This window comes from Chryseobacterium angstadtii, from assembly GCF_001045465.1.
GTDB lineage: Bacteria > Bacteroidota > Bacteroidia > Flavobacteriales > Weeksellaceae > Chryseobacterium > Chryseobacterium angstadtii.
Window position 1 is genome coordinate 173015 of the sequence record NZ_LFND01000004.1, and the last position, 57671, is coordinate 230685.

At 38.1% G+C, this 57671-nt stretch carries 48 protein-coding genes (2 of these 48 running past the window's edge); 17 read left to right on the forward strand and 31 right to left on the reverse strand.

The annotated features are described in order from the left end of the window. Positions 1-658 carry the 3' end of a PQQ-dependent sugar dehydrogenase gene (locus ACM46_RS14145; protein ID WP_048507326.1) on the forward strand. Its footprint begins 716 nt before the window's first position, so the window shows 658 of its 1374 coding nt (coding positions 717-1374); the start codon falls outside the window, past its left edge; the stop codon is at positions 656-658. A gap of 5 nt (positions 659-663) precedes the next feature. Here the strand turns inward: ACM46_RS14145 and ACM46_RS14150 are convergent, their stop codons facing one another. The 4 genes from ACM46_RS14150 to ACM46_RS14165 form a co-directional block, all read right to left on the reverse strand. Beyond that, entirely contained in the window at positions 664-1866 is a 1203-nt protein-coding gene (locus ACM46_RS14150) for a hypothetical protein (protein ID WP_048507327.1), read from the reverse strand. Between the two features lie 7 nt (positions 1867-1873). Continuing rightward, positions 1874-3232: an oxygen-independent coproporphyrinogen III oxidase gene (gene hemN, locus ACM46_RS14155; protein WP_048507328.1), complete on the reverse strand. Its 1359-nt coding sequence runs from the start codon at positions 3230-3232 to the stop codon at positions 1874-1876. A gap of 242 nt (positions 3233-3474) precedes the next feature. After that, on the reverse strand, positions 3475-4488 hold the full coding sequence (locus tag ACM46_RS14160; protein WP_048507329.1) for a WD40/YVTN/BNR-like repeat-containing protein: 1014 nt from the start codon (positions 4486-4488) through the stop codon (positions 3475-3477). Positions 4489-4546: 58 nt separating this feature from the next. Then, the gene (locus tag ACM46_RS14165; protein ID WP_048507330.1) at positions 4547-6088 is read right to left on the reverse strand and encodes an APC family permease; all 1542 of its coding nucleotides are present in this window, start codon (positions 6086-6088) and stop codon (positions 4547-4549) included. Positions 6089-6254: 166 nt separating this feature from the next. Between ACM46_RS14165 and pnuC the strand changes: the two genes are divergently transcribed. The 5 genes from pnuC (at position 6255) to ACM46_RS14190 (ending at position 12239) form a co-directional block, all read left to right on the forward strand. Continuing rightward, positions 6255-6932, forward strand: coding sequence for a nicotinamide riboside transporter PnuC (gene pnuC, locus ACM46_RS14170; RefSeq protein ID WP_048507331.1), 678 nt, complete (start codon positions 6255-6257; stop codon positions 6930-6932). Continuing rightward, on the forward strand, positions 6929-7588 hold the full coding sequence (locus tag ACM46_RS14175) for a hypothetical protein (RefSeq protein WP_048507480.1): 660 nt from the start codon (positions 6929-6931) through the stop codon (positions 7586-7588). Before pnuC ends, ACM46_RS14175 begins: the two co-directional genes overlap by 4 nt. A gap of 90 nt (positions 7589-7678) precedes the next feature. After that, entirely contained in the window at positions 7679-8446 is a 768-nt protein-coding gene (gene dapF / locus ACM46_RS14180) for a diaminopimelate epimerase (protein ID WP_048507332.1), read from the forward strand. A gap of 29 nt (positions 8447-8475) precedes the next feature. Continuing rightward, on the forward strand, positions 8476-9501 hold the full coding sequence (gene mltG, locus ACM46_RS14185; protein WP_048507333.1) for an endolytic transglycosylase MltG: 1026 nt from the start codon (positions 8476-8478) through the stop codon (positions 9499-9501). A gap of 170 nt (positions 9502-9671) precedes the next feature. After that, a complete protein-coding gene (locus tag ACM46_RS14190) occupies positions 9672-12239 on the forward strand; it encodes a TonB-dependent receptor domain-containing protein (protein WP_048507334.1) in 2568 nt (855 codons plus the stop codon). A gap of 40 nt (positions 12240-12279) precedes the next feature. Here ACM46_RS14190 and ACM46_RS14195 read toward each other — a convergent pair whose 3' ends face one another. The 4 genes from ACM46_RS14195 to ACM46_RS14210 all read right to left on the reverse strand — a co-directional run bounded on the left by ACM46_RS14195 (position 12280) and on the right by ACM46_RS14210 (position 15442). Further along, on the reverse strand, positions 12280-12732 hold the full coding sequence (locus ACM46_RS14195; RefSeq protein ID WP_048507335.1) for an adenylyltransferase/cytidyltransferase family protein: 453 nt from the start codon (positions 12730-12732) through the stop codon (positions 12280-12282). Between the two features lie 109 nt (positions 12733-12841). Continuing rightward, entirely contained in the window at positions 12842-13861 is a 1020-nt protein-coding gene (galE, locus tag ACM46_RS14200; RefSeq protein ID WP_048507336.1) for a UDP-glucose 4-epimerase GalE, read from the reverse strand. Positions 13862-13878: 17 nt separating this feature from the next. Continuing rightward, positions 13879-14316: a hypothetical protein gene (locus ACM46_RS14205; RefSeq protein WP_048507337.1), complete on the reverse strand. Its 438-nt coding sequence runs from the start codon at positions 14314-14316 to the stop codon at positions 13879-13881. A 1-nt stretch (position 14317) separates the two neighbouring features. Beyond that, positions 14318-15442: a DegT/DnrJ/EryC1/StrS family aminotransferase gene (locus ACM46_RS14210; RefSeq protein ID WP_048507338.1), complete on the reverse strand. Its 1125-nt coding sequence runs from the start codon at positions 15440-15442 to the stop codon at positions 14318-14320. A gap of 86 nt (positions 15443-15528) precedes the next feature. Between ACM46_RS14210 and ACM46_RS14215 the strand changes: the two genes are divergently transcribed. Further along, positions 15529-17133, forward strand: a complete 1605-nt coding sequence (locus tag ACM46_RS14215; RefSeq protein WP_048507339.1) for a S8 family peptidase — start codon at positions 15529-15531, stop codon at positions 17131-17133. A gap of 290 nt (positions 17134-17423) precedes the next feature. Here the strand turns inward: ACM46_RS14215 and ACM46_RS14220 are convergent, their stop codons facing one another. After that, positions 17424-19958, reverse strand: a complete 2535-nt coding sequence (locus ACM46_RS14220) for a phosphoenolpyruvate carboxylase (RefSeq protein ID WP_048507340.1) — start codon at positions 19956-19958, stop codon at positions 17424-17426. Between the two features lie 264 nt (positions 19959-20222). Between ACM46_RS14220 and ACM46_RS14225 the strand changes: the two genes are divergently transcribed. The 7 genes from ACM46_RS14225 (at position 20223) to ACM46_RS14255 (ending at position 26730) form a co-directional block, all read left to right on the forward strand. Then, positions 20223-20627, forward strand: a complete 405-nt coding sequence (locus ACM46_RS14225) for a putative periplasmic lipoprotein (protein WP_131707596.1) — start codon at positions 20223-20225, stop codon at positions 20625-20627. A gap of 314 nt (positions 20628-20941) precedes the next feature. After that, the gene (locus ACM46_RS14230; protein WP_048507342.1) at positions 20942-22417 is read left to right on the forward strand and encodes a serine hydrolase; all 1476 of its coding nucleotides are present in this window, start codon (positions 20942-20944) and stop codon (positions 22415-22417) included. A gap of 43 nt (positions 22418-22460) precedes the next feature. Then, positions 22461-23084: a hypothetical protein gene (locus tag ACM46_RS14235; RefSeq protein WP_048507343.1), complete on the forward strand. Its 624-nt coding sequence runs from the start codon at positions 22461-22463 to the stop codon at positions 23082-23084. A gap of 233 nt (positions 23085-23317) precedes the next feature. After that, positions 23318-24481 carry an iron-containing alcohol dehydrogenase gene (locus ACM46_RS14240; RefSeq protein ID WP_048507344.1) on the forward strand — a complete coding sequence of 388 codons (1164 nt, stop codon included), beginning with the start codon at positions 23318-23320 and terminating at the stop codon, positions 24479-24481. A 445-nt stretch (positions 24482-24926) separates the two neighbouring features. Continuing rightward, positions 24927-25388 (forward strand): lipocalin-like domain-containing protein, encoded by a 462-nt coding sequence (locus ACM46_RS14245; RefSeq protein ID WP_048507345.1) that lies wholly within the window; start codon positions 24927-24929, stop codon positions 25386-25388. 66 nt (positions 25389-25454) lie between these two features. Continuing rightward, the gene (locus ACM46_RS14250) at positions 25455-26111 is read left to right on the forward strand and encodes a GDSL-type esterase/lipase family protein (RefSeq protein ID WP_048507346.1); all 657 of its coding nucleotides are present in this window, start codon (positions 25455-25457) and stop codon (positions 26109-26111) included. 175 nt (positions 26112-26286) lie between these two features. Then, entirely contained in the window at positions 26287-26730 is a 444-nt protein-coding gene (locus ACM46_RS14255) for a lipocalin family protein (protein ID WP_048507347.1), read from the forward strand. A gap of 31 nt (positions 26731-26761) precedes the next feature. Here ACM46_RS14255 and ACM46_RS14260 read toward each other — a convergent pair whose 3' ends face one another. The 5 genes from ACM46_RS14260 to ACM46_RS14280 form a co-directional block, all read right to left on the reverse strand. Beyond that, positions 26762-27610 carry a DUF5829 family protein gene (locus ACM46_RS14260; RefSeq protein ID WP_048507348.1) on the reverse strand — a complete coding sequence of 283 codons (849 nt, stop codon included), beginning with the start codon at positions 27608-27610 and terminating at the stop codon, positions 26762-26764. Between the two features lie 53 nt (positions 27611-27663). Then, positions 27664-29016 (reverse strand): DEAD/DEAH box helicase, encoded by a 1353-nt coding sequence (locus ACM46_RS14265; protein ID WP_048507349.1) that lies wholly within the window; start codon positions 29014-29016, stop codon positions 27664-27666. A gap of 241 nt (positions 29017-29257) precedes the next feature. Further along, on the reverse strand, positions 29258-29767 hold the full coding sequence (locus ACM46_RS14270) for a hypothetical protein (protein WP_048507481.1): 510 nt from the start codon (positions 29765-29767) through the stop codon (positions 29258-29260). A 232-nt stretch (positions 29768-29999) separates the two neighbouring features. Then, positions 30000-31649 (reverse strand): ABC1 kinase family protein, encoded by a 1650-nt coding sequence (locus ACM46_RS14275; RefSeq protein WP_048507350.1) that lies wholly within the window; start codon positions 31647-31649, stop codon positions 30000-30002. A gap of 200 nt (positions 31650-31849) precedes the next feature. After that, positions 31850-32056 (reverse strand): cold-shock protein, encoded by a 207-nt coding sequence (locus tag ACM46_RS14280; RefSeq protein ID WP_048507351.1) that lies wholly within the window; start codon positions 32054-32056, stop codon positions 31850-31852. A 201-nt stretch (positions 32057-32257) separates the two neighbouring features. Between ACM46_RS14280 and ACM46_RS23515 the strand changes: the two genes are divergently transcribed. Together ACM46_RS23515 and ACM46_RS14285 are read left to right on the forward strand one after the other, a co-directional pair. Continuing rightward, entirely contained in the window at positions 32258-32422 is a 165-nt protein-coding gene (locus tag ACM46_RS23515) for a hypothetical protein (RefSeq protein ID WP_173426488.1), read from the forward strand. Positions 32423-32494: 72 nt separating this feature from the next. Further along, complete coding sequence (locus tag ACM46_RS14285) at positions 32495-33106, forward strand: class I SAM-dependent methyltransferase (RefSeq protein WP_048507352.1); 612 nt, start codon at positions 32495-32497, stop codon at positions 33104-33106. A gap of 48 nt (positions 33107-33154) precedes the next feature. On the opposite strand, the gene ACM46_RS14290 is transcribed toward ACM46_RS14285, so the two are convergent. Then, positions 33155-34663 (reverse strand): carbon-nitrogen hydrolase family protein, encoded by a 1509-nt coding sequence (locus ACM46_RS14290; RefSeq protein ID WP_048507353.1) that lies wholly within the window; start codon positions 34661-34663, stop codon positions 33155-33157. A gap of 564 nt (positions 34664-35227) precedes the next feature. Here ACM46_RS14290 and ACM46_RS14295 point away from each other — a divergent pair. Then, positions 35228-35560, forward strand: a complete 333-nt coding sequence (locus tag ACM46_RS14295) for a hypothetical protein (protein ID WP_131707598.1) — start codon at positions 35228-35230, stop codon at positions 35558-35560. Between the two features lie 34 nt (positions 35561-35594). On the opposite strand, the gene guaA is transcribed toward ACM46_RS14295, so the two are convergent. From guaA to ACM46_RS14375, 16 genes are all read right to left on the reverse strand, one after another. Further along, on the reverse strand, positions 35595-37124 hold the full coding sequence (gene guaA, locus ACM46_RS14300; RefSeq protein ID WP_048507355.1) for a glutamine-hydrolyzing GMP synthase: 1530 nt from the start codon (positions 37122-37124) through the stop codon (positions 35595-35597). Between the two features lie 207 nt (positions 37125-37331). After that, positions 37332-38570: a phosphoribosylamine--glycine ligase gene (gene purD / locus ACM46_RS14305; RefSeq protein WP_048507356.1), complete on the reverse strand. Its 1239-nt coding sequence runs from the start codon at positions 38568-38570 to the stop codon at positions 37332-37334. A gap of 88 nt (positions 38571-38658) precedes the next feature. Beyond that, a complete protein-coding gene (gene purH, locus ACM46_RS14310) occupies positions 38659-40176 on the reverse strand; it encodes a bifunctional phosphoribosylaminoimidazolecarboxamide formyltransferase/IMP cyclohydrolase (RefSeq protein ID WP_048507357.1) in 1518 nt (505 codons plus the stop codon). Between the two features lie 190 nt (positions 40177-40366). Further along, a complete protein-coding gene (purN, locus tag ACM46_RS14315) occupies positions 40367-40930 on the reverse strand; it encodes a phosphoribosylglycinamide formyltransferase (RefSeq protein WP_048507358.1) in 564 nt (187 codons plus the stop codon). 76 nt (positions 40931-41006) lie between these two features. After that, the gene (gene purM / locus ACM46_RS14320) at positions 41007-41999 is read right to left on the reverse strand and encodes a phosphoribosylformylglycinamidine cyclo-ligase (RefSeq protein WP_048507359.1); all 993 of its coding nucleotides are present in this window, start codon (positions 41997-41999) and stop codon (positions 41007-41009) included. Positions 42000-42289: 290 nt separating this feature from the next. After that, a complete protein-coding gene (locus ACM46_RS14325) occupies positions 42290-42841 on the reverse strand; it encodes an NADPH-dependent FMN reductase (protein WP_048507360.1) in 552 nt (183 codons plus the stop codon). An 87-nt stretch (positions 42842-42928) separates the two neighbouring features. Continuing rightward, complete coding sequence (locus ACM46_RS14330; protein WP_048507361.1) at positions 42929-43657, reverse strand: pirin family protein; 729 nt, start codon at positions 43655-43657, stop codon at positions 42929-42931. A 588-nt stretch (positions 43658-44245) separates the two neighbouring features. Then, positions 44246-45412: an MFS transporter gene (locus ACM46_RS14335; protein ID WP_048507362.1), complete on the reverse strand. Its 1167-nt coding sequence runs from the start codon at positions 45410-45412 to the stop codon at positions 44246-44248. Next, the gene (locus ACM46_RS14340) at positions 45409-46941 is read right to left on the reverse strand and encodes a GMC oxidoreductase (RefSeq protein ID WP_048507363.1); all 1533 of its coding nucleotides are present in this window, start codon (positions 46939-46941) and stop codon (positions 45409-45411) included. Before ACM46_RS14340 ends, ACM46_RS14335 begins: the two co-directional genes overlap by 4 nt. A gap of 543 nt (positions 46942-47484) precedes the next feature. Next, positions 47485-48888, reverse strand: a complete 1404-nt coding sequence (locus ACM46_RS14345) for an MFS transporter (protein WP_048507364.1) — start codon at positions 48886-48888, stop codon at positions 47485-47487. Next, positions 48888-49403 (reverse strand): nuclear transport factor 2 family protein, encoded by a 516-nt coding sequence (locus tag ACM46_RS14350; RefSeq protein WP_048507365.1) that lies wholly within the window; start codon positions 49401-49403, stop codon positions 48888-48890. Before ACM46_RS14350 ends, ACM46_RS14345 begins: the two co-directional genes overlap by 1 nt. A 7-nt stretch (positions 49404-49410) precedes the next feature. Then, the gene (locus ACM46_RS14355; protein WP_048507366.1) at positions 49411-51279 is read right to left on the reverse strand and encodes a glycoside hydrolase family 13 protein; all 1869 of its coding nucleotides are present in this window, start codon (positions 51277-51279) and stop codon (positions 49411-49413) included. Positions 51280-51424: 145 nt separating this feature from the next. Continuing rightward, positions 51425-53581 carry a glycoside hydrolase family 97 protein gene (locus tag ACM46_RS14360; RefSeq protein WP_048507367.1) on the reverse strand — a complete coding sequence of 719 codons (2157 nt, stop codon included), beginning with the start codon at positions 53579-53581 and terminating at the stop codon, positions 51425-51427. Between the two features lie 76 nt (positions 53582-53657). After that, positions 53658-54773: a SusE domain-containing protein gene (locus ACM46_RS14365; RefSeq protein ID WP_048507368.1), complete on the reverse strand. Its 1116-nt coding sequence runs from the start codon at positions 54771-54773 to the stop codon at positions 53658-53660. 13 nt (positions 54774-54786) lie between these two features. Next, positions 54787-56400, reverse strand: a complete 1614-nt coding sequence (locus tag ACM46_RS14370) for a RagB/SusD family nutrient uptake outer membrane protein (RefSeq protein ID WP_048507369.1) — start codon at positions 56398-56400, stop codon at positions 54787-54789. Between the two features lie 12 nt (positions 56401-56412). Continuing rightward, positions 56413-57671 carry the 3' end of a SusC/RagA family TonB-linked outer membrane protein gene (locus ACM46_RS14375; protein ID WP_048507370.1) on the reverse strand. Its footprint extends 1453 nt past the window's final position, so the window shows 1259 of its 2712 coding nt (coding positions 1454-2712); its start codon lies beyond the right edge, outside the window; its stop codon occupies positions 56413-56415.

Consider the following 57671-nt stretch of genomic DNA (forward strand, 5'->3'; position numbering starts at 1 on the left):
AGCCATTGAAGAGATCAATAAAATGCCTATTACCCAGGCAGGGATCAATTACGGATGGCGCTGTTATGAAGGCAATAATCCCTATAATACAACAGGATGTGCTGCTATCTCTACCATGACCTTTCCGGTAGCGGTTTACAACCATTCCGGAGGCAGATGCTCCATAACGGGCGGTTATGTTTACAGAGGAACGCAGTATCCCGCATTTCAGGGGAAATATTTCTTCGCAGATTATTGCTCTACCCAAATCGGTATTCTGAATACTGACAATTCTATTGTCTGGAGTCCGGCAAGCGCGGGAAATAATTTTTCCACTTTCGGGCAGAATTCTCAGAAAGAGCTGTTTGTAGCCGCAGTCACCAGCGGAAAAATATTTAAAATCACTACAGGAACTCTTGCTACGGACGATATCAATAATGGTTTGACTACCATTAACGTACACCCAAATCCTGCCTCTGAAAAAGTTTTTATTGAAGGACTGGAAGATAAAAGAAGTACTGCAGATCTTATCAGTACAGAAGGAAAAATAGTTTTAGAAAAGGCAAAAATCGAAAATGACGGCAGTGTGGATATTAAAGGAATTTCTCCCGGAGCCTACTATCTCATCATTAAGTCGGGAGAACAGAAATCGTACAGCCAGAAACTGATTATTCAATAAATATTTTAAGCCTCAATATTTTTTATTGGGGCTTTTTTCAAATATAACCAGGCTATTCCCGCAAACACAGGAATAAGAAGCAGACATCTCTCCATTTTGGACAATCTTTCGATTTCATTTTCAAAAAGATTATTCTGAAAAACAGCGACAAGGATAACCGAAATACCAAATAAAAGAATTTCAGGCCAGGATAATGAAGGAGACGCTTCTTCAGCAGCAAACCGGCTGTTTAAAATCCAGAATCCCAGAAAAAGAATCATAAAAGGAAATGCCCAGATCCTGAAAGTATCCCAAGCCACCGCATGAAGCAACAAGGGGAACAACGAAACCGCTGCCAAAAACAGAAGAATTAATTTGTCGATATTTCTGAATTCCCGGATTGTCATGTACATCATAAACAATATCGGAAGTCCAAATTTCAAGGTATTTTTAGACAGAAGCAGTCTTTCTATAAAATAAGGACTCTGCTCTTTAAGATAAGTCCCGAAACTTTCAGTATAGGCAGAAGCAATCATCACGGCAACCCTTTTACTTATCAAACCTGTATTTTCCAGATAATGAAGGATAAGCTGATCATTTTCTTTACCATACACCTCCTGATACAGAGAAACTGAGACTGTCGCTATCACAGGAAACAGAAGAAAAAGTCCTGCTTTTCTAAATAAACCGAATGTGAAAACTAAATTTTTACCGGAGCTCTCAAACACTACCACTGCAAAAAGACAGACCGGAATCATCAGAAAAAAGGATATTTCATGCATCACTACAGAAAATACAGCCACCAATGAAGCCAAAAAAATCTTTTTATTTTTAATGAGATATACCGCCAATATGGTCAGCAGAAAAATGAAATGATCCAGATAGCCAATTAAATGTGCGGAAAGCACCATATATTGCGAAAGAAAAAAGATTCCGTAAAATAATACCTTCCGGATACTGTAGTTCTGAAAGGTCATCCGTAGGGAAATTGTCAAAAGCGCAGCATACAGCAGAAACAGTATAGTTCCTGAAAGAACCTGAATATTGAACAGGCTTTTCTCGAAAAAGAACCCGAAAACCTCTCCTGCAAGTCCTCTTTTGATGAATCCGAACCTGTAATCCATCAGCCAGTGCGCCTCAGACCATTCATTCGGGAGCCTTACAGTTTTAATGAAACTGAAAGCCAGCATATAGACATACAAAAAAGCAATCAGAAGCTTCCGGTTCATATTTTTCTTAGATCGTCATAGAGAAAATTCTGGTTTCCGGTTTGTTTCTCATCATCCGGAGATCGAAAACCATCGCCACGTTTCTTGTAAATGCCCTTCCTTTTTCAGTGATTTTAACCTGATGGTCATAGATTTCCACCAATTCGTCTTTCTCCATTTCTTCCAGCATTTCCAATGCATTTTCCAGCTCAGGAAAAGAATTTTTATCGTTGAAAGTAGTTTCAAGCTGGCACATCAGATTCAGGATATGTCTTCTTACCGTAAGATCTTCGTCATCAAGAATATGGCCTTTCACGACAGGAATATGACCTTCTTCCACCATTTTCTGATACTCTTCCACTGTTTTCACATTCTGCCCAAAAGCATACCAGGAATCCGAAATGGCAGACATTCCGAGGCCTACCATAAGCTGTGTATTGCTTGAAGTATAGCCCATAAAGTTTCTGTGAAGCTTTTTGTGAATCAGAGACTGGTATAAATCATCATGTTCAAGGGAGAAATGATCCATTCCAACCTCAATATATCCTAAATCCTGAAGCAGTTTTTTACCGTCTTCGTATAAACGTCGCTTTTCTTCACCGCTCGGAAGGTCGTTTTCATCAAAACCTCTCTGGCCTACTCCTTTTACCCACGGGACGTGTGCATAGGAATAAAATGCCAGCCTGTCCGGCTTCAGTTCCATTGTTTTCCGGATGGTATGTTCCATGGCCTCCCAGGTTTGGTGTGGAAGTCCGAAAACAAGATCATGACTGATTCCGTTGTAACCTATTTCTTTTGCCCATTCAGTGACCTTTTTTACGTTTTCGAAAGGCTGAATTCTGTTAATTGCTTTCTGTACCTTAGGATCATAGTCCTGAACTCCGAAACTTACTCTTCTGAAACCCAGATCGTATAAAGTCTGAAGGTGATCTCTTGTGGTATTGTTCGGGTGCCCTTCGAATGAAAATTCGGGGTGTTCTGCAATTTCAACGCTCTCAAATATTCCTTCCAGCAGGATCTTTAAATTTTTGGGCGAAAAGAACGTTGGTGTTCCTCCTCCCAGGTGAAGCTCTTTCAGTTTCGGTTTTTCTTCGAAAAGCTCAAGATAAAGCTTCCATTCCTTTAAAACACTTTCCAGGTAAGGAATTTCAACACTATGCTGTTTTGTGATACGTTTGTGGCAGGCACAGAAGGTACAAAGCGCCTCGCAGAAAGGCAGGTGAATATAAATAGAAATTCCCTCTGCTGCATTGCTCTCGTGAAAGGACCTGATGACACTCTGCTTCCACTTCTCAGGCGAAAACGTAGTTTCGTCCCAATAAGGAACTGTAGGATAAGAGGTGTAACGCGGTCCGGGAATATTATATTTATCTATTAAAGAATTCATTTCAAAATTTAAAATATTATCTGATCATGAAATTGGTCCCAAAAGGAATTTCATCCTGCAAAATTAACCATTACGAATGAATTTTAAACCATGAAATATATTAGGCCGTATTTTATAATGAGTCTAAATACGGCCGTTACTGATTTTTTTTAAACAATGATAAATTCTATATCTAAGATTTACAATACTGATGCAGTACGCAGAAGTAAATTCTTCGTCTGTAGTTCTTATACTTTTACCTACTAAAATTTTAGTTTCATGACTGAAATCTTACTGTTTCCTGCAAAAACAATGGTGTTTCCATCTACCCATTCACAGACAAAAAAGCCTTTCTCTTCAGAAATCTTCTTCCAGGTTTTTCCGAAATCGGAAGAATAGCTGATATGCTGATCTCCTACAGAAATGATTTCTTTTCCTTTGGATCCCGGTTTGATTTTCACACAGGTAGTATAGCCTGCATTTTTCCCGGATGCCTGTATCTGCCAGGTTTTTCCGGCGTCGTTTGTTGTAGCGATATTGTTGATATTGGCGTCCTGCTTGGTATAATCTCCACCTACAGCAATTCCGAAGTCTGCATTGTAAAAATCTATTGAATACATGCCCTGAGAAGGCTCTCCCTGAATGAAAGGGGTTTCGAAAACCTCCAATTTTTCATTCTTTAAGTTCATCCTCAAAATTCTTGATGCTTTTCCACCGGTCGCGATCCATAGAAAATCCTTGGCAGAAGCAATGTTGGTATTACTGGCAGCAAATGCTGCTTCACCGCTCTTCAATGCTAAATTACTTCTGAACATTTTCCATTTTCCTTTTTGATACACTGCGAGCTTCAACAGGTTATCCTGATCCGCATCACTGAAGGTGTAAGCCAATTGGTCATTCACAAAATGCAGCGCATCATAAAAAGCAGTTTTCACGGTATCGGTATAAACTACCTCCGGTTTCAGATCCTTTTTATCAATTTTATAGAAATAGCCGGGACTTCCGACATTAATGGTATAAAAGGAATCTTTATTCTGTCCCAGAGTACGGAATTCAAGCTTTTTATCAGAAAGTACGATCTGTTTTTGGTTTTTGGAGTCTTTAAGATCCACATATCCGAATTTAGAACCCGTTCCGCTGTACCAGACCTTGTTATCATTTATTTCAATGGCTCTTATGCTTATCTTATCATTCAAAACAGGAGTAAAGCTCACAATCTGCTGGGAAAACACCAATAGTCCCGCACAGGAAAATAAAAGGGAAAATGTTTTTTTCATAGTATATCAAAAATAAAAAAATCCGCAGAAATTCCGCGGATTTTGAATGTATGTTTTTTTAATCTAGATCATGTTTTTCCAAAGGCTCCTGTTCTGCTTTGAACGTTTCTCCATAGCCTCCGTTCTGAAGTTTTGAATGCTTCTTACTGTAAAGGAAGTAAACAAAGAATCCAATAACCAGCCATCCGAAAGAGTACATCTGTGCTTCTTTGCTCAGGTTAAAGATCAGATAAACATTGATTGCAATACCTAAACACGCAATAAGCGGTAAAGCAGGTACTTTAAAGTTTCTCTGTAAATTTGGTTCTTTTATTCTCAGTACCCAAACTGCTACACATACCATAGTAAAGGCAAATAAAGTTCCGAAACTCGTCATGTGAGCAAGATCGTTAATAGGGGTAAGAGACGCTACAACAGCAATCACCACTCCTAAAATAAGAAGGTTTTTGGTAGGTACTCCGGTTGCAGGGTTTACTTTAGAAAAAGTAGCAGGGATAAGACCGTCTTTAGACATTCCTAAGAAAATTCTAGACTGTCCCATGATCATTACCATCAATACGGAAATCAATCCTACTGTAGCCGCAATTGTAATAATGTATCCTGCCCAAGCATATCCAGCAATATCAAATGCATAAGCTACAGGCGCTTTAATGGCATCCGGATATTTTCCAAGCGGATTAAAGTCTGTATAGTGCATCATTCCTGTTAATACCAGGGAAACAAGGATATATAAAAGTGTGCAGATGATCAACGAAGCGATGATAGCAAATGGTACGTCTTTTTTAGGATTAATAGCTTCTCCCGCCTGGGTAGAAACCGCATCAAAACCAACGTAAGCAAAGAAAATGGCAGATGCTCCGGCAACAACTCCTGCGAGACCGTATGCGGAATGTGAAACACCGTTTTCCGTAATGGTGGTTGGCTCAGGAATAAAAGGAATCCAGTTTTTAAAAGGTTCAGCAGAGTTGAAAATAATAAAAGCTCCGGCAATAATCACGAAAATAATAGCGGAAACTTTCAGAATAACGATAAAGTTATTGGCTTTAGCGGCTCCTTTTGTTCCTCTTACAAGGATGGAAATTACAAAGAAAACAATTAAAAATGCGGGCAGGTTCATAGAAAACCCGGAATTTCCTGCGGCAATGTAAGTCTGTGGATCTGTTGTAAGGTAAGCGGGAAGATGAAGTCCGAACATTTTGAGAAGTTTTCCAAAATATCCCGACCAGGATACGGCGACGGTCATAGATCCCATGGCGTATTCCAGTATCAGTCCCCATCCTATGATCCAGGCAAAAATCTCACCTACCGTTCCATAAGCATAGGCATATGCAGAACCTTCTACAGGAAGAATGGATGCAAACTCTGCATAACAAAGTGCAGCAAAAACGCAGGCAATTCCTGCAATTACAAATGAAAGTGCCAGAGCAGGTCCTGCATTATAGTAGGCTCCTGTTCCCGTAAGTACAAAGATTCCTCCTCCGATAATTGCTCCGATCCCGATAGCAGTAAGGCTCCATTTTCCCAGAACGCGCTTCAGCTCACTCTTTTTGATATCAGCTTCATAGGCGCTCATTGGTTTCTTAACCCAAATTTTAGACATGTTTTATTATTTAATTAAAGATTTACGAAAATATAAAAATTTTACAAACCTTAACATTTATTGATAAACTTTCGTGATTTATTTTAAACAAAAATATTTAAAAACCTGATTTACACTTTATATAATTTATTTTCAAAAGTGTTAATTTTTGTTTATTTTTGAACGCATGAATTTATATGATCTTTTCGTAAAACCCTATGAAAGCTACAGTAATTTGCAAATCTTACTGGAAGCGTCGGGTACATTTTTCGGAATTTTAAGCGTGTATTTTTCCATAAAAAAAAATATATGGGTATACCCTACGGGCATTGTCTCAACGCTGATTTACGTATACATTCTTTTTAATTTCGGTCTCCTGGGTGACTGCATGATCAATGTATATTATACCGCGATGAGTATTTACGGCTGGATTTTATGGTCAAAAAACTCCGAAGATCATATTCATGTGGAGGTATCCTGGGCTACGCAAAGAGAAAGGCTATTCGCGGCACTCCTTTTTATACTGAGTCTTGGCCTGGTGACTCTTATTTATTATTACAAACCATATTTAGACAATCAATTTTCTATGGAGGGAACCAGCCTGGGACTTTATCATCTGGAATGGGCCAATTGGTTGGATATTATCACCACTTCAATATTTTTAGTCGGGATGTGGTTTATGGCCAGACAGCGCATAGAGAACTGGATTTTCTGGATCATCGGAGATTTTATATGTATCCCTATGATGATTTTTAAGGAGCTCGGCATCACTTCGGTTCAATATTTGGTATTTACTATAATGGCTATCTTAGGATACCTTAATTGGAAAAAAAGTTTAAAAGAAAAAAGTACAATAAAGTCATGAAAAATTTATTTAAAATAGCATTAAGCATCGTTGCTGTCAGTACCCTTACATCATGTTTGGCTTACTCAGACGGATATGCAAACAATGGTGGCTATGGAGATCCATATTATAACAACGGATATTATTATGCGCCTTCCGGTTATTACGGAAACGGCGGTTATTATGGAAATGACGGCTATTATTACAGAAACGACGTTAACTATTATTATGATAACGGCATTCCTTATTATTACTACAACTCCGGGAATGAAAGAAGAAAGGTATATGTAGAAAGAAAAACCAATGTGACTTCTCAAAGACCGAATAACGGATTCAGAGGCCAGCCTACAGGAAGTGGGAACAGCAACAGCAGCGGAAACGGATTCAGAAATCCGAACGGCAGCTATAATAATGGTAACAACAACCAAAGACCACAAAGTAACAACGGAGGTTTTAGAAATCAGACCGGCGGCACTTATCAGAATAATCAGGGAAGCCAGAATAATCAGAACAATGGTGGTTTCAGAAATTCACAGCAGTACAATCAGAATCAAAGCCAAAACAGCACCAGAACGGAGTCTTCCGGCGGATTCAGAGGAAGTACAAGCTCACAGAGTAACACTCAGCAAAACAGCGGTTCTACGAGACAGCAGTCAAGCGGAGGCGGATTTAGATAAAACGATTATAAATAAGAAAACGAACAGCTAACACTGTTCGTTTTTCATTTTAAATAGATTAATTTTGCTCGTTAATTTTAGATAAAAAATATGGAATTTTATAAATATCAGGGGACCGGAAATGATTTTGTGATGATAGACAACCGCGATCTGCAGTTCCCGAAAGAGAAAGATCTTATTGAAAAACTATGTGACAGACGTTTCGGAATTGGTGCAGACGGCCTGATTCTTCTGGAAAATGATGATGCCCTGGATTTCAAGATGGTCTATTATAATTCTGACGGCGGAGAAAGCAGCATGTGCGGAAACGGCGGAAGATGCCTGGTTGCATTTGCCTTCTTTCTGGACATCTTTGAAGACAAATGTAAGTTTATGGCCATAGACGGCGAGCATGAAGCTGAAATCCATAATGGCATCATTAAACTGAAGATGATTGATGTAGATACTATTTCCGGCGACGGAGAAGACACCGTAATGAATACCGGATCTCCTCATTATGTAAAATATGTAGAAGATTTGGTGAATTATAATGTTTTTGCGGAAGGCCACGGCATCAGAAATTCAGAAAATTATAAGGAAAAAGGCATTAATGTCAATTTTGTAGAAAAAATTACGGATGATGAAATTTTCGTAAGAACCTATGAACGAGGCGTTGAGGACGAAACTTTCAGTTGCGGAACAGGAGTTACAGCTTCTGCTTTAACTTTTATTCAAAAACATAATCTAATCTCTGTAAAAGTTAAAACTTTGGGGGGCAATCTTAAAGTTCATGCTGAAAAAAATGGAAATTCTTTCCGGAATATTTGGCTTGAAGGTCCCGCAAAGCAGGTTTTTAGAGGCAAAACAGATCTTATTTAAAAACAAACTTTTAATCAATTTTTTTAATAATGAAAAAAACTGTTCTCGTTATTGCTCTTCTGGTTTTTGGAGCGGCAGGATTTTTTGGTTTGAGATTTTATAATAAATATTACGGAAATAACGTGGAAAAGGACGGTTATGTCCTGATTCCCCATAAAGCAGATTTCAAGCAGATCCTTGACTCTGTAGCTCCGTATGTAAAAGATAAGGAAGCTTTTGAAGCTGTGGCCAAAGATAAAGATCTTGACCGCTATTTCAAACCCGGCCGCTATCACTTTCAATCCGGAGCTGGAAACACCAACCTTGTGAACATGATCAAGGCCGGAAACCAAAGTGAAAATAGCTTCAGAATCGGAGATTTCGGAGATATGTATCAGATGATCGGAAAGGTGACCAAGAAGACAGAACTTGATTCTCTGCACTTCGTTAACGACCTGAATCAGATCGCGGTAGAAAAAGGATATAAAAATGCGGAGGATTTAAAAAAATATTTCTTCATCGATACCTACAATTTTTTCTGGACAGTAAGTCCGAGAGAATTTTTCAAAAAATTTGATGAACAATATAATGATTTCTGGACCAGCGAAAGAAAGAACAAAGAACAGCAGTCCGGCCTGACCAGAGATCAGATTTATGCACTTGCTTCTATTGTTTATAAAGAATCGGGTGGAAAGAAAGATGAGATGAAGACTATTGCGGGATTGTATCTGAATCGTTACAGAAAAGGGATGAAGCTTCAGTCTGATCCTACGGTGATTTATGCGATCAACAAGCAGACTAATTTTAAAGAAACCATAAAAAGGGTTTTCTATAAACATCTGTCTACTCCATCACCTTATAATACCTATGCCAATGCAGGAATTCCTCCGGGACCGATCTGTGTGGTTGATAAAAACTCCGTAGATGCAGTGCTGAATGCGGAAAACAATAATTATATATTCATGTGTGCCGATCCTGCAAGATTGGGTTATCATAAATTTACAGCCAGCGCAGAAGAACATGCCATCAACGCAAAAGCTTACCAGGACTGGCTGAATTCAAAAAATATAAAATAAAAAAATTAATTTAACCTTTTTTAACAATACGACAATTAACTTTTAACACTTACATACGACTTATACCTTTATAAATAATACATAAATTGTAATATTTTGAAAATCAACCCAATTAACGATTTCATAATATTACAGGTTATACCTTCACGATTTTACACAAAAACTACCTTATGAATCAGACGGAAATTGTCAACATTTTCACAAAAAAAACGCTGGCGCTTACTTTTGTACTTTCTGCTGCTGCCATGGCTTTTGCCCAGGAAAAAGCAGGGATCACAGGAATGATCGTCAATAAAAGCAACCAGCCGGTTCCTTATGCTTCGGTGACTTTCACCAACAAAGCCAACAAGGCATTGAGCGATGCTGTTTTAACGGATGAAAAAGGACTCTACAAACTGGATCTTACACCCGGAAATTATGATATTACAGTAGAAGCCATCGACTACAAGAAGAGTACTATCACTAAAAATATTGCAGGTCCCGGAAACATCGGTGCTTTATCCATACAACCGGAAGCGGCAACGAGTCTGGATGGCAAAACCAATGAAATCCAGGGAGTAGTCATCACTGCTGCGGCTACAAAACCCTATAAAGTAGAGCTCGACAAGAGAACCTACGACCCTTCTCAGGATATTGTAAGTAAAGGAGGAAACCTTCAGGATGTGCTTTCCAATGTTCCTTCAGTTTCTGTGGATACAGACGGTACTGTGTCTATGAGAGGGAGTTCCAATGTAAGGTTTCTGATCAACGGAAAACCGTCTGCTCTTCTTGGGATAGATGATGGCGCCAACGCGCTTCAGAGTATTCCGGCTGACCAGATTGACAGAATTGAGGTGATCACCAACCCTTCTTCTAAGTTTGAGGCAAGCGGTACCGCGGGTATTTTGAATATTATTTTAAAGAAAAGCAAGAAGACCGGTTTCAACGGCAGTGTTATCGGAACTTTAGGATATCTTCCTCAAACGAATCTTAATGCCAACCTTAACTGGAGAAAAGGAAACTTCACCTGGTTTCTGAATGGCGGAGGCGGCTACAGAGAATCCAAAAATACCAACAGATCTGATGATTATTTCACTAATGCAGTAAAAAGTGATGATTTAGTAACAAGAAATCAGAACTCTGAAACAAAGAGCAAGAATAATAATTATAATGCTTCTGCCGGGATTGTTTATGATATTTCTGAAAAAACATCCGTAAACGCATCAGGAACGGTAAGAACTTTTGACAGTGAGAATTTTGGAAATATTGATTATAAATATTCTTATCTGACCGATCCTAATGGTTTTTCCAACAGAACCACTTTCGGAACGAATAATAACCTGGCTTTCCAGGGAGATTTCGGATTAGATCATAAATTTGATGACAAAGGTCAGAATCTATCTTTATCATTAAGCTTGCAAAGAAGCAGATCATACAATGACACCAATATTGATGAGACCCAGAATGACACGTTCTTACTTAAAAATATAGTTAATCAAAATACGGTTAACAAGTCCGTTATCGGTAAAGCTGATTATGAATTACCTATCGGTGAAAATTCAAAATTAGAAGCAGGTTACAGAATAGATATCAATACGAATGACTATAATAATGATGTAAGACAAAGTACGGTTGCCGCTCCTACTCTGGACTTCCTTAAACCGTATACTTATGATGCTACCTATAAAGAGACTTTCAACGCTTTTTATTTACAGTTCAAAAGTAAAATCGGAAAATTAGGGTATCAGGTAGGGGTAAGAGATGAATTATCTAATGTAGATATTAATTACAGAAACCTTGATCCGAGTAAACCAGCGATTGTTACGAATAAAAATTACAACAATTTATTCCCAAGTGTTTATTTAAGCTATGAATTCGCAAAGGACAATCAGTTATTGGTGAACTACACCAGAAGAATTGACCGTCCAAGATCATTCTTTATGATTCCTAATCCTAGTTACAGTGATAACCAGAATATTTTTGACGGAAATATTGACCTTAATCCATCTTATGTAGACTCTTTTGAATTCGGATACAGCATTTCAAAAAAGAAATTTACGATTAACCCTACGCTATACTACAGACATCAGACTGATGATACAAAGATGTTGGTATTCAACCTGAAAGAAACATATCTTGATACGGATCTCAATCAACGTGAGCGTATTGTCTCTCATACAAAACCTATTAACTTAGGTACAGACGACCGTTTCGGTTTGGATTTAAACTTCAACTGGGATGCAACAAGCTGGCTGAAATTCTTAGGAAATGTAGACCTGTTCGGCTACAATACAAAAGGAAGCACTTTATATGACACTTTTGATAAGAACGGTAATCCAATCCAGGCTGTTGCCGATTTTAACGGTAAAGGTTTCTCAACAAGAGCAAGACTTTCTTCAACAATTAAAGTTGATAAAACATTCAGTCTGCAGCTACAGGGATTCTACAGAGGAGGCCAGAAAACGGCTTATCAGGATAGAAAAGATATGTATGCGATCAACTTTGGAGCCTCCAAAACAATTTGGAAAGGTGACGGAACTTTAGCTTTTAACATTCAGGATATCTTCAATACCAGAGCAATGAGATCTACAACTTATACGGCAAATAGCGTAAGAGATTCTTATATGCAGTGGCAGCCGAGACAGTTCTCAGTTTCCTTGACTTACAGATTCAAGCAAGGTGAGAAGGTAGAGCAGCCTAAAAAGAAAAAAGACATCAATTCCAACGCAGCAGGCGACGACCAGCAAGGTCCGATGTAATACACAAAAAAATCCCGAAAATATGTTTTCGGGATTTTTTTTATTTTACAGTTTCAGTCTGTTCTACTTTATCTTTTTCAGCTTCATAGATTCTTCTTCTGAGATCGCTGGTAGAAAATCTGTGGTCTCTTTTGTTGTAAAAGATCTCAATTCCTTTCTCTTCGCAATATTTTTTTCCGGTAAAATCTCGGTCCATATAATCATCCCCAATGATTCTTACATCAATCACAAAGGATTTTAAGATGTCCTGCAGATCTTCTTCTGTGTAGTAAGGAATGATCTCGTCTACAGCATTTACGGCTTTCAGCTGGATGTATCTTTCTACAATGGTCTGGCTTGGCTTATTCTTATTCGGACGGTCGTGAGACGGATCTATCTGAAGCCCTACAATTAAATAATCGCACACTGTTTTTGCTTCTTCAAGCATTTTGATGTGTCCTGCATGCAGGAGATCAAATGAGGAAAATGTAATACCTATTTTTTGCGTTTTCATATTAATGTCTGTTAAAATTCCACTGCAAGACCGTCTTTTAAAAGGGAATCCGGTAGTTGCGGGAGGTTGATTTTGTAATTTGTCTTATGTCGTTTTTTTAAATTATTCTTTAAACGGTTTGTGATTCCAGATACATCTGCCATTTCCAGACTGTTCTCAAAGATTCTTCCAATGGGGTCTCAGACTTCCAATGAAGTTCTTTTTCAGCTTTATCTGCATTGGCATAAGCTATGGTAATATCTCCTTCTCTCCTTGCGCAGATCTTATAAGGAACTTTTACATCATTGGCCGTTTCAAAAGCTTTTACCACTTCCAGAACGGATACTCCTTTACCTGTTCCCAGATTAAAAATATCAATTACGGTTTCATCCGGGCTCTGCATCAGCTTTTTCAGGGCCTTTACATGAGCTTTGGCAAGATCCACAACATAAATATAGTCACGAACCGGTGTTCCGTCTTCCGTATCATAATCATCGCCCCAAATATTCAGTTTCTCACGGATTCCTGCCGCAGTTTGCATTACGTAAGGAACAAGATTGTTGGGAACTCCTATCGGAAGCTCACCCAATATCCCGGAAGGATGCGCACCAATCGGGTTAAAATATCTCAAAAGAGAAATCCTTCTGCCGTAAGCTTTTGCAAAATCGGTTAAGATCTGCTCTCCCATCTGCTTGGTTCTTCCGTAAACACTTTCCGGAACTTTCAGCGGTGTATTTTCATCAATCGGCATTGTTTCTGCCTGCCCGTAGACTGTACAGGAAGAGCTGAAAATAAAATTAGAGATTCCTCTTTCTTTAAATTCCTGAAGAATATTAATAAGCGTGAATAAATTATTTTCGTAATAATCCACAGGCTTTACCTGGCTCTCTCCTACTGCTTTGGAAGCTGCAAAATTGATACATCCTTCAATTTTATGGGCATCAAAAACCTGAGTAAGAAGTTCTCTGCGTCTTAGATCGAAAGGATAAAAAAACGGTTTTTTGCCTGTAATCTCTTCAATATTCTTTAAAATAAATCTTTCTGAGTTGGATAAATCGTCTACAATAACCACTTCAAAACCATCGTTAAGAAGTTCCACTACTGTGTGGGATCCTATGTATCCAAGCCCGCCCGTAACAAGTATTGCCATTTTTTTATAATATTTTTTTAATCTGTGTGTCTTCCTATTTCTTCGATTTCTAAAAACATTGAATTGTCTTTAGATTTTTGTATCAAAATCAATATTCCAATCATCATTAGATATAAAATTGGTGATAAAACATAATCATTTATATCGTTTCCAAAATTTCCACTAATAAAAATTGATTCTAAAACACCCAATGTAAATGTTGCCATTAGCAGAATCAAAGTATATGAAAAGATTCTAATTGATCGTTTATTTTTTATAATCAAAGAAACTAAACCAATAGTCGATAATATGGCTAAAATAACTATAGATAATGAATAAATAAAATCTCTTTTGGTTAAAAATGAATTTGTAATTATTCTGTTAACAGTTGCAAACCAAAATAAGGCTGAAAAAATTAAATTAATTAAAATCGAAAGCCAATAAACTATTTTGTACTTAAAAACTCTCCTTTTCATCCTACTTCATAAACTCAAGCACCGCATCCGTAATATACTTTAGCTGCTCTTCGTCTAATTCAGTATGCATCGGCAGGGAAATTACCTGATCAAGAAGCTTGTCTGTATTCACAAAATCTGCATCATTGCTTTCCTGATAATATGCTTTCTGCTTTCTCAGTGCTACAGGATAGTAAATCATTGCAGGAATGTCTTTTTCTGTAAGGAACTTCTGAAGCTCATTACGCTTTCCGTTCAGAATTCTCAGCGTATACTGGTGGAATACGTGGGTAGAATTTTCTGATCTTTTCGGGGTAAGGATATCTGCAACTCCTGCAAAAGCTTCATCATAATAATCTGCAGCTTTTCTTCTTGCTTCGTTGTAAGAATCCAGGTGAGGAAGCTTTTTTCTTAAAACTGCCGCTTGAATGCTGTCCAGTCTTGAATTCACTCCTACCTCATCATGGTAATATCTCTCATACATTCCGTGGTTCACAATTCCTCTTAAACGGTGCGCTAGCTCATCATTGTTAGTGGTGATTGCACCTCCGTCGCCATAGCAGCCTAAGTTTTTAGAAGGGAAAAATGAAGTAGTTCCCACAGTCGCCATTGTTCCGGCAAATTTCTGCGTTCCGTCTGAGAATGTATACTCTGAACCTATGGCCTGAGCATTGTCTTCAATCACAAACAGATTGTGCTCTTCTGCAATTTTAAGGATTTCCTCCATATTGGCACACTGTCCGAAAATGTGTACAGGAATGATCGCCTTGGTTCTTGGCGTAATCGCTTTTTTAATTTCTTCCGTAGAGATTGTGAATGTATCGTAATCTACATCTACCAGCACTGATTTCAGTTTAAGTAAATGAATAACTTCTACTGTAGCGGCAAAAGTAAAATCGGCCGTAATCACTTCGTCACCTTCTTTCAGGTCTAAAGCCATCAGCGCGATCTGTAAAGCATCCGTTCCGTTGGCACACGGGATCACATGCTTTACATCTAAATAAGATTCCAATTCATTCTGGAAAGACTTTACTTCAGGGCCGTTGATAAAAGCCGCAGAATCCATTACATTCAAAACTGCATTGTCTACATCATTCTTTATTTTGTAATACTGACTTTGCAAGTCAACCATCTGAATTTTTTTCATAAATAAATATTTGTGTAAAAATAAGGAATTTAAAATCCTATCAAAAATTTTATTGATTTTGTTTTATCTTTATAGAAAATAACTTTATGAAAAAACTTTTACTCTTTTGTTTTTTAGCGAGTTACTCTGCCATCAATGCACAGACACAGCTGGTTTTTGTATATTTTACGGACAAACCGAACAAAGCTGCTTTTTATGCCAATCCGCAGTCTGAATTATCCCAAAAATCCATTAACAGAAGGACTTCGCTGGGTATTTCATTGAATGATCAGGACGCTCCCATCGAACAGTCTTATATTCAGAATCTCCAAAATCTTGGTTTTACCGTTACCGATTATTCCAAATGGCTGAACGGAGCTGCTGTAAATGCAACTCCTGCACAGATAAACACTTTGCAGGCACAACCTTATGTATCTTCTGTGGAAAGTTTCGCAAAAAATACGGCTACCGTTCCCAAAACAGCTCATCAGGACAAATTGAATTCTTCTTCAGAAAGCCAAAAGACGCTAACTGTATTCGATTATGGTTCAGGTTCTGCTCAGATCGATCAGATTAATCTAAGGCCGCTTCACCTGGCAGGATTTACAGGAACCGGAATTTCCATTGCTGTTATAGATGCCGGATTTCCCAATGTAGATACAGGTTCTGCCTTTCAAAGAATGCGCAACAATAACCAAATCAAAGCCGTTTATGATTTTGTAACCAAAACAAACAATGTATACAGTACATCGATTAGCAATCACGGATCTGCCGTTCTGGGAGCCATTGGAGGCTACATCGAGGATACTTTTGTAGGCTCCGCCCCTGATGCTGATTTCTATCTCTACCGAAGCGAAAATGCCGTGGGCGAGATTCCGGAAGAGGAACTATACTGGATAGAAGCCGCTGAAGAGGCAGACAGAAAAGGGGTAGATATCATCACAGCTTCTCTTGGCTACAATACTTTTGACGACACTCGGTACAATTATACTTATGCCAATATGAACGGAACCACTTCCTTCATTGCAAGGGCCGCCGAAATAGCCACCAATAAAGGCATTTTCGTTCTCGCTGCCGCAGGAAACGCAGGATTGCAAACCTGGCACTACCTGACAACCCCAGCTGATAATGCCAAAGTATTTACGATAGGCTCGGTAGACTCCACAGGAAATTCTTCAGGCTTTTCATCTTACGGACCTAATTCTGCAGGAGCGATAAAACCGGATGCCAGCGCAAGAGGAACAGCCTCCGCCACAACAACCAACAACACAGTAACTTCGGTAAACGGAACTTCCATCGCCACACCTATTGCTGCAGGTGGCGTCGCTTGTCTTATCCAGGCTTTTCCTACTATGAACAGAGAGCAGATGAGAACAAAACTAAGACAAAAAGCCTCGCTTTATCCTAATAATACGAGCCAAATGGGTTACGGTATCCTCAATTTCGGAAGCACTTACAATCAGGTACTCAATACTTCGGAGATCGTGAAAAAAGAAAAATTTGCCATCTTCCCGAATCCGGTTAAAAATATTTTAAATGTAGCTTCGGAGGGAGATATCTCATCTCTTGAGGTCTATGACAATTTAGGAAAACTGATCAGAAAAAATAACGGTCAGAAGTCTGTAAAAGTGGAAGATTTTCCAAAAGGAACTTATTATCTGAAAATTCAGATGAAGGACCAAGTTTTTTATGAAAAATTCTTAAAGGAATAATGTATTGAGATCCCGATGGTATTATATTTTATATCAATTTACATCAATAGGAACGGGCTTTAGCCCGTTTACTAATGAAAAACCGTGCAAATGGCTTCAGCCAAAATCTAAAATTATCCTACAAATTATTGTGACCATTGGTATTTAAATAAAAAAGCGCCTCTCGTGTGAGAGGCGTTTTTCTTATCCCTAAATCCTTGTCAAGGTTTTGAACCTTGACAAGGATAGTTTTGCTATTTTACTTTAGTCGTTCTTAATAACTTCCATCTTTCCGCTTCAAAACTCAGGCATTATGCCGAATTTCTACTCGCATTAATATTTCCAAATAACGATCTGGTAACCAGCTTTTCATAAGCCTCCTTATTCCCTTCTCCCTTCTGGATCTTCATCAATGCATACTGCTGAATACTTAACAGCGGAAGTACAATCTTCTCACGGATCTTCACCGATTTTCTGGACAGCGGATCTTCTTCCTGAAGCATTTTGAATCCGGTAAGCTCAAGCATAATATCTCTTGAAAGTTTATATTCATCAAAAAGCACATTCCAGAAAGCTCCGAATTTCGGGTTGTTTTTAATATAATAGGTCAGCGGAAAGTAAGATTTATTCATACTCATCATAGAATTCAGCACCAGTGTTTTGAAGAAATCCGAACCTTTGTACAGTTCTTTTACTTCCTCCATCCTGCCCTGTTCTTTCATCTGCTGCATTGCATATCCGAATCCGAAAAATCCGGGAACATTCTGCTTCAACTGTGACCACGATCCCACAAACGGAATCGCTCTAAGATCTTCAAATTTCAGTTCGCTTCCATTCCCTCTTTTGGACGGGCGGCTTCCGATATTGGTTTTGCCATAATATTCCAGCGTACTCATTTCCTGAAGATAAGGAACAAACATCGGGTGGGCTTTCAGATCTGAATATTTTTTATAACTGATCTCTGCCAGCTCAATAATCAGTTGCCTTTCTTTTTCCGTAAGGTCTTTTTTGGCATTTTTAAACACATCATTTTCCACTCCGGCGGTCAGAAGCTGTTCAAAATTGTATTTGGCCTGTTCTTTATTTCCGAAAATGCTGGTTATCGTTTGTCCCTGAATGGTTAACTCAATTTTATTGTTGGCGATTGTATTTCCCTGTGAAGCATAGAAGTCGTGGGTTTTTCCGCCTCCTCTAGCCGGAGGACCGCCTCTGCCGTCAAAAAATACTACTTTTATTCCATTCTGAACGGAAAGTTTAGTTAAGACCTCTTTAGCCTTATAAATTTCCCAGTTCGCTTTCAAATATCCACCGTCTTTTGTTCCGTCTGAAAAACCGAGCATGATCGTCTGCTGATTTCCTCTTCTCTCAAGATGCTTTTTGTACACAGGGTTCTGATAAAGCTCGTTCATTACATGTTCAGCATTCGCAAGCCCCTCCATAGTTTCAAAAAGGGGAACAATATCCATCTTAATTTCTTCATCCTGATAACCGCAGATTTTGAAAAATGCATAGACATTCATAACATCTTTTACGGCATCGGAATTAGAAATAATATAGCGGTTCATTCCTCTTTGCCCGTTCAAGTTCTGGATTTCAGCAACCTGAGAAACCGTTAATAAAGTATCTTTTACAATATCCTCAAACTGATCTGCATCAACTTTTTTATTAAGCTGAATCAGAGTATTGAATTTTTCCTCTTCCGAAGCTTCCTTATCCGTTCCTATTTTAGCAAAAACCTCATCAATCACTTTCTGATGAATCCTGCTGTCCTGACGAACATCCAATGTGGCAAAGTGGGTTCCGAAAATCTTCACACGATCTCTGAAATTCGCCAGAAGATCCAGAAACAGGGAATTGTGCTCATTCACCAGAATTTTTTCCGCTTCATCTGCTTTTTTCAGAATATCTTCTGCTGTAATTAGTTTTCCGTTAAATATCGCTCCGTACAGCTCATCGCTCAGCTGTGTCAAAACTTCAGAAACTCCTCGGAAACTTAGTCTTCTTCTGATGAATTTCAAATGGCTGTAATAAGACTTCAGGATGGCTGAACGAAGCTCTTCTGCTACTCTTTTTGTAACATCAGCGGTCACAAACGGGTTTCCATCGCGGTCTCCGCCCGGCCAGAAGCCCAGCTGAATAATATCTTCATGGAGATGGAAATGACCGTTTCCAAAAGTCTTTTTAATTTTGGTAAACAGTTCTCCTATGGTGTCGTAATAAACATATCTTAGATAAGAAATAATACTCAATGCCTCATCAATCGGCGTTGGCTTTTCTTTGTTGACAAAAGGCGTTTTCCCTAGCTGCTGCAGAAGCATATCTATCTGTGTAACGGAATCGCTTGTAATAGCTCCTCTCAAATCCTGAATAATTCTCTGTACCGAACTTGGATAAAACTGAGTCGGGTGTGCTGTAAATACAACTTTTACCGTAAAATCCTTCAGTTTTTCGCGGACTTTTTCAAGTTTATGATCCTGTAATGAACGTTCAAAAAGATTCGTTACCGTTCCACTGTCGCTTTCCGAATGCAGATTGGGAAATGCAGCATCTTCAATACTGTCAAACAGAACCACCTGTCTTTCGATGTACTGAATGATTTTGAAAAGCAGCTCAAGTTTCTGCTCCTCAGTTTGAAGATCTGTATGGTTTTTAAAAAACTCTTCTACAATTTCTTCAGGGGTTTTTCCATCCTCATAGCCATTTCGGCTTTCCTCGTACAGGAAGGGAAGAAGCATCCCGATATTGGTCATTTTATCATAAGGCAGGCTCATAAATAATGAATTGTAGATCTGGAATTTATTCTCCACGATCTGCCTGAATTTTTCTGCTCGTTGGTCGTGTATCATATAACAAATGTAATGGATTTTGGTTTTAAATGAATTGACAAATGACAAAAAAACTATGTCACAGAAAAAATTATTTTACTATTTTTTTTAACCATTTATCTTTAAAACACAAGCTAATATAGATGGTTTCGATAATATGGATGATCAGCTGGCACAGGCTTTAAAAATATTCAGAGCCCGTTACAACAATTCCGGTTTATAATAATTTTGAATACAACAGTTTATTGATTAAATTTACTTATCACAAAACTTAATCAATATCCTATGAAACAAATATTTATCTTCTTTTTAATGGCTTTTCTTTTCACAGGCTGCGGTGAAGATTGCTATAATGCTCCTCAAACGATAGCTTTTAAATTCGTTGACCCTGATGATAAAAATCTAATCACCAACGGAACGATGAGTGTTTACTCGGTCAAGGATGAAAATCAGGTTGGGGTACAATTAACCAGAACATCCGACGATATGATCATCTTAGAAAATGTAGGTGCTTATAATGGTACAAAAAATTATGTTTTCTCTTCTAATGTCAGAGGTTTTGATTTTTCAATACATTCATCAGAATTTAAAGGAGGCTGTGATGGTTTTCAGATCAATAAAATAACATTCACCGGTGTAGGTATTGATGTAACGGATGAAAAGGGATATTATAAAATTATACTGCAGTAGTTGAGATTTGATATTAACAAGATGTCAGATATCAGACAGTGGTGGCTTCGAGAGCCTCTACCAGATAGCGCCCCTTTATGATACAAAATATCAGATGTCAGACACTGAATCATTAACTCTACAGTGTACAGCCAGCAACCGACAACCTCTTCCAACCTCATTTACCCTAAAACCCTCTCACGCTCAAACTCTCTCTCCCGAAACCCGAAACTAAATAACTCATCACTCTTTCAAACATTCAATTAAAATAAGAAAAAACGATATAAACCATGTAATAAAAAGCTATCTTACAATGTCTTATATCAAATGTTCTTATGAAAACTTTATTGAATTCTTTTCTACTCACTATTGCTGTTATCTTCCCTAAGGATTATACTGCACAAAAGCGTTCTGACAGCATTGATACTTTTATCAGACATAAAATGCAGGAACTGAAGATTCCTGGGCTTCAATTAGCAATCATCAGAAATGACAAAATTGATCAACTCAGCAGCTATGGACTGGCTAATATTGAACATCAGGCTGCAACAAAGAACAATAGCGTGTTTTCGATCAACTCAATGACAAAAGCATTCGTTGGTGTTGCCATCATGCAGTTGCAGGAACAGCGAAAACTAAAGACAGATGACGTGATTTCCAAATACCTCACCGATATTCCTGAAAACTGGAAAAAAATAACCATTAAACAGCTTTTAAGCAATACATCCGGCCTTCCGAATAATATTGATGAAAAAGAACAGGTGTTGGGAGAAGGTATAGAAAGTAAGAACTGGGAAATAGTTAAAACACTTCCTATCGAATTTACACCCGGTGAAAAATTCAGCTATAACCAAACCGGATATTATATTTTAGGAAAAATAATTACACAGTTAAGCGGAATTCATTTCACAAAATTTATTGAAGACAATCAATTCAAACCATGCCAACTGCTTGTGACCCGATTTGGAGATTCCAACGATATTATCGAGAATAATGCAGGTGCCTATTCCACAATTATCAATAACGATGGCCAATGGATTAATGATGGAAAACTTCACAATGCTTTTGCCACTTTCCCACTCTTTTTCCGAACCGCTACGGGAATTCTATCCTCAGCCGAAGATTTAAGCAAATGGCTTCTAGCTTTACAGACCGGGAAACTGCTTCAGGATGAAAAAAGCATCAAAGAGCTCTTCACGACCGTAAAGCTCAATAACGGCAATATAGGCGGTTTCAATAAACTCACCAATGGTTACGCCTTAGGATGGCCTACTGTTGTAAGACCTGAACATCCTGCCGCTGCTCCGGTGGGAGGTATGCGTTCTGCCTTGTTTGTCTATCCTCAGGATCATCTATCCATTATTGTTTTAACCAACCTGCAGGGAGCAAATCCAGAATGGTTCATTGATGAAATTGCGGGATACCACATTCCTGATATGAAAGCTGAAAATGGTTTTGGACTCAGCCCTTACATGAAAATGCTGTATTTACAAACGAAAGCAGAAGGTTATCAAAATGTAGGTGCAATTTATCAGAAAATCAAAAAGCAGATCAAAAATTTCACGGTATCTGAGGATGAGATCAATTCATGGGGCTATCAGCTGGTGGGTCGTAATCTCAAAAATGAAGCACTGGCTGTTTTTCAATTGAATACGGTATTATTTCCCAACAGCTCTAATGTTTTTGACAGCTATGGTGAAATATTAGATATGCTGGGAAGAAAGGAAGAAGCCGTTGCTAATTACAAGAAATCTTTGAAACTCAACCCCAACAATACCAATGCGGCTAATTATTTAAAGGATAAAAAATAAGTCTTCATTCATTTTCGTAAATTTGCCGGAAAGCACCTTCTTTATGAAAATCTTCTTCACCGTTTTCCTGATCCTGTCCAATCTGTCTTTTGCGCAGATTACGGTTCCTGATGATTACAGGAAGATTCCGGAAATCCTTGACAATACTGAACTCCTCTACCCTTTCATTGTTCCGGATAAGGATTACGGCTACTGGAGAGTGCTTACCAATGACCCCGATCCTGAAAAGGCTGTGATCTACGAAAGCCAGATGCCGGATTTTATGACCATTAATGAGCCTCTTCCCGAAAAAGGTTTTTTCCAGAAATGTATGGGTAACCGATGTTTTTCCTATATTCTGGCCTGTAAAAAAGAAAGATCAGTCTATTTTTCCAGTGAAAAACAGCTGAGAGATTTCATAGGTACGGTTGATAATCTTCCTGAAGCCATTTTAATAGCCCAGACCTATGGGTTTTCCGTAGACACAACCAATAAACTGGGCAGTTCTTATACAATTGAAGACAGCTTTATTGAACTCTATCTTTCAAAATCAAAAGGCTGTCCGGAGATTAAAGAATCTTATTTCATTAAAATCAACAGAAAAAACGGTAGACTGGAATCAAAAAACAAGGGTGTTTATTTTAAAGGTGAGAATTGCAGTACTTCCATTCAGACTGCTTCCAAATAGACGCTAAAGGCTAGTTGCTAGTTGATGGTTGTATACTGTAGAGTTAATGATTCAGTGTCTGACATCTGATATCTTACCTCTTGATTCTTGTCTCTTGGTTCTTGATTCTTGATTCTTGATTCTTGCCCCTCCCTAAATTGGTATTATAAAACACAATGATAGGAATTTTAAAATTTCATTAACTCAGTTTTCATATTGCTTTACGTACATTTGAACTAAATAAATTTAGAACAATGCTTAATTTCGAATTTAAAAACCCAACAAAAATACTTTTCGGAAAAGGTGAAATCGCCAAAATTTCTAAGGAAGTTCCGAAAGATGCTAAAATATTAATGATTTACGGAGGAGGAAGCATCAAGAGCAATGGTGTTTACGATCAGGTGAAAGAAGCTTTAAAAGATCACGATCTGTACGAATTCGGAGGTGTTCCTGCAAACCCGGAGTATGAAGTACTGATCAAGGCTTTAGATTTTATCAAAGAAAACAATATTAATTATCTGCTTGCCGTAGGAGGAGGATCTGTCATTGACGGTACAAAATTTCTTTCCGCAGCAGCCAACTATAATGGCGAACCGTGGGATATCCTTAGAAACTCCGTAAGAACATTTGAAGGAGAAGGAATGCCATTCGGAAGTATTCTGACGCTTCCTGCAACAGGTTCGGAAATGAATTCCGGCTATGTAATCTCGAGAAGAGAAACCAATGAGAAACTGTCTTCGGGAGGACCTGGGCTTTTCCCACAATTTTCAGTACTGGATCCGGAAGTAATCCGTACCATTCCTAAAAACCAGATCGTAAACGGAATCACTGATGCCTACACACATGTTCTGGAACAGTATATGACGGCACCTTCTTCAGCCGATCTTCAGGAAAGAATTGCAGAGAGTATCCTGATCAGTCTTCAGGAGACCGCACCTAAAGTACTTACTGATGATTTTAATTATGATGCTGCCGGCAATTTTATGTGGTGCTGTACCATGGCTCTGAACGGCCTTATCCAAAAAGGAGTGATCACAGACTGGGCTGTACATGCAATGGGACATGAGCTTACCGCTTATTTCGGAATTGATCATGCGAGAACTTTAGCCGTAATTGCCCCTTCCCACTATCGTTATAATTTTGAGACAAAGAAAGGTAAACTGGCCCAATATGCTGAAAGAGTCTGGGGAATCAAAGAAGGAAGCATAGACGAAAAAGCAGAATTGGGTATCAAAAAAATGGAGGAATTCTTCCACAGCCTGGATATTAAAACCAAACTTTCTGAATATACAGAAGACTGTAAAGGTACTGCTGAAAGAGTGGAAAAAGCTTTTACAGACAGAAAATGGTCCGGTCTGGGTGAGTACAAAAAACTTACACCTCAGGATGCTTATAAGATTGTGGAGATGAGTTATTAGGGGTGCGGGGTCTTGAGTTTCGGGATTCGGGGTGAGAGCGTTTGAGTGTGAGAGCGTGAGAGGGTTTTAGGGTAAATGGAGGTCGGTAGCTTGTGGCTTCGAGAACCTCAGCCACCGCCAGTGATTTTTGACACCTGACATCTGGCATCTCATATCATAAAGGATTACCATCTGGTGGCTGAGGTTCTCGAAGCCACCATTATCTGACATCTTGGCTCTTGCATCTAAAAACATAAAATTCACTATTCGCTTGCGAAGCAAAATTGACAATTGCCCTATCTACTGCAACCTACTATCCACCACCTGCAACCTATAAAAACCTTCCACTTTCCTGGCTTCATAATATAAAATCCTGTTATTTATAAACATTCGTTTAAAAAAGCATGATTTCATTATAGATATATCAAATTTATTTATATTTTAGCATATTCTTAAATTTGTGAAAATGAAAAAACAGCTACTTTTATTTGCCTTTTCTGCTCTGGCACTCACTTCCTGTAAAGATGACAATATCGAAGCTTATGAATTAGAGATGATGAGCGGAGACTGGAAGGTAAGCAAAATAGAAACTATTTCCGGAAAGGACAATAAAACAGTGCTTTTAACAGAAACTCCTACTGTCTGTCAAGCCAAAAATACACTGCATTTCAGAAGTGATTATTATACGAGTTACACGTATTATACTGAAACAGGTCTTCAATGCAATATGACTGGAAAAACGGAAGGGAAGTTTACCTATTCAGAAGAATCTAAGCTGCTAAACATTAAAAATGATAATGACAGCCAAAGATCGTACCGTGTAGAAGTTCTGACAAGTCAGGATCTGAAACTGGCACAGCTGTTTGGAGCCTACGATTATAACAACGACGGCACAGACGATCTCATCTATATTACTTATAAAAGATAAACAAAGACTCTCGATTTTATCGGGAGTTTTTTATTACTTTTATCCTACATTTAAAATTTGATTATAATGAAGAAGATTCTCTCAGCATTTCTGTTGCTGTATTTTACCCTTTCCTTTTCTCAGGAAAAAAAGCCGATGTTCTGGCAGGACATTCAGAATTTCAAAAAAGCAGATCAGCAAAATCCACCTCCTAAAGATGCTATCCTCCTGATTGGAAGTTCCTCTTTCACAAAATGGACAGATGTTGCAAGCTATTTCCCAGATAAAACCATTATCAACCGAGGCTTCGGAGGTTCCCGAATGACAGATCTCAATGATTTTGCAGATGATCTTTTAAGCCCTTATCAGCCAAAACAGATTATTATTTACTGCGGCGATAATGATTTTGCCGACAACCATGATCTGAAAGCAAAAGTGGTTGTGAACAGGTTTAAGACTTTTTATAAAAAAATCCGTGAAAAATTTCCGAATATTGAAGTAGATTTTATCTCTATAAAGTTTTCCCCGAGCCGCGAGATTCTGTGGCCTCAAATGAAAGAAACCAATAAGAAAATTGCTGCTTTCATGAAAAAAGAACCTCATGCCGAGTTTATTGATATTACAAAAGCCATGGAAGATTCCAACGGAAATGTGAGAAGAGATCTCTTCGTGGAAGATATGCTCCACCTGACTCCGGGAGGCTATGAAGTCTGGGCAAAGGTTATGAATCCGTATATGAAATAACTAAAGTAAAACTCCGAAAACCGGAGTTTTTTTATTTTTAAGAAGTACAGCCATCAATAGAAATGAGGCTAAATAGTTGTGGTCCAAAATACAAATAGAGATTTTTAAGTTAAATTATTAATTATATCGTATTTTTTTCAATTTCTTTGTAATACCGAACCAAACTATAAATGATATGAAAAAGCTTAAATTAACCGCCTATCTGTCGGTTATTATCCTGGTTATTTCATGCCGAAATAATGATCAGGCAGATTCTCCGCTTCTGGGAACGTGGAAGGCCGCAAAAACAATGACTGTTTCCGGAAACAACGGGGTCATTTTACTCCAGAATTCTTTAACAGGCTGTGAATCGAACACAACTTATCAGTTTTGGTCTAATGGTGATTTCGAATACAATCAATACTGTAGTTCGCCTTCTGTACGTGAAACGGGCACGTTCAGTTATGGTGAAAGTACTAAAGTCATTACTTTCTATATTACCTCCGGTGGCGGTAATCAACAAGGTTCGGAGACTTTATATGCCCTTACTGAAAGTGAAATGCAAATCATTACCGGTAAAACAGATTATGATAATGATGGGGTTCTGGACACCTCAATTATCATTTATATCAGGCAATAAGAGCTTCTTTAGCTTAGTTTTTCAGTAATGATTAATGTAGCTTTATTACAAGTTCTTTTCTTCTGTTTTCCAATTGGAGATTGCCTATTTTAAGGTTTTCTTTCAGTTCATGTCCGGTTTTCAATTGTAGTTCCCTGAGCACCGTTTTCTTTAATTCAGTTTGATTAAGCCTGATTTCAACGGAGTCTGTCTCAAAAGTTATAAAATTTTTACCGGAAACCTTTATTTTAACCCCGAAAGATCTCAGCTCTTCAGCAATCTTTTTGTAGTCATCAGGATTACAGTCCAGTACGATCCCTGAAAGGTCTTTGATTTCTTTATCTGCATTCATTTTCTTTTCCAAAAAATCTTCTCTGCGAAAAGAACTGTATTGGGTATGGTACAAATGAGTCAGAAATTCGGGATTGTAGAAAGCATACCAGGTAGCTGCGCTTCCTTTCAGATGGGTATAGTAGGCAGAATACCAAAGGATCTTTTCGTTTCCAAAATTCCACATTGATTCTGATCTTTCAAATTTCAGCCCTTTTTTCTTCAGTTTTTCGTTGATATTATCTGAAAACGGTGCATGAACATCCCAGGAAAAGCCTATTCCCACGGCTCCCGTTTTCTCACCAAATTTATTATCAGGGCCCATTATTTCAAGATAGGTAGACTTTCCCCGTAAATAAACTGTTGTAGTTTTTTCATCTACAGGATCAAAGCCTGGCAGCCCTTTGTCCAGATTAGCCCAGTTAGCAAGCTGCTTATTTGTTTTGATGCTTTCAAAATCGGCCGAATCCAAAACAAAATAGATATGATTTAATTTCAAACCCTCATCCTGTCCAAAAGCTTTAAAACCAGACATCAGGAGAAAAATAAAGAAAAAAAGATTCCTGATCATTTTAGATTATTTTGGTATTAAATCTAATAAAAAAATCCCTTACCGGGATTTCTTTATTTCTTTCTCTTGGATTTTGATATCGCTTTTTGTTGTGCTCTGTTCGCTCCAAACTTCTTAGGTGCTTTCCTTTTTGAAGGCCCGCCCCAGTTTTCTTTTTTGTTTTTATCTTTTTTCTCGTGAAAAGCTCCTCCTCCTTCGTGCAGTTTTACCTGTGCCGGATTTTTCATAATGATCACATCTTCTTCGGAAGCAATCTTTTTAGGATTGATCTTCACTTCTGCAGGGAAATCATTAAACATCAAGTCTTTGTCCATTAAAAGTTCAATATCAAGCAGAGCGTTTTCTTCTTTCTTCGTCACAAAAGTAATTGCCACCCCATCTTTATCTGCTCTACCCGTTCTTCCGATTCTGTGGATATACTGTTCAGGAATTTCCGGAGTTTCAAAATTGATAACATGCGTAATATCTGAAATATCAAGACCTCTGGCCATTACATCGGTAGTAATCAATCCTCTGATCTCTTCATTTTCAAATCTTTTCATGGCTTTAAGCCTGTAATTCTGAGATTTATTGGAGTGAATCACATCAAACTGTTCAGGGAAAAGTTCATCAAATTTCGAAAACAGCAGGTCAGAGTTTTTCTTGTTATTGGTAAAAATCAACACTTTAGACATCTCCTCATTATTTTTCAGCAAATGCTCAAGAAGGTTGATTTTTGTATTGAAGTTTTCCACTTTATAACCTACCTGTTCTATTTTTTCAAGAGGTGTTCCGGATTTCGCCAATGAAATTTCTATAGGATTGGCAAAATACTGATCCAGCATTTCATCTACAGCCTCAGTCATTGTAGCAGAGAAAAGAATGTTCTGTCTCTTCGGCTTCATCATTTCAAAAATATGGGTAAGCTGTGGTCTGAAACCTAAGTTCAGCATTTCATCAAATTCATCAATGATCAGCTTCTGTACTTCTTTTAATGATATAGCGTTATCGATAGCAAGATCCATTACCCTTCCCGGAGTTCCTACCAATATATCGCAGCCATCATTGAACAGCAGTTTCTGTGTATTGATATTTTTTCCTCCGTATATTCCGATAACTCTTGTGGTAATATTTTCTGTAAGTTTCTCAACAATTTCAGTTACCTGTACTACCAATTCTCTTGTAGGAACAAGGATTAAAACTGTAGGATTCCCTGATTTGTTGTATTTCCATGTTTTAAGAACCGGCAGAAGATAAGCTAATGTTTTCCCGGTTCCGGTTTGTGCAATTCCCATTACATCTCTTCCGGAAAGTATAGGGCCAATGCTCTTTTCCTGAATAGGTGTAGGTTCGAATAGTTCCAGATCCGCTAAAACATCAAGAATTTTAACCGGCAGGTCAAAATCTGCAAAAGTGAGTTTTTCCATGGTGCAAAGATAGGTATTTAAAATGAGAGGTTAATCTTAACCTAATGTCAATGGTAAATTTTGCTTCGCAAGTAAATGGTGAATTTTTATAATAGATAAGAGACTTCAGATATCAGATACTGAATCATTAACTCTACAACAATGAACCAGCAACTGACAACCTCTTCCAACCACATTTACCCTAAAACTCTCTCACGCTCAAACCCTCTCACTCCGTAACCCGAAACCCGAATCCGACAACTCAATTCACTTTTACACTTGAGCTTTTAATTTTAATATCATCGTCTTCCCATTGGCTGGACGTGATGATGACATATCCTTTCTTCTTAGGATCTTTTTTTATGGGAAACTTCTCTTCCTCCCATTGTGAACAATGCGTAGAAATAGCTGGTACCAAAGGCTTCCAACCCGCTTTACTCAGTGTGTACACATGAAAACCATGCCAGCAGCTTGTGCACCAGCCGGGATAAAATCCCACTTCATCTTTTCCGTCTTCATTGAGATCTCCCAGATTGAATAATCCCCCATTTTTGGCGGGAGAAATAACAAACGGCTTTATTTTCTTATCACTGAAATAAATCGTGGTCTCACATTTTCCATCACAGTCATCATTACAGTCGCTAACTTTGGTATAAGCATATTCTTTTGTTCCGTTGCCGTCAAAGTCTCCGAGAATGCCTTTTTCAGAGGCTTGCTGAGCGATGAACAGTGAACTGCAGAAAGTAAGGGTGGTTAGGATTAGTTTTTTCATATTTTTGGGGTTAGTTTTGTGATTCGGGGTGTGAGAGTTGGAGGGTTTTAGGATAAATGAAGGTAGGTAGCTTGTGGCTTCGAGAGCCTCAGCCACCGCCAGTAATTTATGACATCTTAAATCTGAAATCTGGCATCTTAAATCATGAAAGACTACCATTTGGTGGCTGAGGCTCTCGAAGCCACCATTGCAGCAGTCTGACATCTGATATCTAAGCCATAATTTCTCTCAATCATTTCCTCGTTACTCTCAATAAAAGAACCAGAACCAGGATTACAGAAAAAATAAAGCCCAAAACAGCCACCAAAGACAGTTCTCCTATCCTGGGACCGGATTCTGAGACAAAAACAATAGAAGTTGCAATGATATTGGCTCCTAAAATCATGGCCAGAATCAAATTGATGATGCTTGATTTGATCAGCTGGTTGGTCTTTTCAATATTTTTAATTTCACTGGATACCGTAAATTTATTATCATCCAGTTTTTGAAGAACGGATCTGAGTTCTCTGGGAATTTCATCTACATTATCAGTGAAATTCAGCATCCTGTCCATTCCGGTTTTTAAAAGATTCTTTGGTTTTATTTTTTTTGTTAATATTTTTCTGGTGTAAGGATGAAGGCTTTTCACAATGTCCAGATCCGGATTGATTGTTCTTCCAACTCCTTCTATCAGGCTAATTCCTTTAAACAAAAGATAAAAATAATCCGGCATATGGAGCCTGTTGTCCTTTAAGATATCTTTCATCTTATTAATAATCACCTGAACGTTGATATCCTGCAATGAGGAACTGTGGACAAAATTCAGAATATCTTCCACATCATTTTCAAATCTTCTTTCATCAGGAATTTCATAACTGACCGCCATTTTTTTGAGATAACGGACAATTTTATGTGAATTTTTAGCCACAAAGCTTACAATGAGATTTTCCAGAATTTCTTTATCATTGGGCTGAATTTTTCCCACCGCACCAAAATCTATGAAAACAATTTTTCCGTTCTTTTTAACCAAAATATTTCCTGCATGCGGATCTGCGTGAAAAAAACCGTAGTCCAGAATCTGAGAAACAAAAAGTCTCAGTCCTACTTCGGAAACTTTCACAGGATCTATATTATTGGCTAAAAGGGCAGCTTTATCCGTCACTTTTATCCCGTCAATAAATTCCATACAAAGAATATTATTATTGGAATATTCTTCGTAAATCCTGGGAACATAGGTTTCTTTATTGTTTTTGAAATTCCGGGCAAAATGCAGGATATTTTCCTTTTCATTGATGAGAGAAACTTCTTCCAGCAATGATTTTTCAAAAGTAGATATGGCCTGTTTCAGATTAAGTTTTTCCCCTATTTCAGAATAGGCAGACACCAGTTTTTCCAGATCTTTTATGAGGAGTAAATCATCTTCTATTACAGACTGTACGTCTGCTTTTTTGAGTTTGAGAATTACAGGACTGCCATCGGCCAAAACAGCTTTATATACCTGTGCAATAGATGCTGTAGCCAAAGGTTCTTTCTGAATCTCCTGGAAATGATCTTCAACGGAGATATTGAATTCATTTTCAAGAATTTCTTCCACATCCATATCTACCGTATCTACCTTATCCTGAAGCTTCTGCAACTCCTGAATAAGTTCCGGAGGAAGAAGATCTTCCCTGTTACTGAAGGTCTGTCCCAGCTTTACAAATGTAGGTCCGAGTTCTTCCAATACCAGCCTGATTCTTTCATACACTGTACCTTTAGAAATCACTTCATCCGGATCTGCAGGGATTTGTTCCTGTTTGTTTCCGGTATTCATTCTTGCCAGTATATCTTTAAATCCGTATTTACTGAGTACGGAAATAAGTCTGGCAGATCTTTTCAGTTTTCTTTGCTGCTTGTCAAACATATATTTCTAAATAGTAGTTGCAAATTACTCCAAAAATTGTTCCTATCCCTATTTTTATTTTTATTTGAACGATAAATATAGCGTTGAACAAAAATAGAATTGTCTTTTTAATCCAAAAGAAAAATGATGAATTTTTCAGCACCAACCACAAAAAAAGCCGCCATGAACGGCGGCTTAGTTTAAACAATATCTTAAAGTTATTATCCTACTACTCTAACATTGTCTGCTTCAGGTCCTTTTTTACCTTCTTTAATATCAAATTCTACTGCCTGTCCTTCTTTCAAAGTTCTAAGGCCTGAAGATTGAATGGCTGAATGATGGCAAAAAATATCATTTCCGCCTCCGTCTGGTGTAATAAAACCAAAACCTTTTGTTTCGTTAAACCATTTTACTGTTCCTGTCATTATATTATATTTAAATTAATCAGTGAAGATAGCTATTTCATAAGCATTCTGAGAAAAAAATCATATTTTCAATCCAATTTCTCATTAAAAACATACAATGCAATATACATAAAAATTAAAAAAAACGAACACATATCATATTTTAAAATAATTTTTTATCTTTATGTTTAACAAATTACAACCTAACCTGTAAAATATTACAAAATGAAAAACTTACACAACAGCAAACTTTCAAGAAAACAATTAAAAGAAATTTCAGGAAGCGGTATCGTTATCGGTACGTGTTCTAATCAATGCTGTCCTACGGATGGAAGGCCAAGATGCCCAAGACTGATCTGCCCGGATGTGCTATGCCCGCAGTACATGTAAAAAATAATTTATCTTAGAATACGGAGCAGAAATTAATCTGCTCTTTTTTTATATTTGCAGAAAATGTGATTCATGGCTTCAGAAGTTCCCGGAACCGAAGGATATAGCAATGTTCTTGATAAGTTCATTGAAGCTACTCTTTCTATAGATTTTGCCGAACTGCACCGTGATTTCATGCCTTTTATCCCCCAAAAACCCGGCAATATTCTGGATCTGGGTGCAGGAATAGGGAGAGATGCTTCTGCTTTTTCTTCTATGGGACATACGGTAACTGCCGTAGAACCTTCTGAAAAACTTCTTGAAACCGGGAAAACTCTATACGCCGGTTTTCCTATCCATTGGATTTATGATTCATTACCCGATCTTCAATGTTTGAATCCCCGCTTAAAATTTGATTTCATCCTTGCCTCCGGTGTATGGCATCATCTCAGCCCTGATGAGCAATCCATTTCTATAAAAAAAGTTTCAGAACTGCTTACAGAAAACGGAGTTTTTGCCCTCAGTTTAAGAAATGGGCCAGCTGGCGGAGGTACCTGCGTTTACCCAACTCATGCAAATAAAATCCTAAATCAGGCAGAACAAAACGGCTTGAAAACCCTATTATTTCTGGAAAACCAACCGAGCCTTCTTAAAGGCAAGGAAGAGGTGAAATGGTCGCGGCTGGTCTTCCAGAAAAGTTTATAAAAAAATCCTGCCACGAGGACAGGATACATTTTTTCTAAAACTATTTTACTATTTAAGATAGGTTTCATAAAGATCCTTTCTGCGGTCATTCATCACCTGAACGGAGCCGTTATGGTGAAGGTCTTTGAGCAGATTAAGGTCTACGTCTACAATAAGGGTCATTTCCGTATTGGGAGTGGCTTCTCCTTTCACGGCGTTAGAAGGGAAGGCAAAATCCGATGGAGTGAATACAGCAGCCTGTCCAAACTGGATATCCATATTATTGACCCCCGGAAGGTTTCCTACACAGCCTGCAATGGCCACATAGCATTCATTTTCGATAGCTCTTGCCGCAGCGCAATGACGTACCCTGATGTAGGCATTCTGCGTATCGGTAAGATAAGGTACAAAAAGGATTTTCATTCCCTGATCGGCGAGAATTCTCGGCAGTTCCGGAAATTCCACGTCGTAACAGATAACAAGACCTATTTTGCCGCAGTCGGTATCGAAAACCCGGATTTCGTTTCCGCCTTTCATTCCGTAGTACTTTCTTTCATTAGGTGTAATGTGAATCTTCCGGTATTCATCGATTCGTCCGTCGCGGTGCAGAAGGTAGCTCACATTATACAAATCATTATTTTCATTATCAAAAACAGGCATACTTCCCGAAATGATATTGACATTGTAGCTGATGGCCAGTTCTGAAATTTTATTTTTGATTTCTTCACTTAATTTGGCCAGTTCAATCATACTGTCTCTCTCCGAAAGCTTATTGAAAGGGGCTAAAAGCGGCGTATTGAACAATTCCGGGAAAAGAACAAAATCTGATTTGTAATCTCCCATCACATTCACAAAAAATTCTACCTGTTCATAAAAAGCATCAATATTCTTAAAATGTCTCATCTGCCACTGCACAAGCCCGAGGCGAATGATGCTGTCCTGCATGGTATTCGGTTTTTTGCTGTAATAGATGTTGTTCCATTGCAGCAAAACGGCATTTTCCAGAGATGATTCGTCTTCGGGAAGGTATTTCTTGAGAATTTTAATGGGAAGAAAGTTATTGGAAAGCTGGAAAGACAGTACAGGATCGTAGATTTCCTTATCTCTCACTCTTCTGATGTATTCTCTCGGGGAAAGCTCGTTGCTGTATTTATGATAGTTGGGGATTCTTCCTCCCAGAATAATTGATTTAAGATTCAACAGTTCGCATAATTCTTTTCTGGCATCATACAGTCTTCTTCCCAGACGCAGCTCACGGTATTCGGGATCTACAAAAACCTCTATTCCGTAGAGTACATTTCCTGTGGATAAATGGGTATTGAATGTATAGTTTCCGGTAATATCCACATAGGTATGATCGTCCCCGAAGTCGTCATAATTCACAATGATGGAAAGGGCTACGGCAGCCAGTTTTCCGTCTACGGTGATGCAGATCTGGCCTTTCGGGAATATTCTGGTGAGTTTTTCGATACTTTTTTTAGACCAAATAGATTCGGACATCTGCGGATAAGCGCGTTTCATCGTAATAACCAGTTCATCATAATCCTGAAGAGTCAGGGCTCTTGTTTCTATTTGCATTTGATGTAATTTTACTTAAATTTAGTGAAAAATAATCAGCAGAAAAACTTATTACAAAAAACACATTCATAAAAATGAAAATTTATCGTCTGGTTCATTCTATAACACTTCTAATAATTCTTGCCTTATTTTTTTTAAATTCAGCCTCGGCAAATAATGTTGCTCATAATCTAAATTTATTATTCAATTCAAATCTTAATAACCGTGACGGGAAGAATTTCCTTTATTTTTTTTCAGGATTATCTATATTGATAAGTTATTTTCTTGTTGGTGAGAACAAAATATTTAAAGGGATATATTTTTTATTAATCTCAATAAGTATTATGTTTATCATGTTTTCTATAAAACAATTTTAAACTCAATCATTTAAAAGTAAAACACTCACAAATAAAAAGTCAATAGAACTTTAAAGCAATGGCCATTATTATACAAAATCAATCCGAATGCCCTATTTGTCACACTATTTTGTTTGATCATCAGAATATCATCCTGTTTCCGGCTTTCATACCCAATGTAAAAGATTCATTGTATCTCTTCAACGATACGGGTATGCATCATTCCTGCATGGAAAAGCATTCTTTAGGTAGTAAAGTTTCAGCTTTTCTGGATAAAATGATATTTAAAACAAGACCTGAAAACAGAATCTGCGATATTGGTGGAAATATAATAGACCTTCCTGAAAATTATTTATTCATCAGCTTATTGACTTCTGATGAAACGGATAAACTATACACTTTCAACATGATGAATATTGATATTAGAAATATTTCAATCTGGCCGGAGCTACAAGATTTTATTGCAGCAGCTGAACGGTTTTTAGAAAAAGAGAAATGGGAGTCAATAGGCTCGTTTAATGAGTTGGAATATGTTTTGGAAAAAATAAAATCCTGCCCATAAAGAGCAGGATATATATTATAAACCAAAGTGAAAATTACTCCCACTCAATGGTTGCAGGTGGTTTGCTTGAAATATCGTAAGCAACTCTGTTGATACCTCTTACTTCGTTGATAATTCTGCTGGATACCGTATCCAGGAACTCGTAAGGAAGTCTGCTCCACGTTGCCGTCATAAAGTCGATGGTGTTGGCAGAACGGACAACAGCTGTGTATTCGTACGTTCTTTCGTCTCCCATTACTCCTACTGATTTCACAGGAAGAAGGACTACGAAAGCCTGAGATACTTTTTCATACAGATCATTTTTGTATAATTCTTCGATGAAAATATCGTCAGCTTCCTGAAGGATTCTTACTTTTTCAGCATCTACAGCTCCCAAAACTCTGATTCCTAATCCAGGGCCAGGGAAAGGGTGTCTGTGTACCAAATGATGTGGAATACCTAACTCCTCGCCTACTTTTCTTACTTCATCTTTAAAAAGCTCTCTTAACGGCTCCAGCAATTCGAATTCCATATCTTCAGGAAGTCCTCCTACATTGTGGTGAGACTTAATGACTGCGGATGGTCCGTTAACAGACTGGCTTTCGATCACATCAGGATAAATGGTACCCTGAGCCAGGAATTTAGCGCCTTCTATTTTATGGGATTCTTCATCAAAAACGTGAATAAATTCGTTTCCGATGATTTTTCTTTTCTGCTCCGGATCGTCTATTCCAGCTAATTTTGAAAGGAATCTTTCTTTAGCATCTACCATTTTAATGTTCATATGGAAATGTTCTCCATAGTTGTCCATTACTTTCTGGCCTTCATCTTTTCTCAACAAACCTGTATCTACGAAGATACATGTAAGCTGGTCTCCGATGGCTTTGTGGATTAAAACTGCTGCCACAGAAGAGTCAACACCTCCTGAAAGTCCCAGGATTACTTTATTGTCTCCTACTTTTTCGCGGATTTCTTCAACTGTTTTATCAATATAGTTGGTCAGTTTCCAGTTTTTATCGGCATCACAGATAGAGAAAACAAAGTTCTCAAGCATTTTTCCGCCTTCTTCCGTGTGAGATACTTCCGGATGGAACTGAACACAGAAGATTTTTTTGTCTTCATTGGAAATAGAAGCTATTACTCCTGATTTTGCATTAAGTTCAAAACCTGCAGGCAGTTCTCCTACTTCGTCAAAGTGGCTCATCCATACGATGGAATTCTGCGTAACTCCTTTTAACAAAGAGCTTTCTTTAATGATGTCCAAATGTGCTTTTCCGTACTCTCCTTTTTCCCCTTTGTTTACTTTTCCTCCTAAAAGGTGTGCCGTAAGCTGCATTCCGTAGCAGATTCCCAATACAGGAATCCCCTGTTCGTACAATTCTTTCTCTACCAGGTGAGCATTTTCAGCATTAACAGAGCTTGGTCCTCCGGAAAGAATGATTCCTTTGGGCTGTTTTGCAATGATATCCTGCAGAGGTGTGTTGAATGGAAGGATTTCAGAATAGACTCCCATCTCACGGATTCTTCTTCCGATAAGCTGGTTGTACTGTGATCCGAAATCTAATATAATAATACCGTTGTTCATTTTATAAATGATGATTGATAATTGATAATTGATGATTGAATAAATGATAGAGCTATTGGCCGATAGCTAATGGCTTCTGGCCTGGAGACTATTTCCAGTTTCACCTTCTGCATACTAATTTCTAACCTCTAGTTTCTAACTTCTATTTATTGACTGTTTTACAAAAAAAGACTTGGAGATGTTCCAAATCTTTTTTCGTGATTTATTTTAAAACTTTCCGATGTCTTCTCTGTAGAATCCGTAATCGAAATGAATGTGGCTTGCATCTTCATAGACTTTTTTGCGGGCATCGTCGTAGGTTGCTCCGGTAGCCACCACGTTCAGAACCCGTCCGCCGTTGGAAACTACTTTGTCACCTTTTCTTACTGCACCTGCGTATAAAAGTTTAGAATGTTTCAGCTTGTCTTCTCCTACAATTTCGTAACCTGTTTCGATATTTCTAGGGTAACCGCCTGAACACATCACAAGACATACTGCTTTTTCGTCTTTAAACTTAAGCTCAATGTCTTTTCCATCCATACAGTCCTGGATAACATCAAGAAGGTTATTCTCCATTAATGCCATCAATACCTGAGTTTCAGGATCTCCGAATCTCATATTGTATTCAAGAAGGTAAGTTCCGTTTTTAGTGACCATTAATCCGAAGAAAATGATTCCTTTAAAGCTGAATCCTTCTCCTTTAAGACCGTTAATGGTAGTTTGTAAGATATTTTTTTCAAAATCAGCGTAGTGCTCCTGAGTAAAATCAGGGCTTGGCGCTACAGATCCCATACCTCCTGTGTTTGGCCCTGTATCTCCGTTTCCTGCTTTTTTGTAATCTTTTGCAGCAATACATGGGAAAATCTTTTCACCGTTTGAGAATGCAATGATTGAAGCTTCAAAACCTTCTAAATATTCTTCAATAACCAGACGGATCCCGGCATCTCCATAAATTCTTCTGATCATGAAGTCGTGGATTGTAGCTTCAGCTTCTTCAAGGTTGTCGCAAATAACAACTCCTTTTCCACCTGCCAATCCACTAGCCTTAACTACTAAAGGATACTTCTGTGTCTGAACATATTCTTTAGCATCGTTATATGAATCAAATACTACAGCTTTTGCTGTTTTGATATCATAGGTCTGCATAAATTTCTTAGAGAAAGCCTTACTTCCTTCCAAGCTTGCTACTTTTTGGTTCGGACCGAAAACTTTAAGATCATGCTTTTTGAATTCATCCTTTAGCCCTGCTACAAGAGGAGCTTCAGGACCTACAATAGTAAGATCCACTTTTTCTTTAATTGCAAAATCTCTCAGTTCTTTGATCTCTGATAAATGAACATTTTTCCCTATTACATCGGTGGTAGCATTACCATTAGCAAAAAACATTTTAGAAATTCTTGGGTCATTCTGAAGCTTTGCTGCTAAAGCAGATTCTCTACCGCCTTCACCTATGATTAATATTCTCATACTTTATTTATTATCTAGTCTATTTTACAAATATATAATTTTGAATGCTATAAATACAATCCTCAATTATTTTTTAATTCTATTTTAATTAGTGCAGAAAATGTCTAACCCCAGTAAACATCATCGGGATACCATGCTCGTTGGCAGCCTCGATACTGTCCTGATCTTTTACACTTCCACCCGGCTGGATGATAGCCTTGATTCCTTCCTTCGCGCAGAAATCTACCACATCACGGAAAGGGAAAAATGCATCAGAAGCCAAAACAAGATCTCCGGAGAATTTCTCTTTTGCTCTTTCAATAGCCTGTTCGGTAGCCCAGATTCTGTTCACCTGTCCGCCACCAATTCCAAAAGCCTGAATACCGTTGGAAACAACAATAGCATTTGATTTTACATACTTCACTACTCTCTGAGAGAAAAGAAGTGCTTTCTTCTGCTCTTCCGAAGGCTGTACATTGGTTACCAGTTTGATATCATCCGAGAAATGGGTGTCGTTATCCTGAACCAGGATACCACCGTCTATCTTCACCCAAGTCTGTTTATCAGAAACAGGGTTTACGATTTTTATAATTCTCAGGTTTTTCTTTTTTCTTAAAATTTCAAGAGCTGCTTCATCAAAATCCGGAGCCATCACAATCTCAAGGAATGTTTTGTTCAGTTCTTCGGCTGTGGCTGCATCAATCTTATAGTTCATTGCAACAATTCCGCCAAAAATTGAAACAGGATCACATTCGAAGGTTTTCTGATATGTTTCCAATGCAGAAGTTCCGATGGCTACTCCACAAGGGGTAGAATGCTTTACGGCACAACAAGCCATTTCTTCTTTAAATTCTGTAACTACTTTCCAGCAAAGGTCCATATCACGAAGATTATTGAAAGAAAGCTCTTTACCACCAAGCTGTTCGAAGTCTTTCATTGCTCCGTTTTCAAATGTAGAAACGTAGTAAGCAGCAGTCTGGTGAGGGTTTTCACCATATCTTAAGTCTGATACTTTTTTGTAGGAAGCATTAAGATAAGCAGGATATTCTTCATCTAAAAGCATTCTTGAAATAGCGGCATCGTACGCTGAAGTAAGGTTGAATACTTTTCCTGCCAGTTTTTTACGTGTTTCAATATACGTATCTCCGTTTTGCTCCATTTCCAGTTTTACCGTTGCGTAGTCTTCCACATCGGTAATTACAGTAACAGAATCAAAGTTTTTAGCTGCAGAACGAAGCATTGAAGGGCCACCGATATCAATAAACTCTACTTTCTCATGTAAAGAAATGTCTTTGTTTACATTTTCAAAGAAAGGATAAAGGTTTACGATTACCATGTCTATCAGGTCGATTCCGTGCTCCTGAACAGTTTTCATGTGTTCTTCACTGGAACGTACAGCCAAAAGACCTCCGTGAACTTTCGGGTGAAGGGTTTTCACTCTTCCATCCAGCATTTCAGGGAAATTCGTTACCTCATCAATCTGAATCGGATTTAAACCAGCGTCTTTCAAATGCTTGAAGGTTCCTCCTGTAGAGATCAACTCATAATTCTGGGCTTCAAGGAACTGGGCGAACTCTATTAATCCGCTTTTGTCTGAAACACTGATTAAAACTCTCTTTTTACTCATTTTACTTTCAATTTTTTACTTTTCACAGCTATTTCAAACTGTATACCGGTCTTTCACCCCCGGTTTATTTTATTTACTTAGATTTCTTTTTTAATGTAACAATGGATCAATGTAACAGTCTAGCCATATGATAATGGTTAAAATTGGTACATTGGTATATTGTTATATTGATACATTATTCAATTGATTTTTAATTTCCTAAAACTTTGTTGATGGCTTTTGGAAATATTTCATATTCAATCTGGTGTACTTTTTCTGCGACCGTTTCCGGTGTATCTTCTGCTGTCACCTCAAATGACTTCTGAAGAATAGCTTCTCCTTCATCAATTCCCGGAGTTACAAAATGTACGGTTGCTCCGCTTTCTTTTTCTCCGGCTTCAACCACTGCATTGTGAACGTTCATTCCCCACATTCCTTTTCCTCCGAATTTTGGAAGCAGTGCAGGATGAATATTGATTATTTTCCCGGTCCAGTTTTCACAGAATTCGGGTTTCAAAATAGATAAGAATCCAGCCAATACAATAAGATCCGTATCTTTTGGAATCACATTTCCTAATTCGCTGCTGAAGTTCTTACCTCTTGGAATCAAAATGTTTTCTATATGATGTTTTTTTGCTCTTTCCAGTCCGTAGCATTCTCTATCTGCCACTACCAGAGTTACTTTTGCATTCTGGATCTCTCCGCTGTCAATAGTATCAATGATTCTCTGCAGATTGGTTCCGGAACCTGAAACGAGTATAACGATGTTTTTCATATTATGAATGTAACAATGTATCAGTCTAACAATGTAACGATGAATTCAATTGGTACACTGGTACATTGATAAATTGTTATATTGCCAAATTAATTTTCTCGCTTCCTTCCGTGATTTCTCCGATTTCGTATGCATCATCTAAAAGGTGTAATACTTTTTCAGCGTGTTCAGCATCTAAAACGATGATCATTCCAACTCCCATGTTGAAAGTTCCGAACATTTCTTCGCGGGACACTCCTCCTCTTTTCTCCAATTCAAGCATAACAGTAGGAACTTTAATTTTCGAACCGTCAATAGAAGCACATAATCCTTCAGGGATGATTCTTGGTACATTCTCATAAAGACCACCTCCTGTGATGTGGGCAATACCGCCTACTTTTACTTCTTCAAGTACTTTATGAATGTCTTTGTAATATAATCTTGTTGGAACTAACAATGTTTCGTATAATGGTTTTCCTTCAAACTCTTCTTCGAAATCAGGGAATACTTTTCTTACCAGTGAAAATCCGTTGGAGTGGAATCCTGAGCTTGGAAGGGCAATAATTTTATTTCCGGCTTTGATAGCAGAACCATCTATAATCTGGTCTTTTTCTACAATTCCTACACAGAATCCGGCAACATCATAATCTCCAGGCTTGTACATTCCCGGCATTTCAGCGGTTTCTCCGCCAATCAGTGCACAGTTGTTGTCCTTACATGCTTCTACCATTCCAAGAACGATCTCAGCAGCAATTTCTGAATCCAGCTTTCCGCAAGCCAGATAATCTAAGAAGAATAAAGGTTTTGCACCGTGGCAAAGAATATCGTTGGCACACATTGCGAAACAGTCGATACCGATAGAACCATATTTTTTGGTATCCAAAGCTACTTTAAGCTTCGTACCTACACCGTCTGTTCCTGAAACCAGCACCGGATTTTTGTATCCTCCGATCTCATAGAAAGCCCCAAAGCTTCCCAAATGGTTCAATACATTTGAATTGTGGGTTTCACCAACTGCTTTTTTGATTTTATCAACCGTTTTGTACCCTTCTTCTTTGTCTACGCCTGCTGATTTGTAAGTGTTGCTCATGTTTAATAATTTATAATAATCTAGCAATATAACAATCTAATTAATGTAACAATAAGTTGAATTGTTAGACTGGTACATTGATAAATTGGTACATTACCTATTTACTTTTTATACTTGATTTTAAAAAACAAAAAAGCCGACAATCTTGGTAGATTATCGGCCGTTATTTTATCTCAGAATTTCAGAGCCCACAGTTTTCCCTTTCTCTGAGAAACATTCTTTAAAAGTGGTCTGAATTTTCATCTTATTTCTTTTTGCAAAAATAGTAATTTTAAATTAATATTCAAATTCTATTTTTCAAGGATCGTTTCAATGGCTGCAATCTTCTTGATTTTCTCTTTTAACTCATTGTTTTTCTCTTCATTAGAAATTGTCTGAGCCGCTTTATCAAAGTTATCATTAAAGAAAGGAAGTGAAAAAGTTTCTACAATATTTCCTCCGTGGAACGGGAAACGCTTCGATGCCGCTTCTAAAACGCCGGCTCCGCCTCTTCCTCCCGGAGAGGTAGACATCAGTAACATCGGTATTTCATTCCATACCGTTCTGTCTTTAATTCTGGATACCCAGTCGAAGACATTTTTGAATGCTGTAGAGTAGGTTCCGTTGTGCTCCGGTAATGAAACCAAAAGAAGGTTTGCTGCGTCAATTTTTGCCGCAAAATCGTGTGCTTGCTGAGGAACTCCGCCTGCTAATTCTCTTTCGTGCTTATAAATAGGCATTTCAAAAGGGTTCAGATCTACAACTTCCACTTCTGCATTGTTAAAAAGTGATGATGCATAGGCTACTAACTGTCTGTTCATTGAAGCATCCGAATTGCTTCCTGCTATTGCTAAAACTTTCATTATTCTTTATCTATTTTTTTAATGTATATGATTTGTTTCTATTTTGACTGTAAATATCGGAAAGACTTCAGACAATAGAAACTTTTTTTATTTTAAATAAGCGGGCAGATCCATTGGAACTTCCATTAAAAGAATTTCCGTGTCTTCTACCGCTTCAATATTAAAGCTCTGAGTGTCCCAGATTCCTAATCCGTCTCTTTCATTCAAAACCCGGTCTCCTACTTTTGCGCTTCCTTTTAAAACAAAAGCATACACTCCGTTTCCTTTTTTGTTGAGCATATAGTTTTTTCCGTTCCCAGCTTTAAAATTGGCCAGATTAAACCATGCATCCTGATGAATCCATACCCCGTCATCATTTTTATTTGGAGATAAAATCTGCTGGAATCCATTGATTTTTTCCCCTTCTATAATGCTTTTCTGATCATATCTTGGCTCTACATTCAATTCTTTTGGAAAAACCCAGATCTGCAGAAATTTTACTGCTTCATCTTTGTTTTTGTTGTATTCGCTGTGCATTACGCCGGTTCCCGCACTCATTACCTGGATTTCTCCTTTTTTGATAACGGCAGTGGTTCCCATTGAATCTTTATGCTCCAGATCTCCCTCCAAAGGAATTGAAATAATTTCCATATCTCTGTGAGGGTGTGTTCCGAATCCCATTCCCTGTGAAACAGTATCGTCATTCAATACTCTTAACACTCCAAAATTCATTCTGTCCTTATTCTGATAATTGGCAAAACTGAATGTGTGGTAGCTGTTTAACCAGCCGTGGTTGGCGTGGCCTCTTGAATCTGCTTTATGATATACTGTTTTCATATTGTGATTATTTTATGGTACAAATGTAGTTGATAAGGCGTATTGGAAGTGTTGATGTAGGTTAAGAAAGGTAAAATGGTGAAAAAGCAAAAGGATAAAAGGGCTTTGATATTAGCTATTTTATTTGGATTGGAAGAGATTTTTTCTTTTCCTCCTCCTTGTATAGTTAATAGATAATCAATGGATTTATATTTTAAATTTTGGCTAAAGCCATGATTGATGTGCTTATTTTGATAAGTGGGCTAAAGCCCACTCCTATTGAATTTTTATTGAGATGGATTGCTTTTTTATTTTTGTTAAACGCAATGGCGCAAAAGGAAGATAATTCTTACGGGTATTTTAAGGCGCAAGGATTTTATCTGTGATAAAATGGAGGATGTTATAGTTTTATTGAAAAATGAAAGAGGAGGTATTTTAAATTTTGGCTAAAGTCGTTATTACATCATTAATTTTAAAAGCGGGCTTTAGCCCGCTCCTATTGAATTTTATTATGTATAGATATCAAAATATTGTCTATTTCATCTGTTATCTTCTCTTTCCTAACTTCTAACTTCTAACTTCTAATTTCTAACCTCTAATTCCTTATCCCTAAAAAGCTTCGTTTATTTTGGAATCCTTTTTCAGAGAAAAGAGTAAAATACAGATCATTACCAGACAAAGGATCAGAAACCAGAAAATAGTGGAGGTTCTATCGGAAAAATTACCTAAAACATTTGTCATAACCCCCGTTCCAATTTGATTGGCAGCCATTAAAAATCCGGAGACCAGTACAGAAAGTGTGGGAAATTCTACTGTTCCCCAGCCGATAGATCCCGGAAATATACTGCCCATGAAAAAGCCAATCCCAAACATTATTAAAAGAATACTGTCTGCACCAGCTGTTTTCATCAATAAAAACAAGAGTACAGCCACTATTAAAGGAGAAGTAAGAAACAGATAAGAAAGATTATTTTTTCTTGAAAATATTCCAAAAAACAGACGATTCAATGCAATACCACCCCAAAATAAGGACAGTCCCAAACTGGCTTTGCTGCTATCCACACCCTGATTGATAAGGATGATGGCTCCAAAGCTTCCAAAGGTCCCTTCCACAAAGCCATAGAGGACAATTGCTATAAAGAAGATCCATAATTTTGCCGGAAGTCTGAAATGTTCAGGAAGCTCAAAGAATGTTCCTTTTTCTAATTTTAAGAACAGAAAAACAATAAAAATGATTATTACCGCAACAAATATATATCCCGGGACGTACATCCAGTTTTTGATATCTCCAATCAGATTCATCATTAAAGGTGAGGCTGATGTTCCCAAACCTACTAAAAACTGTAAAATTAAGATTGCAGAAGGCTTGTCATTTTCAAAAAAACTGGCAGCCAAAGGATTCAGTGTCGTAATAGAAAGCCCGAAACCTGATCCTGTAAATGCTACCAGGACCATTAATATTGGAAATAATAAAGATGGGCCATGCATACAATACTGAAGCGCCCACAAAGATCCGGTTGATAGAATCATTAATAACAATCCGACAGTCAAAACTATCTTCGGGCCCCATTTATTAACCAAAAACGGAGCTCCAAGACAGGAAATAATAATACAGATGACCTGTGGAATAAACAAATTTCCAAACTGAGAAGAAGAAAGTCCAAAAAGTGAAGGATCTGTAAAAGCAGTTCCCAATGCCGGAAATATGACAAAATTAAGTCCTGTCAGAAAGGCTAATAAAAATACAATAATGATCTTTACAGTCCTGGAATTCATGATTTCAAAACATTATTTTTAAGATGCTCCCCCACCCGAAGTGCCATGGCAATAATGGTAAGAGCAGGGTTTACAGCACCGCTTGAAACAAAAAATCCACCATCTACGATATACAGGTTTTCCAGATCATGTGTTTTGCAATAGATATCTAACACGGATGTCTGCGGAGCCAGTCCCATTCTGGTCGTTCCATTCTGATGGGCAGGAGAGGCAATATCCATTCCCTTGCTGAAGTAGATTCCTTTAAACAGAAAGTTTTCAAATTTACCTGATTCTTTAAGGGCTTTAATCAATTCGGACTTCAGAAAGTGATGTCCTTTCTCATTATTGGATGTATAACTGATTTTAATTTGTCCGTCTTCAACAGTTACTCGATTTTCAGGGTCCGGCAGATCTTCTGAAGTAAGCCAGAAATCAACAGCATGTTCTGCCATTAATTCAAAAGTAAATCCGGGAGCCGGAACAGGGCTGTCTGCTTTGATCTGATGCTCGTCCGATTTCCCTAGCATCTGAATATGTCCCAATGGAAATTCATAGCCTCTATTGGCATGGTAAAAATCATTAATTCCGAATGTTTTTCCGAATTTGGTAGGATTGGGCTCCGTATATAAAGCCACCAATGCCGTATTCTGATGAAACATATAATTTCGCCCTACCTGATCTGAAGTATTAGCCAACCCGTTTGGAAAGTGTTCGTTTTTGCTTTCCAACAATAAAGCCGCTGAATTAATTGCCCCAGCACAAAGTATCAGAAGGTCTGAGCTTATTGTTTTTGTTTCACCATTTTGCTCGACAAGAATTTCCGAAACTCTGGACCCCGAACTGTCTGTATTGATTTTCAACACTTTTGTATTGGTCATAAGATCTACATTAGGATATTCCATCGCTTTCGCCAGTGAACAGAGATGAGCATCCCCTTTTCTCTCTGCAGCATCGGGAAAACCATCAAAACGGTCAAGAATGTATGGAGCATTGACTGTTTCGTGAGGTTTAAAATTAACTCCGATCGGTAATTCAAAAGGATGTAAACCGTAATTCTGTAATTCGTCAACAATTTCCTGAATTCTGGGTTCGTGCGGTAAAGGCGCATTAGGATAAGGTTCTGAATCAAAAGGCTCCGTAGGATCTGACCCTCTCTTTCCGTGAACATGAAAAAGCGTCTCCGCTTCAAGGTAATACTCCTTCAAATCTTCATATGTGATAGGCCAGGCAGGAGAAATTCCGCCATAATGCTTTATTTCTTTAAAATCTTCTTCTCTTAAACGGAACAGAGCAGCTCCATAGAACTTAGTATTTCCGCCAACGTTGTAATGCATTCCCGGACGGAAAGGTTTCCCATGTTTATCCAGCCAGAGCTCTGTTGTGGTATATCTATTTTTTTCAAAAACTTCTTCGGAATCCCAGTTTTCTTTTTCTACAGGAACAAAATCTCCTCTTTCTACAATAAGAATTCTTTTTCCCGTATCCGCCAGTTTGTATGCGATAATTGAGCCTCCTGCCCCGCTTCCTATGATGATAATGTCATACATTTTTCTCTGTTTTAGTTGATGTAAGGTAGAGAATTAAAATACGGACTTGCTTAATAAAATATTAAATTTCAATTGATTGTATAAATAATGAGGTTGTGAATTTTGGATGAATTTCTATTATCTATGTTTTTCTTTTTGATTGATTTTAGATTTTGGCTAAAGCCGTTATTGATGTGATTAATTTTAAAAGCGGGCTAAAGCCCGCTCCTATTGAATTTTTATTGAGATGGATTGATTTTTTGTTAAACGCAATGGGCGCAAGGAATATACAAAAAGCTGTTTTTAAGGCGCAAGGATTTTATCGAAGATAAAATGGTGTAAGTTATTGTTTTATTGATTGAGAATGAAAGGGTAGGTATTTTAGGTTTTGGCTAAAACCGTTATTGCATAATTAATTTTAAAAGCGGGCTTTAGCCCGCTCCTATTGAATTTTATCGTGTTCTATTGATATAAAATAGTATCAGAGTTCTCTCTTCCTTCTTCCTTCTTCCTTCTTCCTTCTTCTTTCTTCTAACCTCTAACTTCTAATTTCTAACTTCTTCTCTAAAAATGTACCTGCTTAATTTCCCCTTCAATCTGCTTAGGGGTATCATTGTCCGATTTTACAAATATCATGGTGACAACGGCTCCAATGAGCATGCATACCCCACCGACTACAATATAGTCTATGGCTTGTTTTCCAAAAATGCCGCTTACAATTGGACCTCCAAAAAGACCATTAATAATTTGTGGAATTACAATAAAAAAATTGAAAATACCCATATACACTCCCATTTTCTTTTGGGGAATGTAATCAATCAGCATTGCATAGGGCATTGCTAAAATACTTGCCCAGGCAAAGCCCAATCCTACCATTGAGATCCATAGACTATGAATATCTTTAATAAAATACATTGAGATCAAACCCAATCCACCACAGGCTAAAGCCAGAGCATGCGTCTGTTTTTTACCGATAAATTTCGCAATTGGAGTCAAAGCAAATGCAAAGAAAATCGCGTAGAAATTATAACTTCCGAATAAGCTTCCCGTTAAATCTCCTGCTTTATTAAATTCTGCAGAATGGGTATCTTCAGGTGAAAGCCCAAAATGGTGAGTTGCCAAAGCACTTGTTGTGAAAACCCACATTGTAAATAATGCGAACCATGAGAAGAACTGAACAATTCCTAGCTTTTTCATTTGAGAAGGCGCATTTCTAAAATCTTTAAAAATATCTGAGAGTTTAGATTCATTTTTTACAACCGGTTTTCCGTCTTCAAATGATGCAAATTCCTCAGGAGAATATTCTTTAGTGGTAACTATCGTATATACAATTGACAGAATCAAAACTGTTGCTCCAATATAAAATGCATAAATCACATTATCTGCTACAAACCCTTTTGGAGCCACATTTGAAACCCCTAATTTTGTTAACCAATTCGGTAAATCAGAGCCAATAACCGCCCCAATTCCAATTAAAATAGTCTGAACAGAAAACCCGATTGTTGCCTGATGTTTCGGAAGCATATCTCCTACCAATGCCCTAAATGGTTCCATGGCCACATTAATTGAAGCATCCATCATAGCCAGAAATACAACCGCTAAAAGCAATGCATTTGCTGCAAACATGTGGGTAACTGTAGCTGCATTCGGAAGAAGTACAAGTCCCAATGCACAGAGAACAGCACCAATTAAAAAGTAAGGCTTCCGTCTCCCCAGCGGACTCCAGGTATTGTCTCCCATATGCCCGATGATGGGCTGAACAATGAGCCCGGTAACAGGTGCCACCAGCCAGAACCATGACAGTTCATGAACATCAGCGCCCAAATTGGCCAGAATACGGCTTGCATTGCCGTTCTGCAACCCGAAAGCCATCTGAATTCCCAAAAATCCCATGCTCATATTGATGATCTGAGGCATGGAAAGATCAGGCTTTATTTTTTGTGAAAGTGAGGTGTTGGAATGTTTCATCAGTGTTTCTTTAATTCCTTTATTAAAGCATCTTCAAGAGCTGCTTTTTCTGATACTACTTTGTCCACCACATCATTGGGAACCGTTACGGAAAGTACATATTGCTTTACCTTCCAGCTTCCGTTTATTTTTTCTACTACACCTGAGCCTCTGCAGATCTTCATCTGGGTATCCAAAAGCTCATCAAACCATGCCAGCTTTCCGTCTTTACTGAAATAGATGTTTCTTTTAAGAGAAGTGAAGTTCCAGGTTTTCTTTTTGTCGAAATAGGGTTTTGCCCACACCATAAATGCTTTTTTGTCCCAGACTTCTGTAGCATCAGTACCTATAAATGTAGATTCATCTGCAAAATAATTGAAATAGGCAGTGAAGTCGGCGTTGGCAGCAGCGGTGTTGAAACCGTCGAGCATAGTGGCTATTGCTGCTTTGTCTTTTTCGAATTTTGATTGGGCTGAAACGCCTGTAAAGCCTATTAATAATAAGGTTAATGTAAAAATGATTGATATTCTTTTCATTGTATAATTAATTTTTGTTTTGAAGTTCGATGATCAACGAAGTTTTTGCAGGCACGGACAGACTGTTTTCCATAGAAAATACCTTTCCCGAAATAATATCCTTCCCATTTACAGCTCCTTTCAGTGATTCCGCAAAACGTTTTAGGTCTAAAATCTGATCTTTTTTATTATTATTGATGATGACCATTACGCTTTCTTTATCGTTATATCTAAAATAGGTAAAAATACCATTCTGGGGAACGTAATTTTTAGTTTTTCCGTTATGAATCACCTCTTTTCCTTTTCTCCAGTTCAATAAACGCTGGGTAAGGTCATAGAATTCTTTCTGCTTCGGAGTCTGAGATGAAGGATTAAAAGCATTTTGAGTATCTGACTTCCATCCTCCGGGAAAATCTCTCCGGATATCTGCATCGCCATGTTTGGTCTTATTTCCTCTCATTCCTACTTCTGAACCGTAATAGATCTGCGGAATGCCGCGGACTGTAGAAATAAGCGTCAATGCCATGCCGTATGCTTTCGGATCTTCGTTAAAGATTTCATTCCATCTTTCCGTATCGTGATTTTCAAAGAAAACAAGGAGATTATTGATGTCAGGATAAAGGAAATCGCTAGTAAAAACATTATAAAGTTTAATCATTCCGGCATCCCAGCTTTCTTTTTCTTTAAGGGCTTTGGGCATATCCGAGAACAACATAAAATCCATCACAGAGGGAAGATTTGAATTGTAGCCGGCTGCTTCTCCCGTTTTTGAGTTTTTCTGCCATGCCGAAATCTGTCCGGCTGTATTTAGCCATGTTTCTCCAACGATATTGAATTTCGGATATTCATCGGTAATGGCTTTTGCCCAGGCGGCCATCGCTTCTTTATCGTTGTATGGATAGGTATCTACCCGTAAACCACCCAGTTCGGCATACTCTATCCACCATATTGCATTTTGGGTAAGATATTTTAAAACCAACGGATTTTTTTGGTTGATATCAGGCATTGTAGTATCAAACCATCCGTTAAGTGCATATTTCTTGTCAATGTCTGATGCGTTGGTATCAAATTGTGTGGTTGTTTTATAATTGGAGCGGTAAAAACCATTTTTTCCTTCATCAAACCAATGAATCCAGTCTTTGGAAGGCGGATCTTTAACCATCCAGTGTGAAATTCCCCAGTGGTTGGTCACATAATCCATCACTAGCTTCATTTTCCGCTGATTCAGCTTCTGCGAAAGCTCGCGGTAGTCTTCATTAGTGCCATAGCGGCCATCAATTTTATAAAGATCGGTCTGGGCATATCCGTGGTAAGAATAGACTTTTTCATTGTCTTCATTAACGGGTGTAAGCCAGACAGATGTTACCCCCAGATTTTGGAGGTAATCGAGATTATTGATAATTCCGCGGAGATCTCCTCCATGTCTCCCATTGGGCGATTTCCGGTCAGCTTTTTCAATCAGATCCGGTCTGGAATCATTCTTTTCATCACCGTTGGCAAAGCGGTCCGGCATAATGAGATACATGACATCTTTTGAGGTGAAAGATTCGCGGTCTGCTGATCCGGGAACTCTTTCTTTAAGCTCATAAGAATAGGAATTTATATTTTCTTTCCCTTTTTTAATATGGATGTTAAACTTCGGAACATTGATTTCATTGGTATTGACGGTAATAAAAACATAGTTTGGGTTTTCTACCTTTTTGAGGTCTTTTATCTGGATTCCATCGGAAAGTTCAATGTCATTTTGGGCCATATCTTTTCCATATACCAAAATCTGCAGTTCAGGATTCTTCATTCCTTTCCACCAGAAAGCAGGCTCTATCTTTTCTAAAGGTTTGGTCTGGGAAAAAGCCATTGCAGCTATTGAAAGTGCAAATACAGCGTAAATTTTTTTCATAATTCAGGATCTGATTTCAATTTAATATTATATTTTGAAAATAGGATGAAAAAAGCCAGATTTTGCTGAATAAAAAAGTAAATGCCCCGGATCATTTTCCTAATGTAGAATGAACCGGGGCATCACCCATATATCAATTCAGCTTCTAATTGACAGGCTTAACGGAAATCGCAAAACCTCCGCTTCTGGCCATTTTGAAATTCAATTTAGATTTGCTGGTGATCTGTTTTTTGTAGATGTTATAGCTTTGAGGATTATCAATATAATCTGCATCTTTTCCATCTTCGTAAACGGTAATATCATATTTTTTTCCTTTGTCCAGGAAAGAGAAATCTACGGTATATTCACGCTTATTCTCGTCTGTAATACCTCCTACGAACCAGTTTTCAGTTCCTTTTGCCTTTCTGGCTGTAATGACATAATCTCCCGGCTCAGCAGAAAGGATCTTCGTATCGTCCCAATCTGCCGCAACATCCTTGATGAACTGGAATGCATCCATATGCTTTTTATAGTTCTCTGGAAGATCCGCCGCCATCTGAAGAGGCATATACATGGTTACATACAAAGCAAGCTGTTTTGCCAGCGTAGTTTTTACGAAACGCTTATCATTAGGAAAATAATAGTCTAACTTCGTCTGGAAAATCCCCGGCGTATAATCCATAGACCCTCCCATCCATCTTGTAAAAGGAAGAACGGTCTGGTGATCCGGCTTATTTCCTCCGAAGGCTTCATACTCGGTTCCTCTGGCTGCTTCTGCGGAAATATAGTTCGGATAGGTACGGCTTTCCCCTGTAGGACGTACGGATTCGTGAGAATTGACCATGATTTTATACTCGTTTGCTTTTTCAGCAATTCTGTAATAATGGTTAATTGTCCACTGGGAATAATGGTGTTCTCCTCTAGGGATAATATCTCCTACATATCCTGTTTTCACGGCATCATAGCCATATTTATTCATTGTTTGGAAAGCTTTATCGGCCCATCTTTCATAGTTCGTGGCAGAACCTGAAGTCTCGTGATGCATGATCAGCTTGATTCCTTTTGAATGAGCATATTCGTTCAGCATTTTGATATCGAAATCCGGGTATGGAGTGATAAAGTCAAAAACAAATTCTTTGGAATGACCGAACCAGTCTTCCCAACCGATATTCCAGCCTTCGATCAGTAATCCCTGGAAACCGTTTTCTGCCGCAAAGTCGATATATTCTTTAACTTTTGTATTGTTGGCAGCATGTTTTCCATTCGGAGTAAGTTTTGAAAAATCTGTGGTATCCAGATGAACGTTTTCCGCGGTAGAATAAGCCCATTGAGATTTCCCGATGATCATTTCCCACCATACTCCCATGTATTTGGTAGGATGAATATAAGAGGTATCTGTATATTTTGTAGGTTCGTTCAGGTTGAAAATCATTTTAGAATCCATTACCTCCTCCGCTTTCGGGGAAACAATAATGGTTCTCCATGGCGTTACAGATGGCGTCTGGATATATCCTTTTGCACCCTGTCTGTCTGCGGTAAGATGGGTTTTGAATTTAAAATTCTGAGCGTCCACTTCCAAGTGGGAAGCCGGATAATCTAAAACCGCTGCTTCTGCAACGTTGACATATAAAGGCTCTTTCCCTTCTTTTTTAAGCATTAGCGGAGACTGAACGGCATTTTTCACCAATTTCTGAGAGGCATTGGCATCGAATGCTTTGTCCCATCTGGAAGGGATTTCTGAGATTTTTGTTTCCTGATACTGGTATTCCTGGGAATCGTAGTCTGCCACCATCCACCAGGCTTTCATATCGGTAGGAAAATCTATCTCGGAATCTTCTTCTCTGATCACGAAATAGTTCAGGTTTTTCTGCTGCGGAAATTCGTATCTGAAACCAAGACCATCATTAAAAAGTCTGAATTTCACCACGATGCTTCTGCTTGTAGAAGCCTGATCCAGCGTAACTGCCAGTTCGTTGTAGTGATTGATATAATTTTTCTTTTCGCCTAAAACAGGCTGCCAGGTTTCGTTTTTAGAATCACGTTTTTCATCCTTTTTGGTGAATCCGTTGTTCAGGTCAAACTTAGCATCTTCCGGTTTTGCAATTTCGGATGCGAATTTAACGGCTGAGTCTTTAAATAATCTTAATCCTAATTTAGAATCTTCTACCACCACAGCCCCGTTATACTTCAGATTGTAATACGGTACTCCTTCTTTCAGCTGAAAGTTCATTTCAAACTTTCCATCCGGTGATTTTAAAGACTGTGCTTTCACCCCCACGAACATCATTGAGAGCAATACTGCTCCAACTGTAATTTTCTTCATAATGACTATTTATAAACTTTAAAAATAGATAAAGTGCTGCGGTAAAGCAACACTTTATCAACTTAATTAGTATGTTTTATAACTTTGTAACGGTTAATTTGTAATATGCTGAATTATGAAGATCCAGCTCTATTTTGTAGTTTCCTGACTCGGATACTTTGTAGTTAGGATCACCATCCACCGTACCTTCAGCACTGAAATAGCTTTGTACCGCTTTTCCTGAAGCCAAAGTCTGCTCATCTTTTTTCGGCTGGAATTTCAGCACCCAATCATCATTCGCTCTGAATTTAAACACTCCAGAGTTACTCAGTATGATAGAACTGATAACATATGTTTTTGTAGCCGGATTGTATACAAAATCAGTATCTGAGCCCCATCCTGTTGGCGTAGCATCTCCGATCACTCCAAAGTTGGCAAGCACTGAGGAATAGGTATTCGCAGCCCAATCCACTTTCAAATAGTAAGTTCCTATTGTAGCTGGTGCGATATCTGATCCATCTAAAACCAGTTTTCCGGTTTTGGTTCCGTCATCTCCTTTATTTCCCGGCCAGTCCTGATTGATAGTAAATTTATACTTCCCGTTATCTCCTGTAGCATTGCTGATCCATATAAATCCTCTGTATTTATCATCCTTTTCAGGAGAGAAAAGATTGGCTGTATTCCCCGGAGCCCAGCTTGCATAGCCTGCTGCTCCTGCATAAGCACCCGGTACATTGATTTTAGGATAAATAATATCAGGATTAGGAGTAAACGGCGTTATTTTAAGATCTATTACATTTGAATAAAATGCAGCAGTTCCCACTAAGGTTTTAAGCCTTGCTTCAACATCAGTAGCTGTATTGGCCACCGCTCCTATATTAAACATTAAGCTATTCAGTACGGAATGGGTGATTCCTCCTGTTACAGCATCTTTATCGAAATTAAAAACGGTACTGTTCTTAAAACCCGTTCCTTTAATGGCAAATTCTATCTGCTGTGCAGGAACAGAAGCTATATTAAAACCTGCTTTTGTCCACGCAAATGTGATAGCGGTTTCACTTCCTTTCAATTCATCGAGCACCACCGCATTTTTGTCTGCCGATACTTTTGCGGCTGTCGTTTCACTGATTACGGCGCGATCCTCATCTTTATCACAGGAAACGGCCAAAACTCCTACGAAAAGAGCTATCCATATTTTAAAAATATTTTTCATTTTGTCGTTTTTTTTAATAACCAGGATTCTGGGATAAATTAGGATTTAAATTACGGTACTTGTTAGGTATCGGGAAAAGCAATCTGTAATCGGCCAGATTTCCGCCATTCATACTGCCGCCTTTCCACTGCCATGTATACCCTGAAAGGTATTTTCCGAATCGGATCAAATCCTGACGTCTGTATCCTTCCCAATAAAGCTCTCTTGCTCTTTCGTTCAGAATAAAATCAGGTGTTAATGCTGATTGCTGTACGGTTGGCGCAGAAGCTCTTGTTCTAAGTGCATTGATGTAATTCAACGCGGTGGCCATGCTTCCTTTTCCATTCACTACGGCAAGCTCAGCATACATCAGATAAGCGTCTGCGGCTCTAAATAATGGAAAATCTGCATCTGTAAAATTGGCATCACTTCCGTTGGCACCTGTTGACGTTTTATTAGAGAATTTAGTAAGTTTTGTTCCCTGCTCAAATTTTGAATAATCTGAGATGGAAGCAGGATCTGTATTCCCGGGTACTTTCATTAATCTTGGATCGGTATTTCCGGCAGACTGCATAAATTCCTGTCTTACACGGAACCCTTGCCATCCGAAATCAATTCCGAGTGTTACTCCCACTTCATTGGTACAGCTTGCATGAATAAGATACGTAGTTCCACCAAATGTTCTGGTTTTAATTCCGTCAAAAGCAATAGGGAAAATAATTTCCTCCTGAGCTCCATTCGTATTGTTATCCGCTTTAAAAAGGTTAGCATATGGAATCTGAGCAACTTTATAAGAAGAACCGATTACTTTTTCCACTTCTGCCAATGCTTCCGTGCTTTTATCTGTTCCAACATAAACTTTGGCATTAAGGTATAATTTTGCCTTCAGCATCCAAACGGCGGCTTTATCTGCTCTTCCGTATTCATTTGCTCTTGGAGCCGGCAATTCACCTTCAATAGCATTCAATTCATTAATAACGTAATTGAACATAAAATCTCTTGACTGCATGACAGGCTTTACCTGCAATGGGTCATTTTCTGTGGCAAAAGGCATTTTACCGTAAATATCTATCGCATGGTAATAAGACAATGCTCTTAAAAACCTTACTTCTGCCCTGTATGTTTTGATCTGAGCTTTTAAATCGTCAGCAACTCCTCTTGAAGCCAGCTTTTCGTCTGTTGTTTCTCTCAAATATTCATTCACAAGGCTTATCTGGAAAAATATTCTTGCAAAAAAAGCTTCATTAAAGACATTATCTGCGTTCCATGTATTAAAATTCAGGTCTCTTATGGTAGGGTTGTCACTTTCTCCCCATGCAATAATGGCTTCATCTGTTGTAAGCTCCTGCAATTGCCAGTATCCTCTCAGATATTGGGAAAATCCTTCATTAGGTCCCCCATCACTTTCATTCCCCAGGTCAGATTCACCGTTGGCCGATTTTTGTCCTGTTACAGCCAGACCGGCATATATTTTGGCTAAAAACTGTTTATAAGAAGCAGGATTTGCATAGAATTGTTCTGATGTATATAATTCATCGTCATTTACTTTTACATCCAGATCATTTAAACAGGATGATGTTGTGAAAAGAAAAAAACCTGCAATGGCTAGATTCCTTATTTTAGATATTTTTATTGTATTGGTTTTCATTGTAAAGGGGGATTAAAAATTAGCATTAATACCTAGAGTAAACATTCTGGCTCTCGGATAAATTGAACTGTCGATTCCATTTTCAAATACTTCCGGATCAATATTTTTGTATTTGGTGATCACAAGAACGTTTTGAGCGGCTGCATAAAGTCTTAATGAGGAATTATTTCCTATAAACTTGCCGAATGTGTATCCTACCGTTACATTATCAAGCTTCAGGAAGCTTCCGTTTTTCAGATAATAATCAGACATTTTCTGCTGTTCGGAGAAAAGGGTTGAATTAAAATCCACAGGAGAGTTATTAATGGTTCCGTCAATTGTATTATTGATATTCCCCAGCTGCGCTCTGTCCGCAGAAATTCTGTCATAGACATAGTTTCCTAAACTTGCTCTCCAGCCCATAGAAAAATCCCAGTTTTTACCTGCTGTAGCATTCACCATCAGACCCATAGTAACATCAGCCTGAGGTTTTTTATAGTTATATTTATCTGCAGAAGTGATCTGGCCATCTCCATTACGGTCTACATATGCTCCCTGTACCGGTCTTCCGTTAGCATCATAAATCTGCTGATAAACCCAGTAAGCATAAGGAGAATATCCTTCTCTGAACGTTTGAACAAAACCTCCCAGACCTACTCCACCTTTATCAATTCCGTTAACTTCCAGTTCCTTGATGTTGATATGATTATAGGATAGATTGTAGTTGAAATTCAGAGTAAAGTTTTCTTTCTGAACAGCTTTTACATCCAATCCAAGATCAATCCCTTTGGACTGTAATTTTCCAATATTTTTAGGCCCTAAAATTCTCAGGTTTTCAAGAGGCCCTTCCGGTACTATAGACAAAAGGTCTTTGGTATCTGCCATATAAAAATCCAGGGTTCCTTTGATTCTGTTATTAACAAAACCAAAATCAAGTCCTAAATTATATTTTACACTCTCTTCCCACTTCAGATTCTGGTTATATCCGTTTGCTTTTGAAATTTGGTAAAACTGATCTCCGAACTGATAATATAAGGTAGTGGAAGTATTATAGGTTTTAAAATAATCATAGCTGTATACCCCGATATCCTGCTGCCCGGTTTTCCCGACACTGGCTCTTAACTTTAAGTCTGACAGCACATTATTACCTTTCAGGAAGCTTTCTTCTGAAATTTTCCATGCTGCGGCAATTCCTCCAAAGTTCCCCCATCGGTTATCTTTACTGAAACGTGAAGATCCGTCTCTTCTGTAGTTAATGGTAAGTAAGTATTTGCTGGCAAATCCGAGGTTTA

Excerpts from the sequence above, each read along its gene's own strand:
- ACM46_RS14150 (WP_048507327.1), bottom strand. The coding sequence starts at position 1,866 with ATGAACCGGAAGCTTCTGATTGCTTTTTTGTATGTCTATATGCTGGCT.
- hemN (WP_048507328.1), bottom strand. The coding sequence starts at position 3,232 with ATGAATTCTTTAATAGATAAATATAATATTCCCGGACCGCGTTACACC.
- ACM46_RS14160 (WP_048507329.1), bottom strand. The coding sequence starts at position 4,488 with ATGAAAAAAACATTTTCCCTTTTATTTTCCTGTGCGGGACTATTGGTG.
- ACM46_RS14165 (WP_048507330.1), bottom strand. The coding sequence starts at position 6,088 with ATGTCTAAAATTTGGGTTAAGAAACCAATGAGCGCCTATGAAGCTGAT.
- pnuC (WP_048507331.1), top strand. The coding sequence starts at position 6,255 with ATGAATTTATATGATCTTTTCGTAAAACCCTATGAAAGCTACAGTAAT.
- ACM46_RS14175 (WP_048507480.1), top strand. The coding sequence starts at position 6,929 with ATGAAAAATTTATTTAAAATAGCATTAAGCATCGTTGCTGTCAGTACC.
- dapF (WP_048507332.1), top strand. The coding sequence starts at position 7,679 with ATGGAATTTTATAAATATCAGGGGACCGGAAATGATTTTGTGATGATA.
- mltG (WP_048507333.1), top strand. The coding sequence starts at position 8,476 with ATGAAAAAAACTGTTCTCGTTATTGCTCTTCTGGTTTTTGGAGCGGCA.
- ACM46_RS14190 (WP_048507334.1), top strand. The coding sequence starts at position 9,672 with ATGAATCAGACGGAAATTGTCAACATTTTCACAAAAAAAACGCTGGCG.
- ACM46_RS14195 (WP_048507335.1), bottom strand. The coding sequence starts at position 12,732 with ATGAAAACGCAAAAAATAGGTATTACATTTTCCTCATTTGATCTCCTG.
- galE (WP_048507336.1), bottom strand. The coding sequence starts at position 13,861 with ATGGCAATACTTGTTACGGGCGGGCTTGGATACATAGGATCCCACACA.
- ACM46_RS14205 (WP_048507337.1), bottom strand. The coding sequence starts at position 14,316 with ATGAAAAGGAGAGTTTTTAAGTACAAAATAGTTTATTGGCTTTCGATT.
- ACM46_RS14210 (WP_048507338.1), bottom strand. The coding sequence starts at position 15,442 with ATGAAAAAAATTCAGATGGTTGACTTGCAAAGTCAGTATTACAAAATA.
- ACM46_RS14215 (WP_048507339.1), top strand. The coding sequence starts at position 15,529 with ATGAAAAAACTTTTACTCTTTTGTTTTTTAGCGAGTTACTCTGCCATC.
- ACM46_RS14220 (WP_048507340.1), bottom strand. The coding sequence starts at position 19,958 with ATGATACACGACCAACGAGCAGAAAAATTCAGGCAGATCGTGGAGAAT.
- ACM46_RS14225 (WP_131707596.1), top strand. The coding sequence starts at position 20,223 with ATGAAACAAATATTTATCTTCTTTTTAATGGCTTTTCTTTTCACAGGC.
- ACM46_RS14230 (WP_048507342.1), top strand. The coding sequence starts at position 20,942 with ATGAAAACTTTATTGAATTCTTTTCTACTCACTATTGCTGTTATCTTC.
- ACM46_RS14235 (WP_048507343.1), top strand. The coding sequence starts at position 22,461 with ATGAAAATCTTCTTCACCGTTTTCCTGATCCTGTCCAATCTGTCTTTT.
- ACM46_RS14240 (WP_048507344.1), top strand. The coding sequence starts at position 23,318 with ATGCTTAATTTCGAATTTAAAAACCCAACAAAAATACTTTTCGGAAAA.
- ACM46_RS14245 (WP_048507345.1), top strand. The coding sequence starts at position 24,927 with ATGAAAAAACAGCTACTTTTATTTGCCTTTTCTGCTCTGGCACTCACT.
- ACM46_RS14250 (WP_048507346.1), top strand. The coding sequence starts at position 25,455 with ATGAAGAAGATTCTCTCAGCATTTCTGTTGCTGTATTTTACCCTTTCC.
- ACM46_RS14255 (WP_048507347.1), top strand. The coding sequence starts at position 26,287 with ATGAAAAAGCTTAAATTAACCGCCTATCTGTCGGTTATTATCCTGGTT.
- ACM46_RS14260 (WP_048507348.1), bottom strand. The coding sequence starts at position 27,610 with ATGATCAGGAATCTTTTTTTCTTTATTTTTCTCCTGATGTCTGGTTTT.
- ACM46_RS14265 (WP_048507349.1), bottom strand. The coding sequence starts at position 29,016 with ATGGAAAAACTCACTTTTGCAGATTTTGACCTGCCGGTTAAAATTCTT.
- ACM46_RS14270 (WP_048507481.1), bottom strand. The coding sequence starts at position 29,767 with ATGAAAAAACTAATCCTAACCACCCTTACTTTCTGCAGTTCACTGTTC.
- ACM46_RS14275 (WP_048507350.1), bottom strand. The coding sequence starts at position 31,649 with ATGTTTGACAAGCAGCAAAGAAAACTGAAAAGATCTGCCAGACTTATT.
- ACM46_RS23515 (WP_173426488.1), top strand. The coding sequence starts at position 32,258 with ATGAAAAACTTACACAACAGCAAACTTTCAAGAAAACAATTAAAAGAA.
- ACM46_RS14285 (WP_048507352.1), top strand. The coding sequence starts at position 32,495 with ATGGCTTCAGAAGTTCCCGGAACCGAAGGATATAGCAATGTTCTTGAT.
- ACM46_RS14290 (WP_048507353.1), bottom strand. The coding sequence starts at position 34,663 with ATGCAAATAGAAACAAGAGCCCTGACTCTTCAGGATTATGATGAACTG.
- ACM46_RS14295 (WP_131707598.1), top strand. The coding sequence starts at position 35,228 with ATGGAAAAGCATTCTTTAGGTAGTAAAGTTTCAGCTTTTCTGGATAAA.
- guaA (WP_048507355.1), bottom strand. The coding sequence starts at position 37,124 with ATGAACAACGGTATTATTATATTAGATTTCGGATCACAGTACAACCAG.
- purD (WP_048507356.1), bottom strand. The coding sequence starts at position 38,570 with ATGAGAATATTAATCATAGGTGAAGGCGGTAGAGAATCTGCTTTAGCA.
- purH (WP_048507357.1), bottom strand. The coding sequence starts at position 40,176 with ATGAGTAAAAAGAGAGTTTTAATCAGTGTTTCAGACAAAAGCGGATTA.
- purN (WP_048507358.1), bottom strand. The coding sequence starts at position 40,930 with ATGAAAAACATCGTTATACTCGTTTCAGGTTCCGGAACCAATCTGCAG.
- purM (WP_048507359.1), bottom strand. The coding sequence starts at position 41,999 with ATGAGCAACACTTACAAATCAGCAGGCGTAGACAAAGAAGAAGGGTAC.
- ACM46_RS14325 (WP_048507360.1), bottom strand. The coding sequence starts at position 42,841 with ATGAAAGTTTTAGCAATAGCAGGAAGCAATTCGGATGCTTCAATGAAC.
- ACM46_RS14330 (WP_048507361.1), bottom strand. The coding sequence starts at position 43,657 with ATGAAAACAGTATATCATAAAGCAGATTCAAGAGGCCACGCCAACCAC.
- ACM46_RS14335 (WP_048507362.1), bottom strand. The coding sequence starts at position 45,412 with ATGAATTCCAGGACTGTAAAGATCATTATTGTATTTTTATTAGCCTTT.
- ACM46_RS14340 (WP_048507363.1), bottom strand. The coding sequence starts at position 46,941 with ATGTATGACATTATCATCATAGGAAGCGGGGCAGGAGGCTCAATTATC.
- ACM46_RS14345 (WP_048507364.1), bottom strand. The coding sequence starts at position 48,888 with ATGAAACATTCCAACACCTCACTTTCACAAAAAATAAAGCCTGATCTT.
- ACM46_RS14350 (WP_048507365.1), bottom strand. The coding sequence starts at position 49,403 with ATGAAAAGAATATCAATCATTTTTACATTAACCTTATTATTAATAGGC.
- ACM46_RS14355 (WP_048507366.1), bottom strand. The coding sequence starts at position 51,279 with ATGAAAAAAATTTACGCTGTATTTGCACTTTCAATAGCTGCAATGGCT.
- ACM46_RS14360 (WP_048507367.1), bottom strand. The coding sequence starts at position 53,581 with ATGAAGAAAATTACAGTTGGAGCAGTATTGCTCTCAATGATGTTCGTG.
- ACM46_RS14365 (WP_048507368.1), bottom strand. The coding sequence starts at position 54,773 with ATGAAAAATATTTTTAAAATATGGATAGCTCTTTTCGTAGGAGTTTTG.
- ACM46_RS14370 (WP_048507369.1), bottom strand. The coding sequence starts at position 56,400 with ATGAAAACCAATACAATAAAAATATCTAAAATAAGGAATCTAGCCATT.